The organism is Nitrospina gracilis 3/211 (genome assembly GCF_000341545.2).
Taxonomy (GTDB): domain Bacteria; phylum Nitrospinota; class Nitrospinia; order Nitrospinales; family Nitrospinaceae; genus Nitrospina; species Nitrospina gracilis.
On the sequence record NZ_HG422173.1, the window covers coordinates 2,949,684 to 2,993,579 of the forward strand.

Below are 43,896 nucleotides of genomic sequence, written 5' to 3' on the forward strand. Positions count from 1 at the left end.
AGCCGGTAGCGCTTGCAGTCTTTGAACGGAAAAACCATCGGCGTCCTGATGGGCGGCCTGTCAAAAGAACGGGAAGTCTCCCTGACCACGGGCCGCGAAGTGATGCAGGCAATCCGGCGATTGGGCCTGACGGCGGTGGAGATCGACGTCACGCACGACGTGTGGACGCAGGTCAAGGACGCGGGCATCGATCTCGCGTTCATCGCCCTGCACGGCACCTACGGCGAGGATGGCACCATCCAGGGCCTGCTGGAATACGCGCGGATTCCGTACACCGGGTCCGGCGTTCTGGGCAGTGCGGTGGCCTACAACAAGGTCACCTCGAAGGAGGTCTTCATGCAGAACGGCATTCCCACCGCCGCCTACCAGGTGGTGCGGAAACCAGAGCGCGACGCGTTTCAGCGTCATCTCGACCTGCCGGTGGTGGTGAAGCCGTCGGACCAGGGCTCGAGCCTCGGTGTCACCATCGTGCGCGAGGCGGAGGAGTTCGACGCAGCGCTGGAGCTGGCGTTCCGCTACACGGAGGAGGTTGTGGTCGAACAGTACATCGATGGCAAACTGCTGGCCATCGGTATGCACGGCGAAAAGCCGATGCCGATCGTGCACATCCGGCCGAAGTCGGGGTTCTACGACTACGAGTCGAAGTATACGAAGGGAAAGACGGAATACATCTGCCCGGCGGAGTTGAGCGGCATCGAGCGTGAAACCTGCCAGCAGGTGGCCATCGCCGTGTTCCGCGCGCTCAAGGGACGCGGCTTCCCGCGGGTCGATGTGATTCTCGACGACGACGGCGTGCCGTACGTGCTGGAGATGAACACGATTCCCGGAATGACGCCGACCAGCCTTCTGCCCATGGCGGCGAAGGAAGGCGGAATGAGTTTTGACGATCTCGTACTTGAAATTCTGAAACGCGCCACGCGCGACTACATGGACTGACGCAGAATGGTCGATTACAGCACCACATCACCACAGAACCGCTCTTCCGGCTGGAAGCGCGCACACACGCAGAGGTCGAAACGGCAGAAGAAAAAAGCCGTGCGTTACCGCACCGGCCCCAAGCGTGAGGTGAATGCGCGGAAGGTACTGCGACTCGGCCTCGACTGGGGCGCCAGAGGATTGCTCGCGGTTGTGTTGATGTACGGCCTGTTCCACGCGTACCAGTTTTTCACAACGGCGCCGCAGTTCCGCATCAGCCGCATCACTTTCCACGGCAACAAGACGGTGGACGCGGAACACCTGTATATGGCGGCGCAACCGGTGTTCGGCGAAAACATTTTTCACGCCGACATCGATGGCGTGCTCAAACCGATCCGCCTCAACCACTGGGTGCAGGACGTGTCGGCGATCCGCAAACTGCCGCAGAGCCTGCATATTCATGTTCAGGAACGCACGCCCTACGCACGTTTGGAATTGGAACAGACCTATTTGATGGACCCGTACGGTGTGCTGATCGCACCCGACTCAGGCGTGTACAGTGACCTGCCGCTCATCCAGGCGGGGACGCTCGGTGAAGTGGAACTGGGCAAACCGGTACACATCGACTGGGTGGTGCCGGGCCTCAAGGCGATGAACGCACTCAATCAACTGGGGGCTTTCCGTGAACAACCGTTTCATGCCGTGCGTTTCACACAGCCGCATCATCTCATCTTCACCTCGAAGTCCGGACAGGTATCTTTGCGCATGGCCGTGGACCGTCTGGTGGAGGGGTTCGACAATTTCAAAGTGGTTCTGGAAGCATTGCAGTCCGACATCGGCAAGGCCCGCTTCATTGACCTGTCGTTTGCGGGCCGCGTGGTGGTCCGCGACGAACCGTGGGAGAGCGGCACGGACACATCGATCAAGAAGTCCTAACAGGAGGGAAACCCGCACATGTCCAAAAAGAAAAATTACGTTGTGGGCCTCGACATCGGCACCACCAAGATCTGCTGTATCATCGCCGAGGTCAGCCCGCAGGGTGAAATCGAAATCATCGGGCTCGGCCAGTCGCCATCGCGTGGTCTGCGCAAGGGCGTGGTGGTGAACATAGACGGCACCGTGGAATCCATTCGAAGCGCGGTGGAGGAAGCCGAACTGATGGCGGGCACGGAGATCGAGTCCGTGTTCGTCGGCATCGCCGGCGGCCATATCAAGAGCATGAACAGCCACGGCATCATCGCCGTCAAGAACAAGGAGATCAACCAGCAGGATGTGGACCGCGTGATCGATGCGGCGAAGGCCATCGCCATCCCGCTGGACCGCGAAGTGATCCACGTTCTGCCGCAGGAGTTCATCGTCGACAACCAGGACGGCATCAAGACACCGCTCGGCATGGCGGGCGTTCGGCTGGAGGCGAAGGTGCATATCGTCACCGCCGCCGTCACCTCCGCACAGAACATCGTCAAGTGCGTGAACAAGGCCGGGCTCGGCGTGCAGGACATCGTACTCCAGCAACTCGCATCCAGCGAGTCGGTGCTCTCCAGCGACGAGAAAGAACTGGGCGTGGCGCTCATCGACATCGGCGGCGGCACCTCCGATCTCGCCATCTTCTACGAGGGCGCGATAAAACACACTTCCGTGCTGGCCATCGCCGGGGCGCAGGTGACCAACGACATCGCCATCGGCCTTCGCACGCCGAACGCGGAAGCGGAAAAGATCAAACACGCCTACGGGTGCGCCTACTCGGCGCTTCTCGCCGAGGACGAGGGTATCGAAGTGTCCAGCGTCGGCGGCCGCCCGGCGATGAAGGTCTCGGGTCAGATCCTGAGCGAGATCATCGAAGCGCGCGTGCGTGAGATGTTTGAAATGCTCAACCACGAAATCCAGACGTCGGGATTCGAGGAACACATCTCGTCGGGCATTGTCATCACCGGCGGCTCGGCGTCCATGCCGGGCATGGCGGAACTGGCGGAGGAGGTGTTCCAGGCGCCGGTGCGCATCGGCACGCCGATGGGTCTCGGGGGATTGATCGACGTCGTCAACAATCCGGTGTACGCCACGTGCACGGGATTGATCATTTACGGAGACCGTTGCTACAAGGCGGGAAAGTACACGGAACTCCAGGGAAGGAATCTGTTCGACAAAATTTTCAGCCGAATGAAAGGCTGGATGGAAGAGTTCTTTTAATGAACAAGGAGGAACAAATGGGCTTGATTGAATTTGAGCAGGACAACGAGTACTCCGCCTGCATCAAGGTGGTTGGGGTCGGCGGAGGCGGATCAAACGCCGTCAACGCCATGGTGCGCTCGCACATCCAGGGTGTGGAATTCATCATTGTCAACACGGACGTGCAGGCACTGGAATCGTCCCCGTGCATGAACAAGGTGCAGGTGGGCGCGGAGGTGACCAAGGGCCTGGGCGCGGGTTCCAACCCGGAGATGGGCCGCCTCGCGGTGGAAGAAAATAAAAACCAGATCCGCGCCATGCTGGAAGGCGCCGACATGGTGTTCATCACTGCCGGCATGGGCGGAGGCACCGGTACCGGCGGCGCGCCGACCGTGGCCAACATCGCTCGCGAACTAGGCGCACTGACCGTAGGCATTGTCACCAAACCGTTCGTGTTTGAAGGAAGGAAGCGCGAGCGGCAGGCCGAGGAAGGGCTGCAGGCGTTGAAGGACTCGGTGGATACGTTGATTGTTATTCCCAATCAGCGCCTGTTGAGCTTCATCTCGAAAGACACTCCGCTCACCAACGCGTTCAGCCACGTCGATGACGTTCTGCGCCAGGCCGTGAGCAGCATTTCGGATTTGATCGTCATCCCGGGGCTGATCAACCTCGACTTCAATGACGTGAAGACCATCATGTCCGGCATGGGCAAGGCACTCATGGGCGGCGGCACAGCCACCGGCGAGAATCGCGCGGTGGAAGCGGCGGAAAAAGCCATCTCCAGTCCGCTCCTCGACGAAGCCACGGTGGACGGCGCCAAAGGGGTGCTCATCAACATCACCGGCGGCGACGACCTGACACTGCACGAAGTCACGGAAGCCGCATCGCTCATCCAGAAGAACGCGCACGAGGACGCGCATATAATCTTCGGAGCGGTGATCGACAAGCACCTGCAGGGCGAGATGCGCGTCACGGTGATCGCCACGGGATTCGAAAAATCCGAAATGCAGGAAGAAGAGCCGGTGGAGGAGGAATGGTCGGTGGCAGCGCCTCACGAGAGTGCCATCGCATACAAAAAGGTGGTGGGCGGCGATCCGCAACCCAGCGCGCCCAAACCACCCCTGTTCCGCAAAAGCGGGCTGAGGCAACTGGCCGCCTCCATCCGCAAGGAGTCGCCGGACTCGGTGGCCAACGAGTCTAATTACGACATCCCGACGTTTCTCCGCAAACACGCGGATTGACCAGGCAGGAAGCAAAGCCCAGGCGGGGAGGAAACCCTTGGTCAGGAGTGAGGGTTTCCTCCCGCCCCTCCTTCCTTTTATAGCGCGTTCAAATCCCAGTTGTAGTCCATGAACTCGATGCCGTAGCCGGGATCTTTCAACGCGGCGCGGTTGCGTTCCGGAGCGTACGGTGCAAGATACTCCCGCACGCCACCCTTTGGCTCAAAGTCTTCCCGAAACCAGTCAAAAATCGACGACAGAAAAACCGTTTTGCGCTCCTTGTCGACACGCAGGCCCTTGCCCGGATTCATGAGAAAGTGCTCCGCCTGTGCCGTCAACTGCGCTTCCAGGCGATCCGGCCAGTAGGCCTCTTTGCGGATATCGGGGCAACTGACCGACGCGCAGACGATGGCCATGTGAATGCTCGGCTCTCCCATCTTGCGCAGAATGCCGTGCTCGATTTCATCCAGCGTGATCGGTTTGCCGCCGATAGTGCCCACCTGTTTTTTCCAGACTGAACCGAACAGCCCGCCCGCATCCTTGATGCTGTCCACGGGATAGTGGTCGAGAACCATCTTCACCGCAAACACGTTGTAGGCGTTGATCCAGAACGCCAGTTTTTCTTCGCGCGTTTTGAACTCGTCGGGGGAAGCCGCCTCGAACTGCCGAACCACCTTGCTGAAGACAGGGTCGTTTTTGAGTGCCTTATAAGGAAGAGCGTTCAGGCGCACGCCGTCCAGCGTGGTCGGCCGCACGTGTTTTTTCAGAAGCGCGTCCCAGTCCGCATAATCGAACGCCCACGCGGCAGGGCTCCCAATGAAGATAAAACAAAGGCATGCAAATATCTTGATCCCGTGCTGTAAGGTTGGTAATTTGATTGCAACCTTGGAAGATTCTTTCCTGGCAGGCGCCGGTTGCGGATACATGCGGGCTTCTCCTATATAAGGGGTTCGCTTCAAAATCAGGTCTCAGGCTTTCGTCCCCGGCTTTTCCGATTCCTTACACCTTATTCTAAAACGATGTTTAAAGATCCCAAAAACTGTTTGTACGTATCCGATCTGGACGGCACCCTTCTGGATCCACACAGTGAGTTTTCCGCCGAGTCCGCGGACCGGCTCAACCGTCTGATTGACGACGGTCTCATGTTCACCATCGCCACCGCGCGCAGTTACGAGTCGACCCACCCCATCCTGAGCGAGGTGAATTTGGAAATTCCGGTCATTTTGTTCAACGGCGTGTACCTCACGGATTTTCATTCAGGGCGCAACCTGGAGTTGTGCGACTTCATTCCACATCATGTCGTTCATTCCATGATTGAAATGGTCGATCACCTGAGCGACGACCCCTTCGTGTACGCATATGGCGGCCAGAACCGGTTGTACTACCGGAACGCCACCAACCACGGCTCCCGGGAATACCTGAAAAGCCTGGAAGGCGACGGACGCCTGCACCGGGTGGAACAGTACGAATTCCTGGAAAACGAGGCCATCGCCGGATTCCTGCTGATCGACACACCAGATGCCCTGCAACCCGTGCACGACACGCTGAAGCAGAAATTCCCGCGCGAACTCAACCTGTACTTCGCCGAGGACATCGCGCATCCCGGTTATTACTGGTTACAGGCGTTTCACAAGGGGGCCAACAAGGGGAGCATGCTCGACCAGCTGGCCGAGCAACTGGATATCCCCATGAACCGCGTGGTGGTGTTCGGCGATTACCTGAACGATCTGGAGATGTTCAAGATCGCCGGGAAATCCATCGCCGTCGCCAACGCCCTGCCAGAGGTCAAACAGGCCGCTCATGAAGTGATCGGGAGCAACGCCGAGGGCGCGGTCCTGAATTACCTGGAGTCGGTGTGGTACGGATCTTCAAAAAAGGTATCTTAGGCGGACCGGGTTGCGATAAAATGAAACATCGATTTTTGGAAAAACAGAAAACTGGATTGAGGTGTTGAAATGTCGGATACCGAACAACCCCAAGAACCGGAACAGACCATATACCAACGGGACCTGACCGCGAAGGAACCCAAGGTTCCGGAAAAGGCCGAGGGAGATAAACCCAAAAAGCCTCCGGTGAAACCGCCGCGCAAGGTGTTCAAGCCGAAGAAGGCAAAAATCCAGACCAGCAAACCGCTGGAACAGCGCACGCGCCATATCCTGGTTTCGACCAGGGAAGCGGCGGACCTGATCCGGCAGACGATCATCGGTTTCCAGAAAGAACTCGAGAACGAACCAAGCAACGACCCGGACAAGGAATTCATCGACCGGGACAAGGTGGAAAAGTTTTTTGCCAAATTCGCCAAAAAATACAGCACCTGCCGCACCCGCCGCATAGGGGGCGACCTGGACTGGGTTTATCCCAACATGGACGTGTCGGAGGACATCATGACTCCGGATCTCAGGGACGCCATCCTGAAATGCGAGAAGTTCGTGATCGCCGAACCCATCCAGTCAAAGCTGGGTTACCACATCGTGCTGGTGTGCGAATCGCGCATCTGCAAGCGTGAGGCGGAAAAGAAGGAAAGCGTGGACCCGCGGTACGAAGCCCTCATGGCGAAGGACAACCCGACCATCCAGGCCCCGCCCAAAAGCATGGACATCCCCACCTGAAGCTTTTGCATGCGAAAACGGTGGAACCCGGAACGTTGCTGTCCGGGGGGCTCAGGTCTTGAACAAAAACAGCACGATGCCAAGGACGATGACCACCAGGGTGCCCCAGCCCATGATCTTCAGCATTTTATCTTCTCCCATACCGACTGCATTCCTTTCTCGTCAGAATTGAACGTCCCCGCCCAGCTTGTTTTTTAAAATCATCTCCGCCGGGGTGTAATACTTCTTTTCGTTGTTGCATGACTTGCACGCCACCACCACGTTGCCCTTGGTGCTCTTGCCGCCACGCGCCAGCGGAACCAGGTGATCCATCGTCAAGTCCTTCCGGTCGAACGTTTCGCCACAAAAATGGCACACACCGCGATCGACCTGCACTCGCCACCACGTGGACTGGCGCAGATCCTTCGCCTTCTGTTTTTCGCGCGCGATCTGCTGGGGAGTGGGTTTGCCGCCCGGCTCGGCGCGCCCGCTACGCGGTGTGCGCGTTCGTTTCATGATGTTGTATGAGGAGAAAAGGATTCAAGTTGCCGCGCACCGCACGCACGGTGCCGGAAAAACTGGCTTTCGGGTACCAGTGCATGTTGCCCGCATCGAACTCGAATCCCAGCGCTCCCGACAGGCGCGAACGCCACGTCCAGAAACAACTGCCGTAACCGAACTCGAACACCGGGTCGATGTGCAGGGTGTACGTGCGTCCACGCGACTCGAACGTGTGGGCGATCTCGTACAAGCTCTGCAGTTCCAGCCGGTCCGGCAGACGCCAGTCGGCATGCCCCCCCAGTTGAACGCGGTTGAGGTGCTCGATGTACTCGTTCGCTTCATACCACGAGCAGTAGTTTCCCGTCTCAGCGTAGTGGTAACTCTGTTGCCACACAAGGCCGGTGGCGGTGTCCGTCACCGTTCCGTCTTCGTTTTCGACGAACCGTTCCGTCATGAACCCACCCGGTCCAGCACCGTCGCCCGGCGGAACGTGTAGCCGCATTGTTCGATGCCGTCCGGCTCCGTCGGATACTTCATGCAAAGAAGCGGCTTGTCCGGCGTGCCGTGCACCCGGCAACGGTTGTCTTCGGTCAGTTGGTCGCAGGCAATGGGAATGGCGTAGAACAGGCAATTGTTGTCCACGTCTTCGCCCACCAGTTGAATGCCCCGGTATTTTAGATAGCGTTCCAACTCTTCAACCGTGCCGTGCTGGCGCAGGGTAACGTCCCGCACCACAGTCACGTTCACCGTCTGGCAGCACTCGCCGCATGAATGGCACTCCCCTTCCCTGATCCACATAGAATCTCATCCAGTTAAAATAGAATTCTCCTCCGCCAGATCATGACGACGGACGTTTGGTTTTCGATTTCCGTTTCGTTCCGCTTTTGCCGTAGTGCTCCGCCGACACGGTGGTGTAGATGCCGCCGCGCACGTTGAACTCGCCCACCACCTGCATGTAGCGGGGGCGGCAGGCCTTCACCAGGTCGTCGAGGATTTCGTTGATCACCTTTTCGTGGAACGCTCCCTCGTCGCGGTACGACCACAGGTAAAGCTTGAGCGACTTGAGCTCGATGCACAGCTTGTCCGGGATGTAGGTGATGTCGATGGTGGCGAAATCCGGCTGACCCGTTTTCGGGCACAGGCAGGTGAACTCCGGGCACTCCATGTTGATCTCGTAATCCCGGTCCGGATTGGGATTGGTGAACACTTCCAGCTCTTTAGATGATTGTTTTTTTGACATTTAGAAGACTCGCAACATTTTTTTGATTTTTTTGACCGGACACCTTGCCTTTGCAGAAAGGCGTATTATATAAGACCAACGTTTCTGGCACTCTGCCTCACAGAGTGCTAACCCTTGCTTACTTGACTCAGATCCGAACCCGTAACCGGTTATTTTATAAAAAGTTATGGATCAAAGCGGCGTTGCACGAGGACGCCCACCATCACCAATCCAGTTTACTGGATTCCAAGTTTATCATTTTTTGGGAAGGAGCACAGTTCTATGAACATTCGTCCATTGCAAGACCGTATTCTGGTGCAACCCATTCGGGAGAAAGAAGTCCGAAAAGGGGGGATCATCATTCCCGATTCCGCCAAGGATGCGCCCACGGAAGGCCGAGTGAAGGCCGTCGGCCCGGGCCGGATCGGTGAAGACGGAAAACGCGTGAAACCGGATGTGAAAGTCGGCGACAAGGTGCTGTACAGCAAGTACGGCGGCACCGAGGTGAAGATCGACGCCGAAGATTTCCTGCTGATGCGGGAAGACGACATCCTGGGCGTGATCGACAGCAAATAACCCCACGAACCCCCTATTTGAGGAGAACGATATACAATGGCAAAACAAATCGTATATGACGAGGAAGCACGACACAAGATTCTGTCCGGCGTCAACCAGCTCGCCGACACCGTCAAACTGACCTTGGGCCCCAAGGGCCGCAATGTGGTCATCGACAAGAAATTCGGCTCTCCGTTGATCACCAAGGACGGCGTGACCGTCGCCAAGGAAATCGAACTGAAGAACCCGTTCGAGAACATGGGCGCGCAGATGGTCAACGAAGTCGCGAGCAAAACCAGCGACAACGCCGGTGACGGCACCACGACGGCGACCGTACTGGCGCAGGCCATTTTCCGCGAAGGCATGAAGAACGTCACCGCCGGCGCCAACCCGATGGAAATCAAGAAGGGCATCGAGGATGCCGTCGCCGCGGTGATCCCGGCCATCCAGAAGCTCTCCAAACCGACCAAGGACAAGAAGGAAATCGCCCAGGTCGGCACCATCTCCGCCAACCACGACACCGCCATCGGCGAGATCATCTCCGAAGCCATGGACAAAGTGGGCAAAGACGGCGTCATCACCGTCGAAGAGGCGAAGAGCATGGAGACCGCTCTCGAAATCGTGGAAGGCATGCAGTTCGACCGCGGTTACCTGTCGCCCTACTTCGTCACCGACGCGGAGCGCATGGAAGCGGTGCTGGAAGACTGCTACCTGCTCCTGCACGAGAAGAAAATCTCCAGCATGAAAGACCTCCTGCCGGTTCTGGAAAAAGTGGCCAAGGGCGGCAAACCCCTGCTCATCGTGGCGGAGGAAGTGGAAGGCGAAGCGCTGGCGACCCTCGTGGTCAACAAACTGCGCGGCACCCTGAACGTCTGCGCCGTCAAGGCTCCGGGCTTCGGCGACCGCCGGAAGGACATGCTGAACGACATCGCCATCCTGACCGGCGGCCAGGTGATCACCGAGGACATCGGTGTGAAACTGGAAAACATCACCCTGGACGACCTGGGCCGCGCCAAGCGCGTGACCATCGACAAGGACAACACGGTGATCGTCGACGGCAAGGGCAAGCCTTCTGAAATCCAGTCCCGGGTCAAACAGATCCGCGCCCAGATTGATGAGACCACCTCCGACTACGACCGCGAGAAACTACAGGAACGCCTCGCGAAGCTGGTCGGCGGCGTCGCCATCATCAAAGTCGGTGCGGCCACCGAGACCGAGATGAAGGAAAAGAAAGCCCGCGTTGAGGATGCCCTGCATGCAACCCGTGCGGCGGTCGAGGAAGGCATCGTGCCCGGCGGCGGCGTGGCGTATCTGCGCTGCCTCAATTCCCTCGACAAGCTGGATGGCACTCACGACTACAAACTGGGCGTGAAAATCATCCGCCGTGCTCTGGAAGAGCCGGTCCGGCAGATCGCGGCCAACGCCGGTGAAGAAGGCACCGTCATCGTCGAGAAGGTGAAAAGCCTGAAAGGCGCCAACGGTTTCGACGCCCGCACCGGCGAGTACGTCGACATGCTGAAGGAAGGCATCATCGACCCGGCAAAGGTCACCCGCACCGCGTTGCAGAACGCGGCCAGCATCTCCGCACTGTTGCTGACCACGGAAGCGATGATCACCGACCTGCCGGAAGAGAAGGACGACCATGGCCATGCGCACGGCGCACCGGGCATGGGTGGCATGGGCGGTATGGGAGGTATGGGCGGCATGATGTAAGCCCCCCCTCCTTTTTGAATAGAATCCCCGGTCCCGTTTGGGGCCGGGGATTTTTTTTGCCCGTTATGGATGGTTATATTCGAGGGAATCCACCGGGGGATTCTCCAATTCCGGTTGACATCTGACGGCTAATAAAATATAATTTTAAAAATCAATTACTTACAAGTTACCGGTGAGTGACGGACACCACTCACCGCGCTGGAGAGGACAGGGATTGCCGGGCTCCGGGCCGGGTTTCCTGCGGCATCTTTACCCTCGTTCAGGCCTGCATTTATGGTAAGGTACGGCTCTTTACGGACCACGCCACCCCCTGTGGCGCTTACGAGCCCCTGACCGTCTTGATGTCTAAACCCAATTTCATTCGATTGTTTCTGAGAGCTGCCTTCCAGTTTCCGGCTTTTTGGCTGGCCGCATGCTTGTTGCTGGCGATGCCGCGTCCGGCGTGGGCCGACTCCCCTCTCCACTTCGTGGTGGAGAACAAGACCTTCGTGTACAACCAGGAACACACGAACATCGACGCCATCAACGAAGGTTTCACCCTGATCGGCAACCAGACCAAGACCTATTTCCGCTACGCCATCGCGCCTGCCGTGGCGGTGGACGTCGGCGCGTTTTTGGATTTTCCCTTTGGGGAGGACGACCGCGTCTCGGGGGTCGACCCCATCATTTCCCTGCACTGGGGATTCGCGCCGGGCTGGCAGTTCACCGCCGGTACCATCGACCGGAACCATCCCCTGCACGACGCCTTCTTCAACGACAACCTGCGTTACATCGAGCCGATCGAGCAGGGATTCCAGATCCGCGGCGACACGCAACACATTTTGCAGGACACATGGCTGAGCTGGGAGGAACGGGAGACGCAGACAAAACGTGAAAAATTTGCGGCGGGCAACTACACGCAGTTGAAGGCGGGCGGCTTCATGGTGGACGCGCAGGTCTACTGGGTCCACCTGGGGGGACAGAAAAACAGCGGCCCCGGCGTGTGGAACAACCTGAGCTACGGCTTCGGCACAGGCTACACCTACCACCACAGCAAGATCCTTCACCCCGGCAGTTTCCTGGACAACATCGGCTTCACCATCCACTACCTCGTCAACCAGGACGATCCCCCCGGTTTGCCGCAGGTGGATGAGGAAGGAATGGCGCTGCGCGTGTTTGCCACGGTGTGGGACACATACGTGTACGGCCTGTTCTGGGAAGGCGGCAGTGCGCATTTCAACTCGCCGAGGGGCGACGTCACCCAGCCCGGCGTACCCTTGGCCAAGGGCGATCCGTTTTACAAGGCGGAGGATTTTCAGGAGGTCGGCGTCATCAAGACCTGGACGCTTGGCAACAACATCTACCTCACCGCCGACGCGCGGGCGCAGTACATCCTCGACCGCCTCGTGCACATCGCGCACCTGAACGTCACCTGGCGCGACTCGTTTGCGCTGTTCGAGGAATTCTTCAGCAAGAAGCGGCCCGACCCCACCCGGCCGCCGCAGACCTACTGGCCCCAGCCTCGCTGAACTTTTAAGAAGGGAAAAAAGGAAACCGCTAAAGTGGCGTGTGGACCTTCGCCCCCGCCTGCGGCTGGTCGGTGGCAAATACGAACTCGCGGATGCCCGCCTCGTTGGCCAGACGAATCACATCACCGCAGATCTTGAACGACGCCTTGCGGTCGGCCTGAATCTCCAGCACCGGCTCTTTTTTATCCACCGCCAGTTGAGCAAACACGGCCGGAAGCCCGGCCAGATCGTTGGCCTGGCCGTTCACCTCGATGCCCCCATCCGGATACACCTTCACCTGCACCGTGTCCTGTTTGATTTTTTCCGCCGACTGCGACTCCGGCAGGTCCACTTTCTGCCCGTGCTTCATGGCAGTGGAGGTCAGCATGAAAAAGATCAACAGGAGAAACACGACGTTGATCATCGGCGCCATATCGAGCCCGAAGGACGTGTCTTTGGTTTTGCGGATGCGGATCATGAATTCGTTCTCACATCACAATCGAGTAATCGGTCACCCCCGCCTGCCGGGTGATGTCCAGCACATTGACGAACACCTCGTAGCGGGCGTCCTCGCTCGATTCGATGACCACCTGTTTGTCCTGGCGGGTTTGCAAAGCCTGAGTGAGTTTGTTCAACAACGCATCAGAAGAAAGAGGCTTTCCGTTCAACGTGATCGATCCATCCTGCTTGATGGCGATAACGACGGGTTTTTCGGGATTCTCCGTGGCCGCCTGCGATTCCTTCGGCAACAGCATGTCGAGTCCCTGCCCCTGCACAGCGAAGGTGAGCATGAAAAATATCAAAAGGAGAAACACCACGTCGATGAGCGGGGCGAGATCGACGCGCGACCGCTTTTTATGACGGCGGATCTTCATGACGCGACCAGGGTTTTGGACGAGGCGGCGGCGTTGCGGTTCTGCTCCACGGAATGGACGAAGTAATGCGCGAAGCGTTCCATGGCGAAGCCCAGCCGCTCAATGCGCTTGTCGAAGAAATGCATCATGACCAGCACCGGAATGGCAACGGCCAACCCTGCGGCGGTGGTCAACAGCGCTTCCCAGATGCCCCCGGCGAGCAGGCTGGGGTTCACCTGCCCCTTGTATTCCGCCACCTGGTTGAACGCCTGCACCATGCCGATGACGGTGCCCAGCAGGCCCATGAGCGGTGAGATGGCGGCGATGACTTCCAGCCCCTTGATGTTGCGCTCCATGCTTTCCATTTCTTCCTGCCCCACCATGGACAGCGTTTCCTCCAACTGCCACTTGGGCGCGTTGTGGTTGTGCACGCCCGCTTCCAGCACCCGCGCCACCGGTCCGTGGGATCGGCGGCACAGCTCCAGCGCTTTTGCCGTGTTCTTTTTGCGGAGTGCTTCCTGCACCGATTTGTACAGTGCTTCCGGGTTTTCTTTACGTTTATTGAAGTACACCAGCCGTTCGATGATGATGGCGACCGCGATCACCGAGCAAAGCAGGATCGGGACCATGATGATCCCACCCTTGGTTATCAGGTCCATCGCCGATTGAAACATTGTCATGGTGTCGCTCCTGTTTTACACAAAAATTTCTTTTTCATGCCGTCACTCGATGAAAAACGAAACCGGCAACTGGAAGGACAACGAATCGTTCCCCAGTTTGGCCGGAATGGCCGCGTAGGGACTGCCGTCGCGGATGGCCTTCATCGCGGCCTCATCGAGCACGTCAAAGCCGGACGACTGCGCCACGGTTACGTGCACAAGGTTGCCGTTACGCGCCAGTTTGAACGCCACCACGGTGCGGCCCTCAACCCCGCGCTGGCGGGCGACATCCGGATACACCTGGTGACCGGCGATCCGTTGCTGGATGCCGCGGGCGAACAGTCCCAGAATCCGCCGCCGCTCCTCCTCGGACAGGCCCCCATCGCCCCAGTTTTCCAGCGGCACCGGCTGGGTGAACGATGGCGACACCGACGCCGTCGAAAACTTTTCAAAATGAGACACCGGCTGTGCTCCGGTGACCGGCGCGGGATTTTCATTGGAGGCAAAAAGGGGTTGCGGCGTGACCGGCTGAACCTTCGCCGTCTTGACGTGGGTCGCCACGGGCGTCTGCATGACGGCGGTCTGCGCAGACGGTTTGGAATCCGTTACCGGAGTTTCAAGATGCACCGGATGGATGACCTGTCCCGTTTTCCGTTGCCGCGTGGTGCGGTCCATGAGCATCGCCTTCCGCGTGGCAACAGGCTGACTCAAAACCTGCGGTTGCACCTTCGGTTTCAGCATCGGCGTTTGATGCACGGCCTTTGCGGACACCGGCTGCACTTTGGCGGATACTGTCGGTTGAGGCGGCACGGCCATCGGCTGAACGGGGTTCATCTGCATCTTCACCGGAATGGGGGCCTGCTTCATGTCCTGCGGCTGGAATGCCTTGGGTTTGGGTCCGGCTTTTTTCTTGGGAGGAACCGGAACGGGTTTCTTCTCCGCAATCGTCATCCGCACTTTTTTGGTTTCCGGTTCGGGAATCACCTTGTCACTTTGGATCAACGGCAGGGCGGAGATCACCACCAGGTGGAACGCCAGCGAACACACCACGGCGCGCGGCCAGTTCACGTTGTCCATGAGAGGTCTTACTTCAGCGTGCATGATCGGTTCTCTCCCTCAAGACAAAGGTTGAAGGCGGCCGCGGCACAGAATGACCTCCGGCCCCTGTTCGCCGAATTCGGTCCACGTGGCATACACCCGTCCGCCGTTGCCGATGAACAGATACGGGTACGCCACGCCGTTGCCTTTCGTGGGCAGCGCCTGCGGTGCGGTGAGAGCGCCGTCGCCCGATGCCCTGACCACCCATGCTTTGGCCGGCGCCCAGCCGCCTTCCAGCTTCGGGTCGCGTCCCTGAAAAATGACGTACGCCGTGTCCTTGGACTCCGCGATGTATGGATGCGTCGGGTCGAGCACCTCGCCCTGGATTTCCTTTACCCATTTGAACGAGCGGCCGAGGTCGTCCGACACTGCAAGCCTCACCGCAGCGCGGCGGTCGATGGCGGTGTACCAGGCGACGTAAAGTTTGCCGTTGATGAAACGCAGGGTCGGCCCCGCATGCGGGCACCCGTCAATGACCCAGCCTGTTTTCGTCACGCGTACCGGATCGCTCCACGTCTTGCCGCCGTCCCTGGAGGAAGCGACCACCACCACCCGCTCGTGGCCTTCATCCACATGGCGCCAGGCCATGAACACTTCACCCGACGGGCCGAAGGCAATGGCCGGGCGGCAACAGGGGCAGATGTCGCCCGCGATCTTGACGTTCCTGCTGAACGTGGTGCCGCGGTCTTTGGATGAAGCGGTGAACAGCGAAAAGGTGCCCGGCTTGTTGGTGCTCTTGTCGCGCCCGTCCAGCCAGGCCACGTGCACGGCGCCGTCGGGTCCCACTTCCGTATCGAAAAACGACTGGAAGGATTCGCCTTCATCGTCGTTCACTCGCACCGGTTCAGTAAAATTTCTGCCGAAGTCCATGGACCGGGCGAAGCGCACGTCCCCGTTGCCGTCCCAGGTGGCGTAGATTTCAATACCCGGCCCGGTTTCCAACTGCGGTCCGTTCTCGCCGTGAGAACTCACTTTTTCATTTTCAGGATGCACGGCGCGGCCGGGAGAAAACGAGTCGCCCATGTTGTGCGAATGCGAATAGAGGATGTGGGTCTTGCCTTTGTCTTTCCCGGCGTAAAGGAGCTTGATGGCTTCCGATGCGCTGATGCTCAATTGTCCGCTGTTGCCCTGGCCGATGGCTTTCGGGTTCGGTTCCCATTCGATAATGCCACCGGAAGTCCCCGGTTTGTCCGCGGCAAAGGCGAGTTCCGCCTGCCCCTCCGTACCCGCCAAAACGGACAGCACGGCCCCAAGAAAAATTCCGAAATACAGATGTCTTTTAAACTGGCGCCACATGAAGAAACCTCCAAACACCTTTGGGTCAACTTAAAAACCCATCAAAAGGGTTTCCACTCCGCTCCACAGGGGAACGGCCCCTCGACGGGCTGGAACCCGGGGGACTTCGAGCAATTCAAAATTAAGGATGTCGTCGATGGAGTTGCTTCGCCTGATCAAGAAAAGCCTGATGCGCCCAACCAAACGGGTTGGGAATGCGGCCCCTTTCCTGCCGGACTGGCTTTCTTAAAAAACGAAGGGTTTAGAGGAACCGGGGAGGCGGTTCCGGAATGGAGGGGAGATAGAAGTCGAAGCCGGATTGCGACAGCACCAGCGTCACGACAGGCTCATTCGCACAGGCGCTGAAAGAGGCCGCAGGCAGATAGACACCCGGAGCCGGAGCGGAGCCGGTTGCCGATGCGGGGTTGTCATGACAGGGCAGTTTGAATTCCAAATTTCCCAATCCCCGCTTCTGGTAGTGTGGACAGGGCTTTTGAATATCGTGTCCCATGAGTGCGCAGTGCAGGGCATGGGCTCCTTGCTTTTGGACAAACGGGGAGTTTTCCATGGCATGGTCGTGCGGGGACGCCAAAGTGGGCGTGGCCGCGCAACACACCAAAAAGATTAAGCCTGCACTGATCCAGCTTTTGAGTGTCATGGCGCAATTTTATACAACCGTCCAACCATAAATCAAGTTGAATTCCCAAACCTGCGGATTGCTATTCATTCCAAAAGCATTAAAATAAGAACAACCGGGCCACCCCCCTCCCCTTTCCCTGAAAACCAATTGGAGCGCGAACACAATGAAAATTCTGGGTATGATCATGGCCGGGGGGGAGGGAAGCCGGCTGCACCCGCTGACCGCCGAACGGGCCAAACCCGCCGTCCCTTTCGGCGGCAAGTACCGGCTGATCGACATCGTCCTAAGTAATTTCATCAATTCCCGCATCTACGCCCTCTACGTCCTCACCCAGTTCAAAAGCCAGTCGCTCACCGAGCACCTGCAGGAAGGATGGCGGTTCAGTTCGATTCTCCCGGACCATTTCATCCTGCCCGTTCCAGCCCAGAAGCGCACCGGTGAAAGCTGGTACCGGGGCACGGCGGATGCCATTTACCAGAACATCAACCTGGTGCAGGACCGGGATTACGATCTCGTCGCCATTTTCGGCGCGGACCACATCTACCGCATGGATATTCAACAGAAGGTGCAGTACCACACGGAAAAGCAGGCGGACGTCACCATCTCCGCCATTCCGGTTCCGGTGGACCAGGCACATCAGTTCGGCGTGATCCAGGTGGACAAGGCGGGGCAGGTCATCGGTTTCCAGGAAAAACCCAAAAACCCGACGCCCATTCCGGACCGTCCGAACCTGGCGTACGTCTCCATGGGCAACTACCTGTTCAATGCCAAGTTCCTGACGGAAGTGCTGTTCTCCGACGCGGACAAGGCGGAGTCCTCGCACGATTTCGGCAAGGACATCCTGCCTTCGGTTTATGGAAACCACGCCGTGTACGCCTACGACTTCGCCACCAACCGCGTACCGGACATCACGGAAGAAGAAATCGGCTACTGGCGCGACGTCGGCACCATCGGCAGTTACTGGGAAGCCAACATGGACCTGCGCAACGTGAAGCCGATTTTCAATCTGTACAACCGCAAGTGGCCGATCAAGACCAATTCCTTCGGCCTGCCGCCGGCCAAGTTCGTATTCAACGTCGAAGGGCGGCGCGGGCAGGCGGTGAACAGCCTGGTGTCGGAGGGAAGCATCATCAGCGGCGGCATCGTGCAGGACAGCGTCTTGGGCCGGAGCGTGATGGTGGAAGGCAGTGCGGCGGTCATCAACTCCATCCTCATGGACCGCGTGCACATCGGCCCCGACTGCAAGATCAACATGGCCATCATCGACAAGGACGTGTATGTGCCTCCAGGCACGGTGATCGGCTACGATCCCGCCGAAGACGAAAAACGGTTTCATGTGGACAAGGAATCCAATATCATCGTAATACCCAAGGGATACAAGTTTCCCTCATCCAAATAGGGATTGAGCGAAAGCGGGCACACCATGACTCATGTCAAGACCGGGTTGGACCGTTTGCTGGCCGACCCGGCCCATATCCTGAAAGGCAGGCGCGTGGGGCTGGTGGCCAACCACACCTCCGTCGCCGCCGACGGCCGCTACGGCTGGATTCATTTCCAGGAACATGATGAAATCGAGCTGGTGAAACTGCTGGCTCCGGAGCACGGCCTCTACGGTGTGGCGCAGGACATGGAATCGGTGGACTCTTCGGTCGACCCCGGCACCGGCCTCTCCATCCACAGCCTGTATGGACACGACGAAGAATCGCTCCGCCCTTCTCCCGAATTGTTTGCCGACCTCGACACCGTGGTGTTCGACATTCAGGACATCGGCTCGCGTTATTACACGTTTGTTTACACCATGGCGTTCTGTATGGAAGCCTGCCGGGAGGCAGGCGTGCGCATGGTGGTGTGCGACCGGCCGAATCCCATCAACGGGCACCAGGTGGAAGGCAACTGCGTGAGCGAGGGTTTCCAATCCTTCGTCGGGCAATACCCCATCCTGAACCGGCACGGCATGACGGCGGGAGAACTGGCGTGCCTGTTCAACGAACACTTCGAAATCGGATGCGATCTCGGCGTGGTGCACATGGAAGGCTGGCAGCGGGACATGTGGTACGACGAAACGGGGCTCCCGTGGGTGGCGCCGTCCCCCAACATGCCGACTGTATCCACCGCAACCGTGTATCCGGGCATGTGCCTGCTGGAAGCGACGCAGTTGTCGGAAGGCCGCGGCACCACCCTGCCCTTCGAGCAATGCGGCGCACCGGGACTCGATGCTTACCGTCTGGCGGAACGGCTGAACCGCAAAAACCTGCCAGGCGTGCAGTTTCGTCCGCAATTTTTCAAACCGGGATTTCAGAAACACCAGGGCGAGTTGTGCGCGGGCGTGTTTTTACAGGTGACGCACAGGGAACGTTTCAAACCCCTTATTACGGGCATCGCTGTCCTGCGCGCCATCTCGCAGGATTTCCCGGATCGGTTTGCCTGGCGCGACAAACCTTATGAATTCATAACCGACATCCCTGCGGTCGACCTGTTGTACGGCAATCCCGAATTGCGTGGACATTTGCTCGGGGCCAATCTCTCGCTTCTCGACATCGAGCAGTCGTGGGAACCGGACACCCAGGCTTTCCTTCCCCTGCGCCGCGAATACCTGATGTACTGACGCCCGTCAGTTCCGGTTTTCAAACCCCTTCAACCGCGACAGCTTGTAGCGGAACGTCGAGCGCGACAGACCCAGAAGGTTCGCCGCCCGCGACTTGTTGTGCCCGCACTGCTTGAGCGCCTTCTGGATGATCCGGCCTTCAAACTGGTTCACCGTGTCCTCCAAGGAAAACCCGGGGGGAATGCCGTCGTTCGTCTCCGGCTCGCGGGAGTGGTTCAGTTTCATGGATTCCACCACGTAACGCGGCAGGTCCTCCACCTGGATGACTTCCCCCTTGGACAGGATCATGAGCCGCTCCATCACGTTCTGCAATTCACGCACGTTTCCCGGCCAGTGATAGCTCTTCAGCATGCCAAGCGCCTCGGGTGAGATTCCCTGAATGCGCTTGGCCATGTCGTGGTTGAATTTTTCCAGCAGGTGATCGATGAGCGGTCCCAGGTCCTCCGGCCGCTCCCGCAAAGGCGGGATCACGATCGGGTACACAAACAATCGGTAAAACAGGTCGTCGCGGAACTGTCCCTTTTTCACCAGCGCCTCCAGGTCCTTGTTGGTGGCGGCGATGATGCGGATGTCTGCGCGTTGCGGTTTCACCGAGCCCAGCGGTTCGAATTCGCGTTCCTGGATAACGCGCAGAATTTTCGCCTGCGTCGCCGGCGACATCTCGGTCACCTCGTCGAGAAACAGCGTGCCGCCGTAAGCGAGCTGGATTTTGCCGGGCTTGGTTTTTTCCGCGCCGGTGAACGCGCCTTTTTCGTAACCGAACAATTCACTTTCGATCAGCGTTTCCGGGAAAGCCGAGCAGTTGAGCGCGACAAACGGTTTGTCCGCACGGCGGCTGTTGTAGTGGATGGCCTTGGCCACCAGTTCCTTGCCGGTGCCGCTTTCGCCCACCAGCATCACCGTGGTGTTTTCCTGAGCCACTTCCGCCGCAAGCTTCATGACCTGCATGATCGGCGCGGAACGGCCGACGATGCTGGAGAAATCGTACTTCGATCCCAGCTCGCCGCGGATTTTACCGATTTCCTGTTGCAGGCGCTCCTTTTCGCGCTCCATGTCCTTGAGTTCGGTGATGTCCTTGATCACGCCCATGACGTAAGCGATTTCATTGTTCTCCTCGTCGAGGATGGGAGTGTAGATGGTTTCCACCCACACCTGCTTGCCGCTTTTATGCGGCAGGACCATCCGTTCCTTTTTCGCTCCCAACTCACCGTAAGAGATGCGTCCTCCCGCACGGGCGGCTTCCTTCCAGCTTTTTTCAAAATCCGAAAGTTTCCAGCAGGCTTTGTTGACCACGTCCTGCCGGGAAACGTTGTACAACTCTTCGCAGGCGTGGTTGAACAGAACCAGCCGATGGTCCCGCCCCACGATAAATACGCCGTCGCGCGCCGAGTCGAGAACCTGGTGCAGATCAAACCTCATTGCCAATACTCCTAAACCTCAAAAGGATCGAAAAATTCCTTCATTGAAGGATATAAAATCAATATAAGCACCCCGCAAACAGGTGGCCAATTTTCGTCAACCCGGCTGAATTTTGCCGGGATTTTTTTTAATAAAAACAGCAACTTACAGAAAGGTCACCCAATTTGGGCGGAATTCCGCCGAATTCCCTCAATCCATTCCCAAGTCACCAAAAAACAAAGGGAATCAAATCAAAGAGTTATGGATACCTGCCCATTTGGCATCCAATTTGTATTTATTTCGGAACATAGAGGGTTTCCCGTTTTCGGGAATGAGCCTGCCTTAATAACAGCATCACAAATAAATAAGAGAGGACGGAGGTTATTCCATGAATAGCAAGAAAGCGGTTTTGGCATTTGCGTTGATCAGTTCGATGGCGGTTTTCGGTGCCAACTCCGCTGGGGCGGAGGAAATGACGGTGGAGCCCTGGTTTGTTGAAGGTTACAACCAGGCGGAAATGATTTTGGAGCCGGGCACCACGGCCTACTGCAACAAGGATTTCACGGTCCACAACATGAGTGAAAGTGAAGAAGCGCACGTCCAGATCATCCGGGGCAACGGTGACAACTACGACTGGGATCAGATCGAACCCAACAAAGCCCTTGGATACAAAAAAGATGGCGTGTCGATTTTCTCTAGCGATTCTGGCGCACGCCAGCACGTGGATGAAACCCGCATTGTCAATGGAACCATGGGCAGTGCGAATTTGAAGGTGCTTTGCAAGTAAGTCAACTTCGCTTGACTTGTTTGGCCTCACACTTTTAAAACCGGGCCCGTTCACGCGGGCCCTTCATTGAATACAGATTGGAGGTTATTCATGAGAGGGACGAAAACGCTTTTTACCGGCATTGCAATTTGTTCCATGCTGACGTTCGGCGCCAGCACGGCACTGACCGCAGGTGAAGCGACCGTCGAGCCCTGGTTTGTGGAAGGCATGAACAACGAGGAAATGATCCTGGAGCCTGGGACCACAGCCTTTTGCAACAAGGACATCACCGTTCAGAACCTGAGCGGCGATGAAATGGCCCGGGTCCGGATCGCCCGGGGTAACGGCGACAATTACGATTGGGACCAGTTGGAACCCAATCAGACGCTGGGATACAAAAAAGACGGCGTCTCCATTTTCGCCGTGGCTCCGGGTGAACGGGGACCGAACAAAGGCCCCCTCTTCGACGAGGCGCGCATCGTGAACGCCACGATGGGCAACGCCAAGTTGAAGGTCATCTGTAAGTAAGTCAACGACGTTTGGCTGGGCCGGCTTTCCGTGTTTTAAATCTTGAAACCGAAGGCGTCAACTTCCCCAAAATCGGGAAGCCGGCCTGAAGTTTGGGAAGGATGGGTCTGAAAAACGGCCGGGAGGTAACTCCCGGCCGTTTTCTTATTGGATTGACGTGGAAACGGCAGGCGGTGTGAGTATCGGCGGACGCACGCGCATCTTCTTCGCACCCTGCAATTCCACTTCACGCAACAGCACGCTGGGAGCGATGCTCGTTACCGGTATTGCCCCCGACTCGGCATGGCAGAATCCGTTCAAGACCTCCCGCTTCTGCCCGGTAACCATAATTTTTCCGATCATGGAAAGCGGTGTTCCCACAAAATCGACCCCGCGCACCAGCTCCTCACGTCCGTCTGGATATACTTTATACAGGTACAATGGTTCGCCCTTGAACACTTGGAATCCGGCACCCTCGGTGTGGGTCTCCCCGCCGGTGATCTTTTTCACGAACAGGCCGAAGGGTTTGCCCTGCCGTTGGACTTCCTCGATGAGCTTCCGCTTCAACGTCGGGGCATCCACCTGCGACTTCGATTCGATGATGAAATTGCTCATGCGCGACATGGGCGCGTGCACGCCGTCGCCGCGGGCATGGCCGTTGGTTCGGCTGAACCCCAGCACCGGCATGCGCGTGAGGAGAAAGTTTTGCAGGGTGCCGCCTTCCACCAACACCACCTCTTCGCTTTCCTGGCCCTCGTCGTCGAAACGGTAATGACCCAGCAGGGGTGTGCCCTGAAAACGGGTCAACTCCGGATTGTCCGTCACCGACAAAAATCCCGGTAGAATCCTCCGCCCGATCTTCTTGAGAAAGGTTTTGCCGTCACGGTCCTGCCGCAGGCGGTCGCCTTCCAGCCGGTGACCCAGCGCCTCATGGAACAGCACCGCCGTGGCGTCCGGACTGAAGATTGCCGGACCGATGTACGGATCCATGCGCGGCGCCCGTTTGAGTTTCCCCAGAGCCTCGATCAGGCGGTCGGCGCGGGAGATCAGTTCTTCCTCTGTGGGAAAAGCGTCACCCTCGTGCAGGTAAACCGATTCCTCGTCATGCAGGCGGTCGCCTTCGGGAGACCGGGCCCAGCCTTCGATGACAAGGGCATAGTACAGCTTCCCCTCACGGATCTTATTGCCCTCGGAGTCGTAGTAATAACGGATGGTGCGGTTGGCGGACACTTTCACCTTGGACTTCTCGATGTCCTTTGCATTGCGGAACCGCTCGGAGACGGTTCTCGCCAAGGCTTCCCATTCCTGCATGCGGGGCTTCCACTCAGGAACGGGTCCCAGCCGCACCTGCGGCGGGTTACCGGGAGAGAAGTCTGCAATTTCGTGGCTTTCCACTCCACTGATGAATCGTCCCTTTTTCTTCAGCAGGTTGACGATGGCCTGCTTGTAGCGCAGGTCCGTTTCATACCACAACGCACGCCTGAGGGCGTCGACCTGGTTATCGAGCGGGATCAAAGCTTCGGTGACATACTGATGGCTTTGCGGATGCGAACTGTCGAACTCGGGATCGCCCACCTTCACATCCACGAAAAGCGTCTGCTTCTGCTTGATGTCCGATTCGAGAAGCGAACCGAAGGTGGCCACCACCTCGGCGCGGTCGTGGTGCCGTACCTGGTAATTGATGAAATACGGCGGGCCGAAGTCATCCACCCGGAGCTCTTTCAACGAGCGGGCCATCTCCTCTTCCATGGCCTGGAAAATTTTTGCGCCGTTTCCGGTTTCGGCCTTCGCCGGCAAAGCGGCCGCCACCCAGATAAGCGCGAGGCTTCCAAAGAAATACCGTTTCAAGATCCGTCAACCTCCCTCACAACGAGAAAATCAACTTGCATAACAAATACAATCTTTTGGCGTACAGTTTCAAATTGTACCGCCGTCCGCTCCGGGCCACAAAAATGTCTTGCCAGGTGCCCCCCGCTTTGGGGGTACTGCCATTCCGAAAACCCTCTAACCCTAATATTATCAATCGATTTTTTCCAAAATGTAGGAAAAATACCGACAAAATATTCATTTTTCGGGACATCTATTGACAAAATCCGCACCCGGCCCTATATTTTCTTGTTTATTTGAAAAGGGTTATGGGACTCAAAGACAAGCTCCTCCAGGACCTCAAAGTGGCCCTGAAATCAAAGCAATCTCTAAAGGTCGAGACCTTGCGCCTGGTTTCCGCTGAAATCAAAAACAAGGAAATCGATCTCCGCAAAGAACTTGGGGACGAAGAAATTACCGCCCTCTTGTCCACCCAGATAAAAAAAAGAAAAGAAGCCGCGGCGCTTTACGAAAAAGGCGGTCGTGCCGATCTGAAAGAAAAAGAAGAGCAGGAAATGGTCATTCTGGCAGGTTATCTGCCGGAACAGGTGGGAGAAGACACCTTGCGAAAGCGCATTCAGGAAGTCATCGCCGAAACCGGCGCACAATCCCCCAAAGACATGGGCAAAGTGATGAAGGTCGTCGCCCCGGAGTTCAAAGGCAGGGCGGATGGAGAGCAGATTCGCTCTCTTGTTACGGAAATGCTGGCGGGGTGACGCCTCCCGGGTGCACCCAGTCCCACACAACCTTTTGGCAATGGAACCCCGGGCACATGCGGCGGTTCTCAACCATCAATCCTTGAAGTCGGTTCGTGATCGTTGAAACAGCATATTCCGGAACAGGTCATTGAAGACGTGCGCCAGCGGGCCGAAATCATCGATGTGGTCTCGGACTTCGTTCACCTGAAAAAAGCGGGCAAGAACTACAAGGGACTGTGCCCGTTCCATCAGGAGAAAACCCCGTCGTTCACCGCCAGCCCCGACAAGCAGATCTATCATTGCTTCGGTTGCGGTGCGGGGGGGCAATGCCTTCAAATTCCTGATGGAAATGGAGGACCTCACTTTCGTCGAGGCGGTGAGGAAGCTGGCGGCGCGCTACCACGTCACCATCCCGGAATCCGCCCTGCGTTCCTCCAGCCAGCCGTCTGAACGGGAAACCCTGCTTCACGTCAACTCCCTGTCCGCCGAATACTTCGCGCAGAACCTGAAACACCCTCAGCTCGGAAAACCCGCACGGAAGTACCTGGAGTCGCGCGGCTTTGATGATGGCGTGATCGATGCGTATCAGCTGGGCTGGGTGCCGGACGAATGGCGGGGCCTTTTAACGCACCTCGAAAAGAAAACCAAATGCACCCGCGCTCAGCTGGAAAAATACGGCCTCATCGTGCGCAATCAGGAAAAAGGTGTCGAATACGACCGCTTCCGTGGCCGCATCATCTTCCCCATCCGCGACGTGCAGGGGCAGGTCATCGGGTTCGGCGGCCGCGTACTTGGGGACGGCGAACCAAAATACCTGAACAGTTCGGAAACCCCGGTTTATAAAAAAGGAAGCCACCTGTTCGGCATGAACCTGGCAAAGAGTGCCATCCGCCAGCACGACCGGGTGCTGATCGTGGAAGGTTATTTCGACCAGCTCCGCGCCTGGCAGGCGGGCATGCAGAACACCGTCGCCACCTGCGGCACAGCCCTCACCTCCCAGCAGGCGGCTATGCTGAAACGGTACACGCACAACGCGGTGCTGGTGTTCGATGCCGACAACGCAGGTCTCCAGGCCGCAGCCCGGGCGTTTGAGGTGCTCAAGGAACAGGGGCTCAACGTCTACATGGTGGCCCTGCCGGAAGGCGAGGACCCGGATTCCCTCATCCGTGACCAGGGAGCGGGAGCGCTGTTGACGCGGGTGGAACAGGCACCGCCTTACATCCATTTTGTGGTGCAGAAAGCCATTCAGAGTGCACCGCCAAAAACACCGGAGGCGAAGCTGGACCTCATCAACCGTCTCCTGCCGCTTCTCACCAAAGTGACGAACGCGGTCGAACGCAGTGAATACGTGCGATACATCGCAGAAACCGTGGGTGTGGAAGACCGGGCCCTTTTGGACGAACTGAGGAAGACGCTGGCGGAAAACAAACCCCGGGTCAAACCGCCTGTACGCGAACAGCCTGTGGCCCACAGCCCGGAGTGGTACCTGCTCCACCTCATTCTGGCAGATGCCGAGGCGGCGGTGGAAATCCGCCGTATGGTGGACCTCGATGGATTCAGACGTCCGGAATGCCGAAAAACCGCCCAATTTCTTTACCAATTGATTGATGAAGATCAACCGCTTGCGCTTCACCGCCTGTTGGACCATGTTGATGATGTGGAGGTGAAATCCGTGCTGACCCGCATCGGGCTCGCGCCGCTCACCTTCGACAACCTGAAACAAGCGGTTTCAGACTGTATTCTCGATATCCGCAGGAGATCGATCCAGGACGAAATCAAAAAATTGAGGCGCCAGCGCAACGAAGCGATGCAGGCCGGGGACAACGATCTTTCCCGGCAATTGCACAGCCAGGTGAGGAAAATGCAATTCTCCCTGATACCCGATTGAGTTATTTGCATCCTATTTATTAGAAACCGTTGGAATTCATAACACAGGAGAGTCGGACCTCATGTCGAATGCGGATAAAGTGGCAGATGTTTCGGAAATCAATCAGCTCATTTCATTGGGCAAGGAAAAGGGTTACCTCACCTATGAAGAGGTGAATGATGTTTTGCCGTCGCATCTCGTGGCACCGGATCAAATCGACGACCTGATGCATCTGTTCGGCGAAAACGAAATCGATATTGTCGATTCGGCCATGAAAGAGGACAAGAACACGGACGAAGAAGACGAGTCAGAAAAGGAGGAGGCAGTGGTTGAGGAGACCATTACCGACACCAAAACCGATACAGTGAGCATCGACGACCCGGTCCGCATGTACCTGCGGGAAATGGGGACGATCTCCCTTCTCACCCGGGAGGGTGAGGTCGAGATCGCCAAGCGTATCGAGGATGGCCAAAACGAAGTGCTCTCCGCCGTAGCCAACTGCTCGGTGACGATCTACGAAATCGTCTGCCTCGGCGAGTCCATCAAGGAAGGCCTCATTAACGTGTTCGAGGTCATCAACCAGGGGGAACCGGACGAGAAAAAGGAAATCGATGAAAAAGAAGAGATCAAGCGCCTGCAAAAAGCCATCCGCAACCTGCTGACGCAGGAAAAGAAGGTGTTTCGCCTGCGTGAGCGCTGTGAGACCAAGCTGTCCGAAAAGATGCGCGAGAAGGTGGAGAAGGAACTGGACGAACAACAGAAAAAGCTTGAGGACATGGTGCTGGACCTCAACCTGAACAGTGATGTGATGGACGGCATCATCGAAAGGATTTACGAGATCGCCGCACGGTTCCGTGAAGCGGGCAAGCAGGAGCGCATGATCGAGAAAGAACTCGGCATGTCACTGGCGGAGGTAAAAAACTGGCCAAGAACTGGGCCAAGCAGAAAAGCGTCAAGCTGCCGTCCAACAAGGTGGTCACCCGCGCGCAGTACGACAAGCACATGAAAGTCGCACAGGCGTGCCGCCGCAAGATCAAGAAAATCGAAAAGGAAACCAACACCTCGAAGGACCAGCTGCTCGCCACGGTACGCACCATCGCCCGCGGCCGGGTGAAGGACAAAACCGCCAAGCGCGAACTGGCCGAAGCCAACCTGCGGTTGGTCGTCAGCATCGCCAAGAAATACACCAACCGCGGCCTGCAGTTCCTCGACCTCATCCAGGAAGGCAACATCGGCCTCATGAAAGCGGTGGACAAGTTCGAGTACCGGCGCGGTTACAAGTTCAGCACCTACGCCACGTGGTGGATCCGCCAGGCCATCACCCGCGCCATCGCCGACCAGGCCCGCACCATCCGCATCCCGGTGCACATGATCGAAACCATCAACAAGCTCATCCGCGTGTCCCGCCACCTCGTGCAGGAGTTGGGACGCGAACCGACGCCGGAAGAGATCGCGGAGAAGATGAGCCTGCCAGTGGACAAGGTGCGCAAGGTGCTCAAGATCGCCAAGGAGCCGATCTCGCTCGAAACCCCGATCGGCGAAGAAGAGAACAGCCACCTGGGCGATTTCATCGAAGACAAGAAAGTGCTCTCGCCCATCGACTCGGTGGTGAAGAAGAACCTCAAGGAGCAGACGCTCAAGGTGCTGGGCACGCTGGCCAGCCGCGAGGAAAAGGTTCTGCGCAAGCGGTTCGGCATCGGCCTCGACTCCGAGCACACCCTCGAAGAGGTGGGCCAGGACTTCGCCGTCACGCGCGAGCGCATCCGGCAGATCGAAGCCAAAGCCCTGCGCAAGCTCCGCCACCCCAGCCGGTCCAAGAAACTGCGCAGTTTCATAGAGGGCTGACCACTTTCGGGCCCATAGCTCAGTTGGTCAGAGCCCCCGGCTCATAACCGGATGGTCCCAGGTTCGAATCCTGGTGGGCCCACCACATACGTTACAGATTTTTATCCAGTCAAGAAGGCCCGGGCGCCGCGCGCACCCGGGCTTTTTTCATGCCTTTTACCCGCCTTCCGCCGGAGACCCGCCTTCTCCTTTTTTCACGCCAAACGAAAACCTCACAATCCCCACATAAAACCCTCTCAGGCCGCCGCCATATTGAAGGCAGTTAAAACGGGGCCCGATTGCAAAGCTCATTCCCATCTTGATCCATTTTCCGAGTGACCGGATGAACCTGAATCGTGTGATGAAACGAAGCCTGCTGTTGATCCTGCTGATGTTGCAATCCGCCTGCGCCACGCAAATGGCACAGTTGCCCTGCGAACCCAGCGCCTGCTCCGGGCAAAACCGCTGGCAGGAGAGCATCGACCACATCGCCTCCAAAAACTTTCCCGGCGAGGAATTCGAAGGGGTGGTCTATAAGGACCGGCTGTCCAACGCGTGGACCACGTTCGACCACCGCGTGCACATCACTGAAGACCTGCTCGATGCGCTGAACCGCGCAGGCGAGCCACACCTGTTGAGCGTCGCCGCGCACGAGATGGCGCACATCGAGGCCGATCACTTTGTAGAGAAAGCGACGAAGACCTACATGCAGTGGTTCAAGTCGCTGTTCGATCACGATCAATACAAAAACAGCGCGCGCCAGGTGCCGGGCGGGATCGATCCCGAAGTTGCCGCCATGAGCCGCGAACATGAATTCGAGGCCGACCGGCTGGCCGTGTGCTACCTGCAAAAACTGGGGCTGGGCAAAGCGGAGTATGTGGACTTTCTAAGATGGATGCAGACACACCTCAATGACGCGCCGCAGACGGAATCCGCCAGCCACCCGTCGTTCGCCGAGCGCATCGCGCGCATCGAGGCGATGGGCGAACAGTCGAAAGTTCAACCGAGTGGGTAGAGGACCCGTGCAGACCAAGAGAGCAAAAAACAAAAGAGGCCGGGGGGAACCGGCCTCTTTCGTTCATTGCAGATTCGTTTCAAGTGAGCCGGCACGCCCACTCGTCATCAATCCATACGATGTTCGTTGTGCTCGTATTCGGGGTTTTTGTACAGGTTTTTATCCCCGTTGCTGTATTCACTCGATTGGGAGGGGGCCACATGGTTCGGGGCTACCGTGGAGCAACCCATTCCCAAGATGAAGACCAGCAACACGCACAACAGCAAACGGCTCCCTCGTTTCACCATCTGGCACCTCCGCCCGGTCCGGGCAAATACAGGGTTCAAGAATCTCCACTATCAATATTAGTTGTTTGGGGGAGCGCCGCAACAAACATTTACGTACAACCAAAAACGGGCTCCATGAGGGGTGAATTTTTATAGCTTCATCCTATAAAAAATCAGGTGGAGGCAACTGAGTTTTGATGGAACCCGGGATTCACTACAATTTAAACACAAATAAAAACAGCTATTTATAAGACCTGAAACATCACCGATTCGACGCATGGGATTCACTGACGCGTTCAACCGCATCCGTCTGGAAACTGATTTGCAGACGCAGGAGGAGCTGGCCTGTTTCCTGGGAATCCGGGAGAGTTCCGTATCCGGCGCGAAAAAGCGGGGACGCTTTCCCACCGGCTGGGCGGAAAAGGTAAGCCGCCACTACAACCTGCGCTACGAATGGATCATGGAAGGTCATGAGCCGAAGCGGCTGGTGCCGGGAATGAACCCGGCGGAGATCCAGCAATTGATGGACCGTTTCTGGTGGGCTCTGCTCCACGGCTCCGATGCCGGCCGCACGCGGTTGAAAGAGACCGTCGAAAGCGTCTATCGAGAAGCCCGGGAAAGCAAGTGACCCCCACATAGCCCCTGCAAAAAGGACCCCGTCCTTCTTTTCCATCCTCTACTGAAACGATTTCTTGCCGAAACCACTTAATTTTTAAGCCCGTATCGGCTCTCACAAAAAAAATCGCCACCGCCTTGACACCCTCGCGGAACATCTTATTTATTGAACAGAAGGTTGAGAGACAAGGTTCGGTACCGAATCCTCCATTCTGGACCCAAGCAATGCGTGAACCCGTATCCTTTGGAGGAAGAACATGAGCAAGATTGTGAATTACACTCCCAAAACCTACATGGACAAGTTTTTTGAGGATGCCGACTTTTTCGGCCGGGTGAGCCCGTGGGCCCCGCTGTGGGAGCCGGTTTCCAAGATGCAGGAATCCCTGCGCTGTAATATTGAGGAAAAAGAAGACCGCTACATCCTGACCGCGGCCGTTCCCGGCTGGAAACAGGATGAGGTCGATATCGGTATCCATGACGGACGCCTGACCGTCAAGGGCAGCCGTGAATCGGAATCCAAGTCCGAAAGCGAAAAGTATCACCTGAGGGAGTTCAGCCACACCAAGTTTGAACGTTCCTTCACCCTGGGTGACGGCATCGACCCTGAAAACGTCGAGGCCACCCTGGAGAACGGCATGTTGACCGTCATTCTTCCGAAAAGGGAAGAAATGAAGCCGCGCTCCGTGCAGATCAAGGTCAACAACGCGTAACCTCCCCAACCAGAGCCCGCGTTTCCTGAGGAAACGCGGGCTTTTTTTTCGCCGGTTTTCTTCATATAATGAAGTCAGGAAACGGGGCCCCACGGGTCACCTTCCTGCCCCATTGCGAACCCCACAAAAATTAGAATGGAAGGAACCGAATGAAATCGCTGGCATCCATCAATGCAAAGGATATCGAAACCATCAAGATGGCCTTGAACGACGCTATCTCCGATATCAACATGGAACTGAAAACCGACCTGCCGGAAAAGAAAAAGCGGGACATCATGGAGTACAAGGCGAAGTACACCCGCGTTTATGACAAACTGCGCGCCAACCCTTCCATTTACGCACTGGTGGAGCATGAATTGGACATCGCCGCCGGCGGCCTGAACGACGCCATCGAACTGCTGGAAGAAAACATGACGGACGACCTGGACGAGCAGGAGAAACAGGACATCCAGGAATACAAAAACGAGTGCGAGCGGCTGATCGATATTCTGGCGAGTTGAATTGGATTCGGGGGCCGGACGAGCCCTTCCCCGTTTTGGCGTGACCTGCCTAGAAATTCACATAATACCCGTAAGCGAACATCCAGCCCGTCACCCCCGCCCCTGCAGCCATGCAGAGGATCCAGGCCTTCTTGCTGTTGCGAGGCAACTTGGGTGAGTCTTCGTACATCCAGGCGGAATGGATCATCATCCCCATGAAGTAGGAAATGAACACAAATGCAATTCCCATGATAATGAACATGATGGGGCTGAATTCCATATTGCTCGTGCTCATGCTTCCACTCCGTAATTCATGACCGTTTGAAAACCTTTCTTCCCACCACGCGGCCAGGCGCGTTTCTTTTCAACATTAAAATCCGGATTGCGCAATACCAAGCGCTTCCAGCAGCTTAGCCAGTCCCGCAATCAGCAGGCCGATGACGACGAGGCCCGCGGCCACGGCGGCCATGATGGTGAAAAATTCTTTCTTCGTGCGGGTCTGACGAAGCCAGCTGATGGCAACCGTCAGCACCAGCACAACGATAAAACTGATCCAGTAATACCTGGCGGACATTGGCAGATTCTATCAAGAATGAATGGGTGAATGGGGAAAATTCTGACACAGGCCCAGTCCCGTCATCAAGCCTGCAACCAGCCCCGGACTAGATATTTTTTGCCCGTTCAGGCATTGCATATCATGCCGCGGGCCGGGGCGGCGTCCCCTGGGGCCCGGCTTGCAGCGGGAGCATCACCACCCGGCCGAAGGTCAACTGCTCCGGCAGCTTGTACTGCGGCACGCCGATCACGATCTCGGGCTGGGTCTTTTGCGCATCGGCAAGGTACGTCCCCAGCATGCGGTCCCAGATGGACAGGTTGAACCCGTAGTTGGAGTTGGTCTCGCGCACCACTTCGGAATGGTGGATGCGGTGCATGTCCGGCGTCACAATCAGGCGGCGAAGCACACGGTCCACCCGCTCCGGAATGTAAATATTGGAATGCGTGAACTGCGCCATGCCGTTCAGCACCGCTTCAAAAATGATCACCGCAAGCACCGACGGCCCGATCGCAAGCACCAGTCCCATTTTGAACAGCATCGACCCCAGTATCTCGACTGGATGAAACCGTAAAGCGGAGGACACGTCCAGATCCAGGTCAGAATGGTGCACGATGTGGAATCGCCAGAAAAACGGAATCATGTGCACCACCACGTGTTGCAGGTAGATCATGAAATCGAAGAACACGACGGCGAGGACGACCTCGATCCACACGGGCCAGTCCAGATAATTGAACAGCCCCCACCCGCGTTCAGCGGCAAAGGCGGCCGCACCCACGGCGGCGGTGCTGAGAAACAGCTTCACCAGAACGATGTTGACCCCGGTGAGGCCCAGATTGATGCCCAGCCGCCTCAGCTTGGAATCCACTGTCGGGTGACGCGGGATCAGCCGCTCCAGCCCCAGCAGAAGCACAAATACTCCCAGAAAAACAGCAAAACGGATCTGGTCGACGTTCATGGTAAGCCCCTTTGGGCGCAGGCTCTCTCAATGCATCACAATGGAGGTTTCTGCTGGCGAACGAGGTTGACCACCCCCTGAATCATGAGTCCGATAAACCAGAATCCGGAAAAAGCGATCATCCACAGTCCGAATAAATTGAACCAGTACTGGTAAGGAGTGTAGTCGATGGACTCGTGGTAGATTTTGCGGATCTTTCCTTTCTCCACCTCCGAGGCCTTCATATAGGATTGGTAAAACGGGTGCTGCGCCTTTTTCACTTCCTTTATTTTTTCATCGTGAGGCATGCGAAGGAACTCGCCGACCTTGATTGCATTTTCCTTGAAGAACAGGCGCATGCGTTTAAGTTCGTCACTGTCCGGTGGGTTGGCCATGGCATACCAGACGGTCATGGCTGTAGCCAGAAAAAGGGATGTCCATAAGGAGATTTTGCCAACAAGTCGGTCGAGCTTGTCATCAAGTTCGTGCGGGGTTTGATCCATAGGTCGCGGTCGATAGTGAATGATTAAAAATGAAGTCCATTATGAATTATTATTTTATCGCATTCACGGAATTTCCGGCAGGTTCTTTCGGAGAATCCGGTGATTTTCCGGCAAATATGTTTGAGGAATGTCAGGGGATACCCTATATTATTTGTGGAATCGAAACCATCGGGCACCCTTCAACTTTAAGGAGGGAATCATGTCTGCAACCCTGCCGGAGTCTATAGCGGAAAAAATCATTGAAGACAAAATTCAGGAATGGGAAGCCAAAAAAAGCGGCCGGTCCGGGAAGGAACCGGGCATCGGAGCCTATCCTTTCATCGCCATTTCACGGGACTACGGATGCCTGGAAGAAAAACTGATTCCCCTCTTCGAAAAAAAATTCCAGTGGAAGGTTTACGGCCGCAACCTGCTGGACCACATCGCCAGCCGGGACGCCCTGAACCGCAGCTTCATCGAAACCCTCGACGAACACCACGCCAACCAGTTGGACCAATGGGTTCATTACCTCATCTCATCTGGAGCGTTGCGTCCGGACGAATACCTGGTCAAGCTGTCCAAACTGATGAAAGTGATCGTCACTCACGAAAGCGCAATTTTCGTCGGTCGTGGCGCACACTACATCCTCGCCGACAAACCGCATGGCGTGTTCGTGAAGCTCACGGCGCCTTTTGCTTACCGCGCAGAGCACATTGCGCGCCTGAAAAATATGTCACAGATGGAGGCGGAACTCCTGGTCCGGCGAATCGACCGGGAACGCCAGGAGTTCATCCAGCACCATTTCAAGCAGGACATCGAGGACGCATCGCATTTCGACCTGTCACTCAACACGCGGACGATTCCCGCGGACATGGTGTGCCAGCTGGTGGCACGCGTGATGGAGATCAAGACATCAACCGGGTGGTAAACCATTCAGCCGCTCCATCCCGGAACACGCAGCACGCGGTCCGTTTATTCACCCGACCCGTTTTCTTCTGAAACCGCGACCATGGCCACCGACCGTTCGGCCGGGTACGTCCGGCTTCTCAAATCCAACCGCCCGTTTCGCAACCTGTGGTACGCGCAGGTGGTCTCCGAACTTGGCGACTGGCTGAACAGCATCGCCATCTTCGCGCTGGTACTGAACGTCGGTGGCACCGGCATGGCCATGGCGACGGTGATGATGGCCAAACTCCTGCCGATTTTTTTCGTAAGCCCCATCGCCGGTGTGTTGATCGACCGCATGGACCGGCGAGCCATCATGATGGCCTCCGACGTTTTTCGCTTCGTGGTGGTACTGGGTTTTCTGCTGGTGGAAGACCAGAACGACTTGTGGTTGCTGTACACGCTGGCGGTGGTGGAGATCGCTCTGGCGGGATTTTTCGAACCGGCACGCAGCGCGGTGATCCCTTCCCTATGCACCCGCGAGGAACTGGTGACGGCGAACGCGTTGAGCGGTTCCACATGGTCGGTGATGCTGGCTCTGGGAGCGGCCCTGGGAGGCGGCGTGGTCAGCCTGTTCGGCATCAAAGCCGCCTTCGTCGTCGATGCCCTCACCTTCCTCGTATCCGCGTTTTTCGTCTCGCGCATCGATCTCCCGGCCAAAGCCGCCGCACGCACAGAGGATGGAACCCCACGCACGAAAAAAGAGAACGGATGGGTGGAGGGCATGAAGTACCTCGTGCGCCGGCCGGTGGTCGGCGTGCTTTCCCTTTTGAAATCCGGCCTGGCGCTGGGCGGCGGGTTGATGACCCTCATTCCGCTTTACGCCAACACCCTGTTCTCGACCGAAGCCGCCATTTCCATGGCCACGGGGTTGATGTATTCCGCACGCGGACTGGGCGCGGCACTCGGGCCGGTCCTCGTGAAACGGTTTTTCGGAGATTCCACGCGCGTCCTGCAACTGTCGATTTTTTCCGCTTTCTTCATCAGCGGAATCGGCTTTTATTTTCTGTCCCGGTCGTTCACTCTGGGGACGGCGGCGGTGAGTATCGGGCTCGTTACGTTTTTTGGCTCCATCATCTGGGTGTTCAGCTCGGCGCTCATCCATCTGGAAGCGGAGGACCGGTTTCTCGGCCGTGTGTTCAGCACGGAGATGGCAATGCTCACCCTGGTCATGGGACTCAGCAACTGGTGGGTCGGGTATTCCATCGACCACCTGGGGTGGACATTGAGCGAGGTGTCTAGGGGGCTGGCCGCGGCATTCGCACTGCCGGGAACCTGCTGGGGATTGTTTCTGCTGGTCCGCCGGCGGGCCGAGAAAAAGAAGGCCGTGGACTCGATCTGCCCGGTGGAACCGAGCGATTCCAAACTGCCGCCGTCAAATTATTGAAGCGATCGATCAGGGGGGATTGATCACGAAGTGTTCGGCGAGGGATTTGCCGATATCGAAGTGGCTGGTGAACATATGGCTGTCGTCACGCCCTTCCGCCCACTGGTACGCATTTTCCACATGGTCGTGCATGCCGAGCGCGTGCAGGACGCCGACGGAGACGTAACTGGAAGCGAGGTCGTCCGACTGCGAGAACGTGACCACCATGGATTTCATGTACTCCATCTGTTCCGATTCCAGACTCCGGAACTTGGTCACCAGATTGACGAGGTTGGCTTCACCGTAGGTGTTGCTGTAACCGGAGCCAATGACCGGCTCCTGGTACAGGTGTAGGATCTCCTGCTCCAATGTGTCGTGCCAGCTCATACGGTTTGCTGGGGTTCGGTGTTTTCTTCTGCGGATTTCACCCAGTAGGTCATGAACTCTTTTTCGTAGGAAAGCTGAGTGAGGTCCTCCATGCGGTCCAGGAATACCTTGCCGTTCAGGTGATCGATCTCATGCTGCAGCACCACGGCGAGAAACCCGTCCGCCTTCACCACCACCCTTTCACCCCGGCGGGTGTAGGCTTCCATGGTGCAGGCAGAAGGACGTCTCACCAACCCGCGCAAATCCTTGACGCTCAGGCATCCTTCCCAGAACTCTTTTTCTCTTCACTGACCCAGGTGATCACCGGGTTGACGTAAACCTCAAGAGGTATTTCGGCCCCATCCGGGTAACGTTCGTTGCCCTGGTACTCCACCACAATGATCTGCAATGAACGCTGAACCTGGGGAGCAGCAATGCCCACACCGCCTTCATCGTGCATGGTTTCGATCATGTCATCGATGAACTTTTGCAGTTCGTTGTCTCCGGGTGCCGTCAATTGCTCGAGACCCACAGGATCTGCCACGCGTCGCAACACCGGATGACCCAGATACGCTATGGGTAACACCGCCACATCCGCACTCCTAATCAATTTGGATTTAATTTTATTATTGTATCTCTGATGAAGAACGAGTCCAATCAAAAATGAAATTCGTTGCGATAATTTTTGCTTTCCCTCATTCCAAACCTTTTATAATTCCGTACGCAAAAACAGGCGTACCCCGTATCGGCCTTTATTTATGGGAGCGAAAAGGGTATTGCTTCCGATTTTTTGTTTGACATTTAAACCCCATTTTTTATAATGACACCCGCTTGATGTCCTACACCATACTCACCTTATCTTGAAGGTCCTGTCTCAAAAAAATCTCGAAAGGAGGGATGATCCATTGACTAAAGATGAGCTCATCGCCAGCGTAACCAAAAACGTAAAAGATTCGAATCTCAGCAAACGATTGGCCGGAGATGTTGTCGATGCAACCTTCGATGTCATCGCCAAGGCGATCAAAAAAGACAAGCGTTTTGCTTATCCTGGATTTGGAACTTTCACCGTAAGAACCCGGAAAGCCCGCAAAGGCCGGAACCCGCAGACCGGTGAAGAAATCAAAATCAAGGCAAGCAAAACGGTCGGCTTCAAACCCGCACCGAACATGAAGAATTCCCTCTAACATCCCAACCAGATCGAATTCGCGGAAAAACCGCCCGGGTTACGGGCGGTTTTTTTGTGCCTTCAGGATCCCTCGATGCTCGTACCGATTCGCCATTAAAAGCAGATAAACAAAGGCGTTCATGCCCCGCCCCGAAACCGGTCCAAGCCGCAGGAATGTCAGGAAAATGTCAGGAAGTGGAATCGTCGTGGGGTAAGGGTGAGGTTTTCTGCGATTCCAGAAACTCGCGTTCGAACGCGGTGTAAACCCCCTTGTTGGCGTCTTTGGGGCGGCGCGTTTTCCGCAGAAAATCGTTCAGGTACCAGTGCTTTTCCAGGTAGTGACAGACCCGGCACTCGGTGGCGTAACGGAATACTTTTCGTTGGTAGCTCAGCGAGACTTCCTCCACATGCGAACTGGAATTGAAATCTCTGTGCAGATGACAGCTCACGCAGTATTCATTGATGATGCGGTTGTTCTCAAAGGAGGCAAATTCCCCTTGGAACGCCCGCTCAATCTGCATGGTGTAACATCCCGCACCAGCCAGAAGAGCCACCCCGCACAAGACCCCCATCCACCTCCGCCGGCGGAAAACGGGTGAGGTCCGGCTTGCGGCCCAATCGGATGGTTGTCTCGCAATTCGTTTCATCACCGATTCATTGTACTCAAACAGGCAGGGCGATTTCCAACCCGGAATGGGAGGCAGAGGCAATGAAGGAAGGGATCAAGTGGTTTTTGACCTCAACTGGCCATACATCCGGATGACCTTGCGGGAATACTTTTTGGGTTTTTGCCCTGGCGCAGGTAGCGGGAAAGCCGTGAAGGCCCGTGGTTGTAAGCCTCCAGAGCCAAATCCAGGTCCTGGAACCGTTTCTGAAGTTTGTCGAGGTACATCGCACCGAGCGCAATGTTCGTATCCGGGTTGAACAGCGTGAAGTTACCCTTCCACGCCATTTGCGCTTCTGTCGCCAGTGCCGAGCCCGTTGCGGGACGGATCTGCATCAAACCCAGGGCCCCTTTGTGCGACTTCGCTTTCTGATTGAACGAGCTTTCCGTAACGATGAGGGCCGTCAAAAGCAGGGGATCGTGACCGTATTTCCGGCTTTCACTGAAAATACGGTTGGATATGCTCCGCATTCCTTTCCTGTCGAGGCCGGAATTGTATTTGCGGATCACCTCGTGTATCCGGTTTCTGATGCGCCGCTCCTGCCGGATGGCATCGAACCGAGCCTTCAGGTACAGATCCCGGAACGTCTGCTTGTCCAGCTTCATCATGTACCGCGATTCCGCAGAAATTCCCTTCACAGCCCTTGATTTCTCAGGAAAAAAACCGAAAAGGGTTAACAGGAGAACCAACGATAAAAGACTGCTCTGTTTAGATAGTGCCTTCATGCAAGGTGCAAATCAGCGCAACAGATTCAGGTTTTGACATGAATTATTGCTGATTGGAAAATAGGTGGAATGTGGCGGTCCCGGAGTGGCATCGGAGCCGCGACCTCCGTCATTCAAAGCCCAAACAACCCAGCCCATGAAAAAATCATGTTGGCCGCGGCTGGAAAAGGATTATATATTTAATTAAAACCCTTGTCAAATTGGGACTTATAGGGATTTTGCCGATATAAACTGGCCCCTCGCTTGGCTTTCCCTATAATGGAAGTTAAACCTTGTTAAACAAGAATTTATGAAGATCGTATGTCCGAAATGCCGCGCGAATTATGAGGTCGCCCTCCCTCCCTTGGGCGAACAGGGCATCGAGCTTAAATGTGCGGTCTGCCACCATCCGTTCCGCATCAAGAAAAAAGCGGCCCCATCTTTGACAAAGCCGCAGCCGCCCACCCAACCTCGAACCGGTGGGGAAAGTGCCTCCCCCGACTCGCAAAAAAGCCACGGTGCACCTCCGGTTGTGTCAGACAATGAAGAAACGTCGGAATCAAAAATAGAAGAAACATCAGGCGACATGCTGGGCCTGGGAGATGAACCGATCGATCCCGACCTGCCGGAGGAAGTGATCGCGCGTGCCGAAGACCTGAAAGCCATTCCCAACACCAAAGACTGGGATCAGGTAGCGGACTCGGCAAAAGCGCTGGAAGAGGAGGAACTCGCAGAAGCCGCCCAGCACGCGGAAGAGTTTGCCAAAAACGGGGATTCCTCAACCGAATCTTCCGAGGAAACCGGCAACGACGCAATGCCGGAGAATCCGGAACCCGTTGAAACGATTGCCAAGGCACCCGAGGATCTGGTTGACCCTGAAATCTGGGTAGACGCAATATCCGGAGAAGCGGAGCCCGAAGCTCCTCCGGAAGAAGAGGCTTCCGACGCTCCCTTTGAGGATCCGGAATTGTGGGCCGAGGCTTTTGCGGATGAAACGACACAACCCGCCGCCCTCAATGCGGAACCGGAAGAGGAAGCCGCAGAACCGGAAGCGCTGGAAGAAGAGGTCGATGATACCGATGCCTGGGCCGAAATGTTTGCGGAAATGGCACCCGAAGACGACCAGTGGGAAAAGGCGGCGGCCGAAAGCGAAATGGAATCCTCCGCTGACACGGACTTGCTGGATGACGCTGACAGGCCCGGGGCCCAGGAGCCTTCTCCACCGGAGGAAGTCCCTCCAGAAAGGCCGGACGAGGTCCCTCCAGAACCGGAACCCGTTCCTTCCCCGCCGCCCAGGGAAATCCCCTCAGACCAGCCTGAGGAGGTGTCGTCCGAGCCGGAAGGAATGACGACCGGGACCGCTCCGGAGCCGTCCAAATCTTATGAAGACCTGGAATCCGAACTCGAGGCACTGGAGGAACAAAGAAAAAACTCAAAAGTCAGAAGGCGGAGTCCAAACTGAAGCAACTGGAAGAACAGCGCCTGATGCTGGAGTTGGAAAGACAAAAATTACAGGGCGAAGCTTTCGAGGAACAAGAGGAAAAAGAACCGGATGTCGCATCCCTTCAGGAACAGGAAACCCGACCGGAACCCGAACCCAGCGTGGAGCCCGAAGTCCTCACTACCGTGGAGGAGTTGACCGCGTCCCACGGGGAACCGGAAGAAACCAATATGGTGGACGACGATCTGGACGTTATCGGGCTGGATGAAGAGTTCGCCGACCAGGAAAAGGAAGTCATTGGCCTGGACGAAGAGTTTGCGCGGGCGGATGCAGAAGCGACCCTGGACCCCGTCCCGCCGGCTCCCAATGATTCCTTTACCGATTTGTTCCCGGAAACCCAGGGCGAAACCGGAACGATGCCTGAAACGAAAACCGCCGCCTCAGGAAAAGAAACGGCACCCCCTCCGGAGGAAGAAGCCGAATCCGAGACCCCTCCCAAACCCCTGCATCCCGGGTTCAGCGCCTTGGAGAATCTTGGAGGTGATTTTTTTTCCGGAGATCGGGTAACCGGGGAATCGAAGCCTGCGGCCAAGGAATCCGCCATGTTCGATGACCTGGGTAAAATGGGCTTGGACGACTTGCCTTCGGACCCTTCACCCGGCCTGGATTACACTTCCGCCACATCGAACGAGGAACCGGACGACTTCACCGCCGCCTTCTTCAGTCAAAAAGGAGAGCTGGACATCGCGTCCCTTGGAAAACAGGATGCAGGTACCCCATCGCCGATGAAAAACGTATCGGATTCCAGCTGGGCGGAGTCGCTGGATGCTTCCGAGGAAGACGATGGGTTGACGCGGGAGGAAATGTGGGAACGCGAGTTTCCCAACATGGATGAGAGTGAAGAGGAAAACGCCATGGCGGTCACCAACGACGACCCGTTTTCAGATGTAGGGGATTTCAGCGAGGAAGAAGATCTGGACGAGTATGACGACGATGCCCGCCCGGTGGTCATTGGCAGGGAATATGACGATGACGTGGCGCACGAGGAGGAAGGGTTTGAAGGCGTCAACGAGTCGGCTTACGAAGACTATGATGAGGACGAAGATTACGACCTTGCTTTCAGGGAGAAAAAACCCGGTCTGTTCTCAACCCATCAGGGCCGCAAAGGCGGCCTGGTCGCCGCATCGGTCGTGGCAGTCCTTCTTCTGCTTGCCGGGACAGGGTATTTCCTCATGCAAACCTTCACTCCGGAGGAGTTGACCGACTCCATGGTGGCAGATGGTGAAATTCCTGAAGACATGGTTCCTCATGAAACCCAAAGCACTCAAACTTCCCCCACCATCAATCCCGAGGTGCAGGACCTGCTTACGGAGTCCGGGGAGGAAAAAGCACTGGACATCGATCAATTGATGGGAGACACCCGGATTCCCGAACCCAAGACCGGGCGGGAAATCGAGCCGGTGGTGAAGGACCCCGAAACCAAACCCGGCAACGCACTGGATGAGGCGGCACAATTGCTGGAGCCTTCCGAGGACAATGAACTTTTGAAGGAACTGGAACAATCCGATATCCTTCAGGAATCCCAACAGGAAATCGAGCAGGCGGTGAAGCAGGAAGAAGAACTCGCGCAGTTCATTGATCCCAATGCCACCATCGTGGCCTTCAACACGATTCTGCCCGTTGCTTATAACACCACGGACATCCGCGTATTGAGTTTCCGTCTGGAGATTGAAATGGACACGCCGGACAGCGCGGAGGTTGTTCGCAAGGCCCTGCCCGTTTACGAGAACGTGATGGTTTCGACGGTGGAGCGGTTTTTCAAACAGCGGTTCTATACCGATGTGGTGTACGCCAAGGAAAAACTGCGCGACAGGCTGCAGGAAGCGTTCAACAAGAACATCGAAAACGGGAAAATCCGCAAAGCCAACTTCACCGACTTCGCTATCCAGTAATCAGTTTTCTTCCGCCCAATCTTCCTTACCTGGCCCTCCGGGGGGCAATGTCCGGAGGCGGCACGTGCTCCTGCAATAGTTGATAGGTCTGGTGGATCAGATCGCTGATGCCTTTCCCTGTCACTGAGGACACCGCCAACAGCCTGGGATTGATGACCTTCAGGCGCTCGCGGTAACGTTCGAATTTATCCTCCGCTTCCGGGTGGTCGATCTTGCTCGCCACCAGGATCTGCGGCTTTTCGTACAACTCCTCGCTGAACGCCTTCAACTCTTTCTGAATGATTTCATAATCCTCGATTGGATCGCGATCAGACAGTGCGGAGAAGTCCAGCATGTGCAAGATAACGCGGGTGCGTTCGGTGTGTTTGAGAAAGCGGGTGCCCAGTCCCTTGCCCTCGTGCGCGCCTTCGATGAGGCCGGGAATGTCCGCAGCGACAAACGACTGGTATTCGTCCACACGCACCAGTCCGAGGTTGGGTGTGAGCGTGGTGAAGGGGTAGTCGGCAACCTTTGGCCGTGCGTTGGAGATTTTGGAGATAAGCGTGGACTTGCCGGCATTGGGAAACCCGATGATGCCGACATCGGCAAGCAGTTTCAGTTCCACCAGCAGGACGCGCGAGTCACCCGGCTTTCCCGAATCGGCCCGGCGTGGAGCGCGGTTGGTGGAGGATTTGTAGTGGTCGTTGCCGAACCCGCCGCGGCCGCCCTTGGCGGCGAGGTATTCCTGGAATTCTTCGGTCAGGTCCGCCAGCACATTTCCCGTATCGTAGTCCTTGACGATCGTGCCCTGGGGGACACGGATGACGCAGGTCTCACCGCTTTTTCCGGTTTTGAGATTGCCGCTTCCAGGGCGGCCATTTTCGGCGCGGTAAAGTTGCTGGTAACGGAGGTCGAGAAGAGTGGTGAGGTTGGAAACGGCCTGCAGAACAACATCGCCGCCGCGGCCGCCGTCGCCGCCGTCGGGTCCGCCCTTGGGAATGTACTTCTCACGGCGGAAACTGCAACAGCCGTCGCCGCCTTTGCCCGCGCGGACGGTGATCTTGACCTGATCGACAAACATGTATGGAAACGCATCCCCTTATAGGGAGCGCCTCAGTTGGCGGGATAAATGCTGACTTTTTTCTTGGTGCGGCTCAGCCACTCGAACTTCACGACGCCCGGCTCTTTGGCGAACAGCGTGTAGTCGTTGCCCACACCGACGTTGGTACCGGCATGGATGGTCGTGCCGCGCTGGCGCACGATGATCTCGCCCGCTTTAACGGTTTGCCCGGCGAACCGCTTCACACCCAGCCGCTTGCCAATGCTGTCTCGGCCGTTCGAAGTACTGCCCTGTCCTTTTTTGTGTGCCATGACGTCTCCTTCGCCTTACTTGGAAATGCCGGTGATCTTGAGGCGGGTCACCATCTGGCGGTGTCCGTTTTTCCGGCGGTAGTTCTTGCGGCGTCGCTTCTTGAATACCAGAATCTTTTTGTCCTTGAACTGCTCCACGATCTCGGCTGTCACCGCACTGCCGGAGACAAGAGGACTGCCTACCTGGATGTCCTCATCCGCACCGACCAGAAGAACCTGGTCCAGAGTGACTGTATCGCCGACGTTGCCTTCCACTTTTTCCACCTGGATGACGTCGCCTTCGGCAACCTTGTACTGCTTTCCGCCTGTTTTGAGTACCGCGTACATTCCAATAACTCCAATGAACCTGTCTGGGACCGGTTTGGCTGGTGAGAGATGCTTTCCTGCGAGCCGGAAACGAAAGAAAGAATATACCGAAAACCCCCCTCCAAGTCAACCGGACCGGGGCCTTCCCAAAATTATTT

50 protein-coding genes, 1 tRNA gene and 4 pseudogenes are annotated in these 43,896 nt (G+C 56.8%); 30 read left to right on the forward strand and 25 right to left on the reverse strand.

The window, feature by feature from the left end:
- Positions 1 to 21 precede the first annotated feature (21 nt).
- From TX82_RS14130 to ftsZ, 4 genes are read left to right on the forward strand one after another with little or no spacing between them, the layout of a single operon-like run.
- The gene (locus tag TX82_RS14130; protein WP_222823023.1) at positions 22 to 936 is read left to right on the forward strand and encodes a D-alanine--D-alanine ligase; all 915 of its coding nucleotides are present in this window, start codon (positions 22 to 24) and stop codon (positions 934 to 936) included.
- Positions 937 to 942: 6 nt separating this feature from the next.
- Positions 943 to 1,851: a cell division protein FtsQ/DivIB gene (locus TX82_RS14135; protein ID WP_005005719.1), complete on the forward strand. Its 909-nt coding sequence runs from the start codon at positions 943 to 945 to the stop codon at positions 1,849 to 1,851.
- Between the two features lie 18 nt (positions 1,852 to 1,869).
- Positions 1,870 to 3,102: a cell division protein FtsA gene (gene ftsA / locus TX82_RS14140; protein ID WP_005005720.1), complete on the forward strand. Its 1,233-nt coding sequence runs from the start codon at positions 1,870 to 1,872 to the stop codon at positions 3,100 to 3,102.
- A 23-nt stretch (positions 3,103 to 3,125) separates the two neighbouring features.
- Positions 3,126 to 4,322 (forward strand): cell division protein FtsZ, encoded by a 1,197-nt coding sequence (ftsZ, locus tag TX82_RS14145; RefSeq protein WP_042252752.1) that lies wholly within the window; start codon positions 3,126 to 3,128, stop codon positions 4,320 to 4,322.
- Between the two features lie 77 nt (positions 4,323 to 4,399).
- Here ftsZ and TX82_RS14150 read toward each other — a convergent pair whose 3' ends face one another.
- Complete coding sequence (locus tag TX82_RS14150; RefSeq protein WP_005005724.1) at positions 4,400 to 5,227, reverse strand: DUF547 domain-containing protein; 828 nt, start codon at positions 5,225 to 5,227, stop codon at positions 4,400 to 4,402.
- Positions 5,228 to 5,320: 93 nt separating this feature from the next.
- Here TX82_RS14150 and TX82_RS14155 point away from each other — a divergent pair, with 93 nt between their 5' ends.
- Together TX82_RS14155 and TX82_RS15440 are read left to right on the forward strand one after the other, a co-directional pair.
- Positions 5,321 to 6,187: a Cof-type HAD-IIB family hydrolase gene (locus TX82_RS14155; RefSeq protein ID WP_005005725.1), complete on the forward strand. Its 867-nt coding sequence runs from the start codon at positions 5,321 to 5,323 to the stop codon at positions 6,185 to 6,187.
- A 69-nt stretch (positions 6,188 to 6,256) separates the two neighbouring features.
- Positions 6,257 to 6,910, forward strand: a complete 654-nt coding sequence (locus TX82_RS15440) for a peptidylprolyl isomerase (RefSeq protein ID WP_005005727.1) — start codon at positions 6,257 to 6,259, stop codon at positions 6,908 to 6,910.
- A 162-nt stretch (positions 6,911 to 7,072) separates the two neighbouring features.
- Here the strand turns inward: TX82_RS15440 and TX82_RS14165 are convergent, their stop codons facing one another.
- Genes TX82_RS14165 through queF form a run of 4 tightly spaced genes read right to left on the reverse strand, consistent with a single transcriptional unit; the run spans position 7,073 to position 8,630 of the window.
- Positions 7,073 to 7,405, reverse strand: coding sequence for an HNH endonuclease (locus TX82_RS14165; RefSeq protein WP_005005730.1), 333 nt, complete (start codon positions 7,403 to 7,405; stop codon positions 7,073 to 7,075).
- On the reverse strand, positions 7,380 to 7,844 hold the full coding sequence (locus TX82_RS15445; protein ID WP_005005731.1) for an Lcl C-terminal domain-containing protein: 465 nt from the start codon (positions 7,842 to 7,844) through the stop codon (positions 7,380 to 7,382). The genes TX82_RS14165 and TX82_RS15445 overlap by 26 nt, the downstream gene beginning before the upstream one ends.
- The gene (locus TX82_RS14175) at positions 7,841 to 8,188 is read right to left on the reverse strand and encodes a YkgJ family cysteine cluster protein (protein ID WP_005005732.1); all 348 of its coding nucleotides are present in this window, start codon (positions 8,186 to 8,188) and stop codon (positions 7,841 to 7,843) included. The genes TX82_RS15445 and TX82_RS14175 overlap by 4 nt, the downstream gene beginning before the upstream one ends.
- Positions 8,189 to 8,228: 40 nt before the next feature.
- Complete coding sequence (gene queF, locus TX82_RS14180; protein WP_005005733.1) at positions 8,229 to 8,630, reverse strand: preQ(1) synthase; 402 nt, start codon at positions 8,628 to 8,630, stop codon at positions 8,229 to 8,231.
- Positions 8,631 to 8,891: 261 nt separating this feature from the next.
- On the opposite strand from queF, the gene TX82_RS14185 reads away from it, so the two are divergent.
- From TX82_RS14185 to TX82_RS14195, 3 genes are all read left to right on the forward strand, one after another.
- The gene (locus TX82_RS14185; protein WP_005005736.1) at positions 8,892 to 9,185 is read left to right on the forward strand and encodes a co-chaperone GroES; all 294 of its coding nucleotides are present in this window, start codon (positions 8,892 to 8,894) and stop codon (positions 9,183 to 9,185) included.
- Positions 9,186 to 9,221: 36 nt separating this feature from the next.
- On the forward strand, positions 9,222 to 10,877 hold the full coding sequence (gene groL, locus TX82_RS14190) for a chaperonin GroEL (protein WP_005005737.1): 1,656 nt from the start codon (positions 9,222 to 9,224) through the stop codon (positions 10,875 to 10,877).
- A gap of 341 nt (positions 10,878 to 11,218) precedes the next feature.
- Entirely contained in the window at positions 11,219 to 12,385 is a 1,167-nt protein-coding gene (locus TX82_RS14195) for a lipid A deacylase (RefSeq protein WP_144079189.1), read from the forward strand.
- A gap of 28 nt (positions 12,386 to 12,413) precedes the next feature.
- On the opposite strand, the gene TX82_RS14200 is transcribed toward TX82_RS14195, so the two are convergent.
- From TX82_RS14200 to TX82_RS14225, 6 genes are all read right to left on the reverse strand, one after another.
- Complete coding sequence (locus tag TX82_RS14200) at positions 12,414 to 12,842, reverse strand: ExbD/TolR family protein (RefSeq protein WP_005005741.1); 429 nt, start codon at positions 12,840 to 12,842, stop codon at positions 12,414 to 12,416.
- A gap of 10 nt (positions 12,843 to 12,852) precedes the next feature.
- Positions 12,853 to 13,239, reverse strand: coding sequence for an ExbD/TolR family protein (locus TX82_RS14205; RefSeq protein WP_005005751.1), 387 nt, complete (start codon positions 13,237 to 13,239; stop codon positions 12,853 to 12,855).
- Positions 13,236 to 13,898 (reverse strand): MotA/TolQ/ExbB proton channel family protein, encoded by a 663-nt coding sequence (locus TX82_RS14210; RefSeq protein ID WP_005005754.1) that lies wholly within the window; start codon positions 13,896 to 13,898, stop codon positions 13,236 to 13,238. The genes TX82_RS14205 and TX82_RS14210 overlap by 4 nt, the downstream gene beginning before the upstream one ends.
- Before the next feature lie 42 nt (positions 13,899 to 13,940).
- Positions 13,941 to 14,978, reverse strand: coding sequence for an energy transducer TonB (locus TX82_RS14215; RefSeq protein ID WP_005005755.1), 1,038 nt, complete (start codon positions 14,976 to 14,978; stop codon positions 13,941 to 13,943).
- A gap of 15 nt (positions 14,979 to 14,993) precedes the next feature.
- Positions 14,994 to 16,271: a sialidase family protein gene (locus tag TX82_RS14220; protein ID WP_005005758.1), complete on the reverse strand. Its 1,278-nt coding sequence runs from the start codon at positions 16,269 to 16,271 to the stop codon at positions 14,994 to 14,996.
- A 241-nt stretch (positions 16,272 to 16,512) separates the two neighbouring features.
- Positions 16,513 to 16,818, reverse strand: coding sequence for a hypothetical protein (locus TX82_RS14225; RefSeq protein WP_042251380.1), 306 nt, complete (start codon positions 16,816 to 16,818; stop codon positions 16,513 to 16,515).
- 208 nt (positions 16,819 to 17,026) lie between these two features.
- On the opposite strand from TX82_RS14225, the gene glgC reads away from it, so the two are divergent.
- Together glgC and TX82_RS14235 are read left to right on the forward strand one after the other, a co-directional pair.
- The gene (gene glgC, locus TX82_RS14230; RefSeq protein WP_275450605.1) at positions 17,027 to 18,289 is read left to right on the forward strand and encodes a glucose-1-phosphate adenylyltransferase; all 1,263 of its coding nucleotides are present in this window, start codon (positions 17,027 to 17,029) and stop codon (positions 18,287 to 18,289) included.
- A gap of 24 nt (positions 18,290 to 18,313) precedes the next feature.
- Positions 18,314 to 19,495: an exo-beta-N-acetylmuramidase NamZ family protein gene (locus TX82_RS14235; RefSeq protein ID WP_005005768.1), complete on the forward strand. Its 1,182-nt coding sequence runs from the start codon at positions 18,314 to 18,316 to the stop codon at positions 19,493 to 19,495.
- Positions 19,496 to 19,501: 6 nt separating this feature from the next.
- Here TX82_RS14235 and TX82_RS14240 read toward each other — a convergent pair whose 3' ends face one another.
- Positions 19,502 to 20,914 (reverse strand): sigma-54 interaction domain-containing protein, encoded by a 1,413-nt coding sequence (locus TX82_RS14240; RefSeq protein ID WP_005005770.1) that lies wholly within the window; start codon positions 20,912 to 20,914, stop codon positions 19,502 to 19,504.
- A gap of 367 nt (positions 20,915 to 21,281) precedes the next feature.
- Here TX82_RS14240 and TX82_RS14245 point away from each other — a divergent pair, with 367 nt between their 5' ends.
- Together TX82_RS14245 and TX82_RS14250 are read left to right on the forward strand one after the other, a co-directional pair.
- Complete coding sequence (locus TX82_RS14245) at positions 21,282 to 21,680, forward strand: hypothetical protein (protein WP_005005775.1); 399 nt, start codon at positions 21,282 to 21,284, stop codon at positions 21,678 to 21,680.
- A 90-nt stretch (positions 21,681 to 21,770) separates the two neighbouring features.
- Complete coding sequence (locus TX82_RS14250; protein WP_005005778.1) at positions 21,771 to 22,187, forward strand: hypothetical protein; 417 nt, start codon at positions 21,771 to 21,773, stop codon at positions 22,185 to 22,187.
- A gap of 144 nt (positions 22,188 to 22,331) precedes the next feature.
- Here the strand turns inward: TX82_RS14250 and TX82_RS14255 are convergent, their stop codons facing one another.
- Positions 22,332 to 24,014: a metallopeptidase TldD-related protein gene (locus tag TX82_RS14255; protein WP_005005781.1), complete on the reverse strand. Its 1,683-nt coding sequence runs from the start codon at positions 24,012 to 24,014 to the stop codon at positions 22,332 to 22,334.
- A gap of 287 nt (positions 24,015 to 24,301) precedes the next feature.
- On the opposite strand from TX82_RS14255, the gene TX82_RS14260 reads away from it, so the two are divergent.
- The 8 genes and pseudogenes from TX82_RS14260 to TX82_RS14285 all read left to right on the forward strand — a co-directional run bounded on the left by TX82_RS14260 (position 24,302) and on the right by TX82_RS14285 (position 29,436).
- Positions 24,302 to 24,748 (forward strand): GatB/YqeY domain-containing protein, encoded by a 447-nt coding sequence (locus TX82_RS14260; protein WP_005005787.1) that lies wholly within the window; start codon positions 24,302 to 24,304, stop codon positions 24,746 to 24,748.
- Between the two features lie 102 nt (positions 24,749 to 24,850).
- On the forward strand, positions 24,851 to 25,180 hold the full coding sequence (locus TX82_RS15850; RefSeq protein ID WP_084604047.1) for a CHC2 zinc finger domain-containing protein: 330 nt from the start codon (positions 24,851 to 24,853) through the stop codon (positions 25,178 to 25,180).
- Positions 25,074 to 26,618 (forward strand): DNA primase, encoded by a 1,545-nt coding sequence (gene dnaG, locus TX82_RS14265; RefSeq protein ID WP_084604048.1) that lies wholly within the window; start codon positions 25,074 to 25,076, stop codon positions 26,616 to 26,618. The genes TX82_RS15850 and dnaG overlap by 107 nt, the downstream gene beginning before the upstream one ends.
- 61 nt (positions 26,619 to 26,679) lie before the next feature.
- Positions 26,680 to 26,862 (forward strand): annotated as a pseudogene (locus TX82_RS17280) (RNA polymerase sigma factor region1.1 domain-containing protein); the annotation flags it as partial.
- A 39-nt stretch (positions 26,863 to 26,901) separates the two neighbouring features.
- Positions 26,902 to 27,091: pseudogene (locus TX82_RS17285) on the forward strand (sigma-70 factor domain-containing protein); the annotation flags it as partial.
- Positions 27,092 to 27,569: 478 nt separating this feature from the next.
- Entirely contained in the window at positions 27,570 to 28,442 is an 873-nt protein-coding gene (gene rpoD, locus TX82_RS16570; RefSeq protein ID WP_244875043.1) for an RNA polymerase sigma factor RpoD, read from the forward strand.
- 8 nt (positions 28,443 to 28,450) lie between these two features.
- Positions 28,451 to 28,527: transfer RNA gene (locus TX82_RS14280), tRNA-Ile, on the forward strand.
- A gap of 255 nt (positions 28,528 to 28,782) precedes the next feature.
- Entirely contained in the window at positions 28,783 to 29,436 is a 654-nt protein-coding gene (locus tag TX82_RS14285) for a M48 family metalloprotease (RefSeq protein ID WP_042251387.1), read from the forward strand.
- A 107-nt stretch (positions 29,437 to 29,543) separates the two neighbouring features.
- Here TX82_RS14285 and TX82_RS14290 read toward each other — a convergent pair whose 3' ends face one another.
- Entirely contained in the window at positions 29,544 to 29,723 is a 180-nt protein-coding gene (locus tag TX82_RS14290) for a hypothetical protein (protein ID WP_005005791.1), read from the reverse strand.
- Between the two features lie 256 nt (positions 29,724 to 29,979).
- Between TX82_RS14290 and TX82_RS15460 the strand changes: the two genes are divergently transcribed.
- The 3 genes from TX82_RS15460 (at position 29,980) to TX82_RS14305 (ending at position 31,527) form a co-directional block, all read left to right on the forward strand.
- Positions 29,980 to 30,330 (forward strand): helix-turn-helix domain-containing protein, encoded by a 351-nt coding sequence (locus TX82_RS15460; protein WP_005005802.1) that lies wholly within the window; start codon positions 29,980 to 29,982, stop codon positions 30,328 to 30,330.
- Positions 30,331 to 30,574: 244 nt separating this feature from the next.
- Positions 30,575 to 31,027 carry an Hsp20/alpha crystallin family protein gene (locus TX82_RS14300; RefSeq protein ID WP_005005804.1) on the forward strand — a complete coding sequence of 151 codons (453 nt, stop codon included), beginning with the start codon at positions 30,575 to 30,577 and terminating at the stop codon, positions 31,025 to 31,027.
- A 149-nt stretch (positions 31,028 to 31,176) separates the two neighbouring features.
- Positions 31,177 to 31,527 carry a hypothetical protein gene (locus tag TX82_RS14305; protein ID WP_005005805.1) on the forward strand — a complete coding sequence of 117 codons (351 nt, stop codon included), beginning with the start codon at positions 31,177 to 31,179 and terminating at the stop codon, positions 31,525 to 31,527.
- Between the two features lie 49 nt (positions 31,528 to 31,576).
- Here the strand turns inward: TX82_RS14305 and TX82_RS14310 are convergent, their stop codons facing one another.
- The 4 genes from TX82_RS14310 to TX82_RS14325 form a co-directional block, all read right to left on the reverse strand.
- Positions 31,577 to 31,801, reverse strand: coding sequence for a hypothetical protein (locus TX82_RS14310; RefSeq protein WP_005005812.1), 225 nt, complete (start codon positions 31,799 to 31,801; stop codon positions 31,577 to 31,579).
- 75 nt (positions 31,802 to 31,876) lie between these two features.
- Positions 31,877 to 32,080 carry a hypothetical protein gene (locus TX82_RS14315; protein WP_005005813.1) on the reverse strand — a complete coding sequence of 68 codons (204 nt, stop codon included), beginning with the start codon at positions 32,078 to 32,080 and terminating at the stop codon, positions 31,877 to 31,879.
- A 121-nt stretch (positions 32,081 to 32,201) separates the two neighbouring features.
- Positions 32,202 to 33,017, reverse strand: coding sequence for a sterol desaturase family protein (locus TX82_RS14320; RefSeq protein ID WP_005005816.1), 816 nt, complete (start codon positions 33,015 to 33,017; stop codon positions 32,202 to 32,204).
- 35 nt (positions 33,018 to 33,052) lie between these two features.
- Positions 33,053 to 33,409, reverse strand: coding sequence for a hypothetical protein (locus tag TX82_RS14325; protein ID WP_042251390.1), 357 nt, complete (start codon positions 33,407 to 33,409; stop codon positions 33,053 to 33,055).
- Positions 33,410 to 33,698: 289 nt separating this feature from the next.
- Between TX82_RS14325 and TX82_RS14330 the strand changes: the two genes are divergently transcribed.
- Together TX82_RS14330 and TX82_RS14335 are read left to right on the forward strand one after the other, a co-directional pair.
- Positions 33,699 to 34,406: a cytidylate kinase-like family protein gene (locus tag TX82_RS14330; RefSeq protein WP_005005824.1), complete on the forward strand. Its 708-nt coding sequence runs from the start codon at positions 33,699 to 33,701 to the stop codon at positions 34,404 to 34,406.
- 81 nt (positions 34,407 to 34,487) lie between these two features.
- Entirely contained in the window at positions 34,488 to 35,810 is a 1,323-nt protein-coding gene (locus TX82_RS14335; RefSeq protein ID WP_005005826.1) for an MFS transporter, read from the forward strand.
- Between the two features lie 9 nt (positions 35,811 to 35,819).
- On the opposite strand, the gene TX82_RS14340 is transcribed toward TX82_RS14335, so the two are convergent.
- Both TX82_RS14340 and def read right to left on the reverse strand, forming a co-directional pair.
- The gene (locus TX82_RS14340) at positions 35,820 to 36,176 is read right to left on the reverse strand and encodes a hypothetical protein (protein WP_005005828.1); all 357 of its coding nucleotides are present in this window, start codon (positions 36,174 to 36,176) and stop codon (positions 35,820 to 35,822) included.
- Positions 36,173 to 36,747: pseudogene (def, locus tag TX82_RS17255) on the reverse strand (peptide deformylase). Before def ends, TX82_RS14340 begins: the two are co-directional and overlap by 4 nt.
- A 313-nt stretch (positions 36,748 to 37,060) precedes the next feature.
- On the opposite strand from def, the gene TX82_RS14350 reads away from it, so the two are divergent.
- The gene (locus TX82_RS14350; RefSeq protein ID WP_005005830.1) at positions 37,061 to 37,339 is read left to right on the forward strand and encodes an HU family DNA-binding protein; all 279 of its coding nucleotides are present in this window, start codon (positions 37,061 to 37,063) and stop codon (positions 37,337 to 37,339) included.
- A 169-nt stretch (positions 37,340 to 37,508) separates the two neighbouring features.
- Here the strand turns inward: TX82_RS14350 and TX82_RS14355 are convergent, their stop codons facing one another.
- Positions 37,509 to 37,892 carry a hypothetical protein gene (locus TX82_RS14355; protein WP_005005833.1) on the reverse strand — a complete coding sequence of 128 codons (384 nt, stop codon included), beginning with the start codon at positions 37,890 to 37,892 and terminating at the stop codon, positions 37,509 to 37,511.
- A 167-nt stretch (positions 37,893 to 38,059) separates the two neighbouring features.
- Complete coding sequence (locus TX82_RS14360) at positions 38,060 to 38,623, reverse strand: lytic transglycosylase domain-containing protein (protein ID WP_187291982.1); 564 nt, start codon at positions 38,621 to 38,623, stop codon at positions 38,060 to 38,062.
- Between the two features lie 376 nt (positions 38,624 to 38,999).
- On the opposite strand from TX82_RS14360, the pseudogene TX82_RS17260 reads away from it, so the two are divergent.
- The 3 genes and pseudogenes from TX82_RS17260 to TX82_RS14370 form a co-directional block, all read left to right on the forward strand.
- Positions 39,000 to 39,095: pseudogene (locus TX82_RS17260) on the forward strand (zinc-ribbon domain-containing protein); the annotation flags it as partial.
- Positions 39,096 to 39,221: 126 nt separating this feature from the next.
- Positions 39,222 to 40,151 (forward strand): hypothetical protein, encoded by a 930-nt coding sequence (locus TX82_RS14365; RefSeq protein ID WP_244875044.1) that lies wholly within the window; start codon positions 39,222 to 39,224, stop codon positions 40,149 to 40,151.
- Between the two features lie 23 nt (positions 40,152 to 40,174).
- Entirely contained in the window at positions 40,175 to 42,082 is a 1,908-nt protein-coding gene (locus tag TX82_RS14370) for a flagellar basal body-associated FliL family protein (RefSeq protein ID WP_005005842.1), read from the forward strand.
- A 25-nt stretch (positions 42,083 to 42,107) separates the two neighbouring features.
- On the opposite strand, the gene obgE is transcribed toward TX82_RS14370, so the two are convergent.
- The 3 genes from obgE to rplU are packed head-to-tail and all read right to left on the reverse strand — an operon-like array spanning position 42,108 to position 43,759.
- Positions 42,108 to 43,142 (reverse strand): GTPase ObgE, encoded by a 1,035-nt coding sequence (gene obgE / locus TX82_RS14375; RefSeq protein WP_005005843.1) that lies wholly within the window; start codon positions 43,140 to 43,142, stop codon positions 42,108 to 42,110.
- 32 nt (positions 43,143 to 43,174) lie between these two features.
- Complete coding sequence (rpmA, locus tag TX82_RS14380) at positions 43,175 to 43,432, reverse strand: 50S ribosomal protein L27 (RefSeq protein WP_005005844.1); 258 nt, start codon at positions 43,430 to 43,432, stop codon at positions 43,175 to 43,177.
- Between the two features lie 15 nt (positions 43,433 to 43,447).
- Positions 43,448 to 43,759, reverse strand: coding sequence for a 50S ribosomal protein L21 (rplU, locus tag TX82_RS14385; RefSeq protein ID WP_005005845.1), 312 nt, complete (start codon positions 43,757 to 43,759; stop codon positions 43,448 to 43,450).
- Between the last annotated feature and the right edge of the window lie 137 nt (positions 43,760 to 43,896).

Excerpts from the sequence above, each read along its gene's own strand:
- TX82_RS14135 (WP_005005719.1), top strand. The coding sequence starts at position 943 with ATGGTCGATTACAGCACCACATCACCACAGAACCGCTCTTCCGGCTGG.
- ftsA (WP_005005720.1), top strand. The coding sequence starts at position 1,870 with ATGTCCAAAAAGAAAAATTACGTTGTGGGCCTCGACATCGGCACCACC.
- TX82_RS14150 (WP_005005724.1), bottom strand. The coding sequence starts at position 5,227 with ATGTATCCGCAACCGGCGCCTGCCAGGAAAGAATCTTCCAAGGTTGCA.
- TX82_RS14155 (WP_005005725.1), top strand. The coding sequence starts at position 5,321 with ATGTTTAAAGATCCCAAAAACTGTTTGTACGTATCCGATCTGGACGGC.
- TX82_RS15440 (WP_005005727.1), top strand. The coding sequence starts at position 6,257 with ATGTCGGATACCGAACAACCCCAAGAACCGGAACAGACCATATACCAA.
- TX82_RS14165 (WP_005005730.1), bottom strand. The coding sequence starts at position 7,405 with ATGAAACGAACGCGCACACCGCGTAGCGGGCGCGCCGAGCCGGGCGGC.
- TX82_RS15445 (WP_005005731.1), bottom strand. The coding sequence starts at position 7,844 with ATGACGGAACGGTTCGTCGAAAACGAAGACGGAACGGTGACGGACACC.
- TX82_RS14175 (WP_005005732.1), bottom strand. The coding sequence starts at position 8,188 with ATGTGGATCAGGGAAGGGGAGTGCCATTCATGCGGCGAGTGCTGCCAG.
- queF (WP_005005733.1), bottom strand. The coding sequence starts at position 8,630 with ATGTCAAAAAAACAATCATCTAAAGAGCTGGAAGTGTTCACCAATCCC.
- TX82_RS14185 (WP_005005736.1), top strand. The coding sequence starts at position 8,892 with ATGAACATTCGTCCATTGCAAGACCGTATTCTGGTGCAACCCATTCGG.
- groL (WP_005005737.1), top strand. The coding sequence starts at position 9,222 with ATGGCAAAACAAATCGTATATGACGAGGAAGCACGACACAAGATTCTG.
- TX82_RS14195 (WP_144079189.1), top strand. The coding sequence starts at position 11,219 with ATGTCTAAACCCAATTTCATTCGATTGTTTCTGAGAGCTGCCTTCCAG.
- TX82_RS14200 (WP_005005741.1), bottom strand. The coding sequence starts at position 12,842 with ATGATCCGCATCCGCAAAACCAAAGACACGTCCTTCGGGCTCGATATG.
- TX82_RS14205 (WP_005005751.1), bottom strand. The coding sequence starts at position 13,239 with ATGAAGATCCGCCGTCATAAAAAGCGGTCGCGCGTCGATCTCGCCCCG.
- TX82_RS14210 (WP_005005754.1), bottom strand. The coding sequence starts at position 13,898 with ATGACAATGTTTCAATCGGCGATGGACCTGATAACCAAGGGTGGGATC.
- TX82_RS14215 (WP_005005755.1), bottom strand. The coding sequence starts at position 14,978 with ATGCACGCTGAAGTAAGACCTCTCATGGACAACGTGAACTGGCCGCGC.
- TX82_RS14220 (WP_005005758.1), bottom strand. The coding sequence starts at position 16,271 with ATGTGGCGCCAGTTTAAAAGACATCTGTATTTCGGAATTTTTCTTGGG.
- TX82_RS14225 (WP_042251380.1), bottom strand. The coding sequence starts at position 16,818 with ATGGAAAACTCCCCGTTTGTCCAAAAGCAAGGAGCCCATGCCCTGCAC.
- TX82_RS14235 (WP_005005768.1), top strand. The coding sequence starts at position 18,314 with ATGACTCATGTCAAGACCGGGTTGGACCGTTTGCTGGCCGACCCGGCC.
- TX82_RS14240 (WP_005005770.1), bottom strand. The coding sequence starts at position 20,914 with ATGAGGTTTGATCTGCACCAGGTTCTCGACTCGGCGCGCGACGGCGTA.
- TX82_RS14245 (WP_005005775.1), top strand. The coding sequence starts at position 21,282 with ATGAATAGCAAGAAAGCGGTTTTGGCATTTGCGTTGATCAGTTCGATG.
- TX82_RS14250 (WP_005005778.1), top strand. The coding sequence starts at position 21,771 with ATGAGAGGGACGAAAACGCTTTTTACCGGCATTGCAATTTGTTCCATG.
- TX82_RS14260 (WP_005005787.1), top strand. The coding sequence starts at position 24,302 with ATGGGACTCAAAGACAAGCTCCTCCAGGACCTCAAAGTGGCCCTGAAA.
- dnaG (WP_084604048.1), top strand. The coding sequence starts at position 25,074 with ATGGAAATGGAGGACCTCACTTTCGTCGAGGCGGTGAGGAAGCTGGCG.
- TX82_RS14285 (WP_042251387.1), top strand. The coding sequence starts at position 28,783 with ATGAAACGAAGCCTGCTGTTGATCCTGCTGATGTTGCAATCCGCCTGC.
- TX82_RS14290 (WP_005005791.1), bottom strand. The coding sequence starts at position 29,723 with ATGGTGAAACGAGGGAGCCGTTTGCTGTTGTGCGTGTTGCTGGTCTTC.
- TX82_RS15460 (WP_005005802.1), top strand. The coding sequence starts at position 29,980 with ATGGGATTCACTGACGCGTTCAACCGCATCCGTCTGGAAACTGATTTG.
- TX82_RS14300 (WP_005005804.1), top strand. The coding sequence starts at position 30,575 with ATGAGCAAGATTGTGAATTACACTCCCAAAACCTACATGGACAAGTTT.
- TX82_RS14305 (WP_005005805.1), top strand. The coding sequence starts at position 31,177 with ATGAAATCGCTGGCATCCATCAATGCAAAGGATATCGAAACCATCAAG.
- TX82_RS14310 (WP_005005812.1), bottom strand. The coding sequence starts at position 31,801 with ATGAGCACGAGCAATATGGAATTCAGCCCCATCATGTTCATTATCATG.
- TX82_RS14315 (WP_005005813.1), bottom strand. The coding sequence starts at position 32,080 with ATGTCCGCCAGGTATTACTGGATCAGTTTTATCGTTGTGCTGGTGCTG.
- TX82_RS14320 (WP_005005816.1), bottom strand. The coding sequence starts at position 33,017 with ATGAACGTCGACCAGATCCGTTTTGCTGTTTTTCTGGGAGTATTTGTG.
- TX82_RS14325 (WP_042251390.1), bottom strand. The coding sequence starts at position 33,409 with ATGACCGTCTGGTATGCCATGGCCAACCCACCGGACAGTGACGAACTT.
- TX82_RS14330 (WP_005005824.1), top strand. The coding sequence starts at position 33,699 with ATGTCTGCAACCCTGCCGGAGTCTATAGCGGAAAAAATCATTGAAGAC.
- TX82_RS14335 (WP_005005826.1), top strand. The coding sequence starts at position 34,488 with ATGGCCACCGACCGTTCGGCCGGGTACGTCCGGCTTCTCAAATCCAAC.
- TX82_RS14340 (WP_005005828.1), bottom strand. The coding sequence starts at position 36,176 with ATGAGCTGGCACGACACATTGGAGCAGGAGATCCTACACCTGTACCAG.
- TX82_RS14355 (WP_005005833.1), bottom strand. The coding sequence starts at position 37,892 with ATGGGGGTCTTGTGCGGGGTGGCTCTTCTGGCTGGTGCGGGATGTTAC.
- TX82_RS14370 (WP_005005842.1), top strand. The coding sequence starts at position 40,175 with ATGCTGGAGTTGGAAAGACAAAAATTACAGGGCGAAGCTTTCGAGGAA.
- obgE (WP_005005843.1), bottom strand. The coding sequence starts at position 43,142 with ATGTTTGTCGATCAGGTCAAGATCACCGTCCGCGCGGGCAAAGGCGGC.
- rpmA (WP_005005844.1), bottom strand. The coding sequence starts at position 43,432 with ATGGCACACAAAAAAGGACAGGGCAGTACTTCGAACGGCCGAGACAGC.
- rplU (WP_005005845.1), bottom strand. The coding sequence starts at position 43,759 with ATGTACGCGGTACTCAAAACAGGCGGAAAGCAGTACAAGGTTGCCGAA.